General features: G+C 71.3%; 52 protein-coding genes (2 of these 52 only partly in view). 29 read left to right on the forward strand and 23 right to left on the reverse strand.

Annotated features, from left to right (window positions below; all coding sequences use genetic code 11):
- The 6 genes in view from GT755_RS15460 to GT755_RS15485 are tightly spaced (at most 10 nt apart) and all read left to right on the forward strand, a layout consistent with a single transcriptional unit that may run on beyond the window.
- Window positions 1-319, forward strand: the 3' portion of a protein-coding gene (locus GT755_RS15460) for an urease subunit beta (RefSeq protein WP_030450728.1). 8 nt of this gene lie to the left of the window's left edge; the window shows 319 of its 327 coding nt (coding positions 9-327); the start codon falls outside the window, past its left edge; it ends in the stop codon at window positions 317-319.
- A 7-nt stretch (window positions 320-326) separates the two neighbouring features.
- Window positions 327-2,039 carry an urease subunit alpha gene (locus tag GT755_RS15465; RefSeq protein ID WP_161480638.1) on the forward strand — a complete coding sequence of 571 codons (1,713 nt, stop codon included), beginning with the start codon at window positions 327-329 and terminating at the stop codon, window positions 2,037-2,039.
- 10 nt (window positions 2,040-2,049) lie between these two features.
- Window positions 2,050-2,871 (forward strand): urease accessory protein UreF, encoded by an 822-nt coding sequence (locus GT755_RS15470; protein WP_235966693.1) that lies wholly within the window; start codon window positions 2,050-2,052, stop codon window positions 2,869-2,871.
- Window positions 2,861-3,538 (forward strand): urease accessory protein UreG, encoded by a 678-nt coding sequence (gene ureG / locus GT755_RS15475; protein ID WP_030450731.1) that lies wholly within the window; start codon window positions 2,861-2,863, stop codon window positions 3,536-3,538. The genes GT755_RS15470 and ureG overlap by 11 nt, the downstream gene beginning before the upstream one ends.
- Window positions 3,535-4,341, forward strand: coding sequence for an urease accessory protein UreD (locus tag GT755_RS15480; protein ID WP_161480399.1), 807 nt, complete (start codon window positions 3,535-3,537; stop codon window positions 4,339-4,341). Before ureG ends, GT755_RS15480 begins: the two co-directional genes overlap by 4 nt.
- Window positions 4,342-4,350: 9 nt before the next feature.
- Window positions 4,351-4,830, forward strand: a complete 480-nt coding sequence (locus tag GT755_RS15485) for a hypothetical protein (protein WP_161480400.1) — start codon at window positions 4,351-4,353, stop codon at window positions 4,828-4,830.
- Here GT755_RS15485 and era read toward each other — a convergent pair.
- The 3 genes from era to GT755_RS15500 are packed head-to-tail and all read right to left on the reverse strand — an operon-like array spanning window position 4,821 to window position 6,710.
- Entirely contained in the window at window positions 4,821-5,735 is a 915-nt protein-coding gene (era, locus tag GT755_RS15490) for a GTPase Era (protein ID WP_161480401.1), read from the reverse strand. The two genes, GT755_RS15485 and era, sit on opposite strands and share 10 nt — an antisense overlap.
- Window positions 5,728-6,057 carry a cytidine deaminase gene (locus tag GT755_RS15495; RefSeq protein ID WP_161480402.1) on the reverse strand — a complete coding sequence of 110 codons (330 nt, stop codon included), beginning with the start codon at window positions 6,055-6,057 and terminating at the stop codon, window positions 5,728-5,730. Before GT755_RS15495 ends, era begins: the two co-directional genes overlap by 8 nt.
- A complete protein-coding gene (locus tag GT755_RS15500) occupies window positions 6,054-6,710 on the reverse strand; it encodes a hypothetical protein (protein ID WP_161480403.1) in 657 nt (218 codons plus the stop codon). The genes GT755_RS15495 and GT755_RS15500 overlap by 4 nt, the downstream gene beginning before the upstream one ends.
- A gap of 304 nt (window positions 6,711-7,014) precedes the next feature.
- Here GT755_RS15500 and GT755_RS15505 point away from each other — a divergent pair, with 304 nt between their 5' ends.
- The 4 genes from GT755_RS15505 (at window position 7,015) to GT755_RS15520 (ending at window position 9,924) form a co-directional block, all read left to right on the forward strand.
- Entirely contained in the window at window positions 7,015-7,404 is a 390-nt protein-coding gene (locus tag GT755_RS15505) for a pyridoxamine 5'-phosphate oxidase family protein (protein WP_156045169.1), read from the forward strand.
- 91 nt (window positions 7,405-7,495) lie between these two features.
- Window positions 7,496-8,161 (forward strand): two-component system response regulator CseB, encoded by a 666-nt coding sequence (gene cseB, locus GT755_RS15510; protein ID WP_161480404.1) that lies wholly within the window; start codon window positions 7,496-7,498, stop codon window positions 8,159-8,161.
- A 1-nt stretch (window position 8,162) separates the two neighbouring features.
- Window positions 8,163-9,329: a sensor histidine kinase gene (locus GT755_RS15515; protein WP_161480405.1), complete on the forward strand. Its 1,167-nt coding sequence runs from the start codon at window positions 8,163-8,165 to the stop codon at window positions 9,327-9,329.
- A gap of 94 nt (window positions 9,330-9,423) precedes the next feature.
- Entirely contained in the window at window positions 9,424-9,924 is a 501-nt protein-coding gene (locus tag GT755_RS15520) for a M15 family metallopeptidase (RefSeq protein WP_235966694.1), read from the forward strand.
- Window position 9,925: 1 nt separating this feature from the next.
- Here the strand turns inward: GT755_RS15520 and GT755_RS15525 are convergent, their stop codons facing one another.
- From GT755_RS15525 to GT755_RS15540, 4 genes are read right to left on the reverse strand one after another with little or no spacing between them, the layout of a single operon-like run.
- Window positions 9,926-11,197, reverse strand: coding sequence for a hemolysin family protein (locus GT755_RS15525; RefSeq protein ID WP_161480407.1), 1,272 nt, complete (start codon window positions 11,195-11,197; stop codon window positions 9,926-9,928).
- 5 nt (window positions 11,198-11,202) lie between these two features.
- Window positions 11,203-11,667 (reverse strand): rRNA maturation RNase YbeY, encoded by a 465-nt coding sequence (gene ybeY / locus GT755_RS15530; protein ID WP_062340126.1) that lies wholly within the window; start codon window positions 11,665-11,667, stop codon window positions 11,203-11,205.
- A complete protein-coding gene (locus GT755_RS15535) occupies window positions 11,664-12,686 on the reverse strand; it encodes a PhoH family protein (RefSeq protein ID WP_030450743.1) in 1,023 nt (340 codons plus the stop codon). Before GT755_RS15535 ends, ybeY begins: the two co-directional genes overlap by 4 nt.
- Before the next feature lie 59 nt (window positions 12,687-12,745).
- Entirely contained in the window at window positions 12,746-13,087 is a 342-nt protein-coding gene (locus GT755_RS15540; RefSeq protein ID WP_062340128.1) for a histidine triad nucleotide-binding protein, read from the reverse strand.
- Between the two features lie 255 nt (window positions 13,088-13,342).
- Here GT755_RS15540 and GT755_RS15545 point away from each other — a divergent pair, with 255 nt between their 5' ends.
- Both GT755_RS15545 and GT755_RS15550 read left to right on the forward strand, forming a co-directional pair.
- Window positions 13,343-13,822 carry a SigE family RNA polymerase sigma factor gene (locus GT755_RS15545; RefSeq protein ID WP_051759275.1) on the forward strand — a complete coding sequence of 160 codons (480 nt, stop codon included), beginning with the start codon at window positions 13,343-13,345 and terminating at the stop codon, window positions 13,820-13,822.
- Window positions 13,819-14,520, forward strand: a complete 702-nt coding sequence (locus tag GT755_RS15550) for a hypothetical protein (protein WP_161480408.1) — start codon at window positions 13,819-13,821, stop codon at window positions 14,518-14,520. Before GT755_RS15545 ends, GT755_RS15550 begins: the two co-directional genes overlap by 4 nt.
- 133 nt (window positions 14,521-14,653) lie before the next feature.
- Here the strand turns inward: GT755_RS15550 and GT755_RS15555 are convergent, their stop codons facing one another.
- The 3 genes from GT755_RS15555 to hrcA are packed head-to-tail and all read right to left on the reverse strand — an operon-like array spanning window position 14,654 to window position 17,520.
- Complete coding sequence (locus GT755_RS15555; RefSeq protein ID WP_161480409.1) at window positions 14,654-15,379, reverse strand: 16S rRNA (uracil(1498)-N(3))-methyltransferase; 726 nt, start codon at window positions 15,377-15,379, stop codon at window positions 14,654-14,656.
- Complete coding sequence (gene dnaJ, locus GT755_RS15560) at window positions 15,376-16,506, reverse strand: molecular chaperone DnaJ (RefSeq protein WP_030450748.1); 1,131 nt, start codon at window positions 16,504-16,506, stop codon at window positions 15,376-15,378. Before dnaJ ends, GT755_RS15555 begins: the two co-directional genes overlap by 4 nt.
- Complete coding sequence (gene hrcA / locus GT755_RS15565; protein ID WP_161480410.1) at window positions 16,507-17,520, reverse strand: heat-inducible transcriptional repressor HrcA; 1,014 nt, start codon at window positions 17,518-17,520, stop codon at window positions 16,507-16,509. It abuts the gene before it with no gap.
- A 140-nt stretch (window positions 17,521-17,660) separates the two neighbouring features.
- Between hrcA and GT755_RS15570 the strand changes: the two genes are divergently transcribed.
- Entirely contained in the window at window positions 17,661-18,278 is a 618-nt protein-coding gene (locus GT755_RS15570; RefSeq protein ID WP_161480411.1) for a hypothetical protein, read from the forward strand.
- A 10-nt stretch (window positions 18,279-18,288) separates the two neighbouring features.
- Window positions 18,289-19,095: a DUF3097 domain-containing protein gene (locus GT755_RS15575; protein WP_161480412.1), complete on the forward strand. Its 807-nt coding sequence runs from the start codon at window positions 18,289-18,291 to the stop codon at window positions 19,093-19,095.
- Here the strand turns inward: GT755_RS15575 and hemW are convergent.
- A complete protein-coding gene (gene hemW / locus GT755_RS15580; RefSeq protein WP_161480413.1) occupies window positions 19,079-20,296 on the reverse strand; it encodes a radical SAM family heme chaperone HemW in 1,218 nt (405 codons plus the stop codon). The two genes, GT755_RS15575 and hemW, sit on opposite strands and share 17 nt — an antisense overlap.
- A gap of 120 nt (window positions 20,297-20,416) precedes the next feature.
- On the opposite strand from hemW, the gene GT755_RS15585 reads away from it, so the two are divergent.
- Window positions 20,417-21,682, forward strand: a complete 1,266-nt coding sequence (locus GT755_RS15585; protein WP_161480414.1) for a glycoside hydrolase family 18 protein — start codon at window positions 20,417-20,419, stop codon at window positions 21,680-21,682.
- A gap of 58 nt (window positions 21,683-21,740) precedes the next feature.
- On the opposite strand, the gene GT755_RS15590 is transcribed toward GT755_RS15585, so the two are convergent.
- From GT755_RS15590 to lepA, 3 genes are all read right to left on the reverse strand, one after another.
- The gene (locus GT755_RS15590; RefSeq protein ID WP_202610048.1) at window positions 21,741-22,136 is read right to left on the reverse strand and encodes a type II toxin-antitoxin system VapC family toxin; all 396 of its coding nucleotides are present in this window, start codon (window positions 22,134-22,136) and stop codon (window positions 21,741-21,743) included.
- A 10-nt stretch (window positions 22,137-22,146) separates the two neighbouring features.
- On the reverse strand, window positions 22,147-22,365 hold the full coding sequence (locus tag GT755_RS15595; protein ID WP_161480415.1) for a hypothetical protein: 219 nt from the start codon (window positions 22,363-22,365) through the stop codon (window positions 22,147-22,149).
- Window positions 22,366-22,477: 112 nt separating this feature from the next.
- Window positions 22,478-24,307, reverse strand: a complete 1,830-nt coding sequence (gene lepA / locus GT755_RS15600) for a translation elongation factor 4 (protein ID WP_161480416.1) — start codon at window positions 24,305-24,307, stop codon at window positions 22,478-22,480.
- A gap of 74 nt (window positions 24,308-24,381) precedes the next feature.
- Here lepA and GT755_RS15605 point away from each other — a divergent pair, with 74 nt between their 5' ends.
- The 6 genes from GT755_RS15605 (at window position 24,382) to GT755_RS15630 (ending at window position 33,451) form a co-directional block, all read left to right on the forward strand.
- Window positions 24,382-25,386 (forward strand): glycoside hydrolase family 18 protein, encoded by a 1,005-nt coding sequence (locus GT755_RS15605; RefSeq protein WP_161480417.1) that lies wholly within the window; start codon window positions 24,382-24,384, stop codon window positions 25,384-25,386.
- A 78-nt stretch (window positions 25,387-25,464) separates the two neighbouring features.
- Entirely contained in the window at window positions 25,465-25,734 is a 270-nt protein-coding gene (gene rpsT, locus GT755_RS15610; RefSeq protein WP_030450756.1) for a 30S ribosomal protein S20, read from the forward strand.
- Between the two features lie 219 nt (window positions 25,735-25,953).
- A complete protein-coding gene (locus tag GT755_RS15615; protein ID WP_161480418.1) occupies window positions 25,954-29,178 on the forward strand; it encodes an FtsX-like permease family protein in 3,225 nt (1,074 codons plus the stop codon).
- A complete protein-coding gene (locus GT755_RS15620) occupies window positions 29,179-31,848 on the forward strand; it encodes an ABC transporter permease family protein (protein WP_161480419.1) in 2,670 nt (889 codons plus the stop codon).
- Window positions 31,845-32,768 (forward strand): ABC transporter ATP-binding protein, encoded by a 924-nt coding sequence (locus tag GT755_RS15625; RefSeq protein ID WP_161480420.1) that lies wholly within the window; start codon window positions 31,845-31,847, stop codon window positions 32,766-32,768. The genes GT755_RS15620 and GT755_RS15625 overlap by 4 nt, the downstream gene beginning before the upstream one ends.
- Window positions 32,765-33,451 (forward strand): ABC transporter ATP-binding protein, encoded by a 687-nt coding sequence (locus tag GT755_RS15630; RefSeq protein WP_161480421.1) that lies wholly within the window; start codon window positions 32,765-32,767, stop codon window positions 33,449-33,451. The genes GT755_RS15625 and GT755_RS15630 overlap by 4 nt, the downstream gene beginning before the upstream one ends.
- A 147-nt stretch (window positions 33,452-33,598) precedes the next feature.
- Here the strand turns inward: GT755_RS15630 and GT755_RS15635 are convergent, their stop codons facing one another.
- The 4 genes from GT755_RS15635 to GT755_RS15650 form a co-directional block, all read right to left on the reverse strand.
- Window positions 33,599-34,087, reverse strand: coding sequence for an HAD domain-containing protein (locus GT755_RS15635; protein ID WP_161480422.1), 489 nt, complete (start codon window positions 34,085-34,087; stop codon window positions 33,599-33,601).
- A 64-nt stretch (window positions 34,088-34,151) separates the two neighbouring features.
- Window positions 34,152-35,117, reverse strand: coding sequence for a DNA polymerase III subunit delta (gene holA, locus GT755_RS15640; protein ID WP_161480423.1), 966 nt, complete (start codon window positions 35,115-35,117; stop codon window positions 34,152-34,154).
- 17 nt (window positions 35,118-35,134) lie between these two features.
- Window positions 35,135-37,489, reverse strand: a complete 2,355-nt coding sequence (locus tag GT755_RS15645; RefSeq protein ID WP_161480424.1) for a DNA internalization-related competence protein ComEC/Rec2 — start codon at window positions 37,487-37,489, stop codon at window positions 35,135-35,137.
- Between the two features lie 539 nt (window positions 37,490-38,028).
- On the reverse strand, window positions 38,029-38,667 hold the full coding sequence (locus GT755_RS15650) for a ComEA family DNA-binding protein (protein WP_235966695.1): 639 nt from the start codon (window positions 38,665-38,667) through the stop codon (window positions 38,029-38,031).
- 1,349 nt (window positions 38,668-40,016) lie between these two features.
- On the opposite strand from GT755_RS15650, the gene GT755_RS15655 reads away from it, so the two are divergent.
- The gene (locus tag GT755_RS15655) at window positions 40,017-40,568 is read left to right on the forward strand and encodes a cysteine hydrolase family protein (RefSeq protein ID WP_161480426.1); all 552 of its coding nucleotides are present in this window, start codon (window positions 40,017-40,019) and stop codon (window positions 40,566-40,568) included.
- A 693-nt stretch (window positions 40,569-41,261) separates the two neighbouring features.
- Here the strand turns inward: GT755_RS15655 and GT755_RS15660 are convergent.
- The 3 genes from GT755_RS15660 to hflX all read right to left on the reverse strand — a co-directional run bounded on the left by GT755_RS15660 (window position 41,262) and on the right by hflX (window position 45,146).
- Window positions 41,262-42,113: a DegV family protein gene (locus tag GT755_RS15660; protein ID WP_161480427.1), complete on the reverse strand. Its 852-nt coding sequence runs from the start codon at window positions 42,111-42,113 to the stop codon at window positions 41,262-41,264.
- Window positions 42,114-43,322, reverse strand: a complete 1,209-nt coding sequence (gene hutI, locus GT755_RS15665; RefSeq protein WP_161480428.1) for an imidazolonepropionase — start codon at window positions 43,320-43,322, stop codon at window positions 42,114-42,116.
- Between the two features lie 417 nt (window positions 43,323-43,739).
- Entirely contained in the window at window positions 43,740-45,146 is a 1,407-nt protein-coding gene (hflX, locus tag GT755_RS15670) for a GTPase HflX (protein WP_235966696.1), read from the reverse strand.
- Window positions 45,147-45,324: 178 nt separating this feature from the next.
- On the opposite strand from hflX, the gene GT755_RS15675 reads away from it, so the two are divergent.
- Entirely contained in the window at window positions 45,325-45,549 is a 225-nt protein-coding gene (locus GT755_RS15675; protein WP_161480430.1) for a hypothetical protein, read from the forward strand.
- On the opposite strand, the gene GT755_RS15680 is transcribed toward GT755_RS15675, so the two are convergent.
- The gene (locus GT755_RS15680) at window positions 45,531-48,809 is read right to left on the reverse strand and encodes a BTAD domain-containing putative transcriptional regulator (RefSeq protein ID WP_161480431.1); all 3,279 of its coding nucleotides are present in this window, start codon (window positions 48,807-48,809) and stop codon (window positions 45,531-45,533) included. The genes GT755_RS15675 and GT755_RS15680 overlap by 19 nt on opposite strands.
- Window positions 48,810-48,928: 119 nt before the next feature.
- Between GT755_RS15680 and GT755_RS15685 the strand changes: the two genes are divergently transcribed.
- Window positions 48,929-50,275, forward strand: coding sequence for an FAD-binding oxidoreductase (locus GT755_RS15685; RefSeq protein ID WP_161480432.1), 1,347 nt, complete (start codon window positions 48,929-48,931; stop codon window positions 50,273-50,275).
- On the opposite strand, the gene GT755_RS15690 is transcribed toward GT755_RS15685, so the two are convergent.
- Window positions 50,272-50,958 carry a DUF4097 family beta strand repeat-containing protein gene (locus tag GT755_RS15690; protein ID WP_235966697.1) on the reverse strand — a complete coding sequence of 229 codons (687 nt, stop codon included), beginning with the start codon at window positions 50,956-50,958 and terminating at the stop codon, window positions 50,272-50,274. The genes GT755_RS15685 and GT755_RS15690 overlap by 4 nt on opposite strands.
- 139 nt (window positions 50,959-51,097) lie before the next feature.
- Here GT755_RS15690 and aceB point away from each other — a divergent pair, with 139 nt between their 5' ends.
- The 5 genes in view from aceB to GT755_RS15715 are tightly spaced (at most 1 nt apart) and all read left to right on the forward strand, a layout consistent with a single transcriptional unit that may run on beyond the window.
- Complete coding sequence (gene aceB / locus GT755_RS15695; protein WP_161480433.1) at window positions 51,098-52,687, forward strand: malate synthase A; 1,590 nt, start codon at window positions 51,098-51,100, stop codon at window positions 52,685-52,687.
- Window positions 52,684-54,102 carry an FAD-linked oxidase C-terminal domain-containing protein gene (locus GT755_RS15700; protein ID WP_161480434.1) on the forward strand — a complete coding sequence of 473 codons (1,419 nt, stop codon included), beginning with the start codon at window positions 52,684-52,686 and terminating at the stop codon, window positions 54,100-54,102. Before aceB ends, GT755_RS15700 begins: the two co-directional genes overlap by 4 nt.
- Window positions 54,102-55,214 carry an FAD-binding oxidoreductase gene (locus GT755_RS15705; RefSeq protein WP_161480435.1) on the forward strand — a complete coding sequence of 371 codons (1,113 nt, stop codon included), beginning with the start codon at window positions 54,102-54,104 and terminating at the stop codon, window positions 55,212-55,214. Before GT755_RS15700 ends, GT755_RS15705 begins: the two co-directional genes overlap by 1 nt.
- 1 nt (window position 55,215) lies before the next feature.
- Window positions 55,216-56,442, forward strand: coding sequence for a (Fe-S)-binding protein (locus GT755_RS15710; RefSeq protein ID WP_161480436.1), 1,227 nt, complete (start codon window positions 55,216-55,218; stop codon window positions 56,440-56,442).
- Window positions 56,439-56,838 carry the 5' portion of an IclR family transcriptional regulator gene (locus tag GT755_RS15715; protein WP_161480437.1) on the forward strand. The gene runs 344 nt beyond the window's last position, so only the first 400 of its 744 coding nucleotides appear in the window; the start codon lies at window positions 56,439-56,441; the stop codon falls past the right edge of the window. The genes GT755_RS15710 and GT755_RS15715 overlap by 4 nt, the downstream gene beginning before the upstream one ends.

Raw genomic sequence — 56,838 nt, forward strand, 5'->3', positions numbered from 1 at the left:
TCCCGGAGAGATCGTCCCCGGCGCCGAGCCCGTCCCGCTGAACCCGGGGCGTGAGCGGGTGACCGTGCGCGTGGTGAACACCGCCGACCGGCCCATCCAGGTGGGCTCCCACTACCATTTCGCCGCCGCCAACCCGGGGCTCGACTTCGACCGCGAGGCCGCCTGGGGCCACCGGCTCGACGTGCCGGCGGGGACCGCCGTCCGGTTCGAGCCGGGCGTCGAGCGTGACGTCACCCTGGTGCCCATCGCCGGGAAGCGGGTCGTGCCCGGCCTGCGCTCCGAATGGGCCGGCCCTCTCGACGGGAGCCCCCATGCCTGAGACCCGCATTCCCGAGATCGGCCGCGCCCGGTACGCCGCCCTCTACGGCCCGACCACCGGCGACCGCATCCGCCTGGCCGACACCGACCTGTTCGTCGAGGTCACCGACGACCTCGCGATGGGGCCCGCTGGGGCCGGCGACGAGGCGGTGTTCGGCGGCGGCAAGGTGATCCGCGAGTCGATGGGCCAGGCCCGCGCCACCCGCGCCGAGGGCGCCCCCGACCTGGTCATCACCGGTGCGGTCATCCTCGACCACTGGGGCGTCGTCAAGGCCGACATCGGGGTGCGCGACGGCCGGATCGTCGCCATCGGCAAGGCCGGCAACCCCGACACGATGGACGGGGTCCACCCCGACCTGGTGATCGGCCCGTCGACCGAGATCCTGGCCGGCAACGGCAAGATCGTCACGGCCGGGGCGGTCGACTCCCACGTCCACCTGATCTGCCCCCAGGTCGTCGAGGAGGCGCTGGCCAGCGGCGTCACCACCCTGGTCGGCGGCGGCACCGGCCCGGCCGAGGGCACCAAGGCGACCACCGTCACCGGGGCCTGGTACCTCGGCCGGATCCTGGAGGCGATGGACGGCATGCCCGTCAACGTCGCCCTGCTCGGCAAGGGCAACACCGTCAGCAGCGAGGCGCTGCTGGAGCAGCTCAGGGCCGGCGCGTCGGGCTTCAAGCTGCACGAGGACTGGGGCACCACCCCCGCCGCGATCGACGCCTGCCTGGCGGTCTGCGACGTGACCGGGGTGCAGGTCGCCATCCACACCGACACCCTCAACGAGGCCGGTTTCGTCGAGTCGACCCTGGCCGCGATCAACGGCCGGAGCATCCACGCCTACCACACCGAGGGCGCCGGAGGCGGGCACGCCCCCGACATCATCAAGGTCGCCGGGGAGCGCAACATCCTGCCGTCGTCGACCAACCCGACGCGACCCCACACGGTCAACACCCACCACGAGCACCTCGACATGCTCATGGTCTGCCACCACCTGAACCCGTCGATCCCCGAGGACCTGGCCTTCGCCGAGTCCCGCATCCGCCCCTCGACGATGGCGGCCGAGGACGTCCTGCACGACATCGGCGCCATTTCCATGATCGGTTCGGACTCCCAGGCCATGGGCCGCGTGGGCGAGACGATCATCCGGACCTGGCAGACCGCCCACGTCATGAAGAAGCGCCGCGGCGCGCTGGAGGGCGTGGCCGACAATCTCCGGGCCCGCCGGTACGTCGCCAAGTACACCATCAACCCGGCGATCGCCCACGGCCTCGACGCCGAGGTCGGCTCGGTCGAGGTCGGCAAGCTCGCCGACCTGGTGTTGTGGACCCCGGCGTTCTTCGGCGTGAAGCCCGACCTGGTGGTCAAGGGCGGCATGATCGCCTACGCCCAGATGGGCGACGCCAACGCGTCCATCCCGACCCCGCAGCCGGTCCTCCCCCGCCCGATGTTCGGCGCCTACGGCGCGGCCCCGTCCCAGACCTCGGTCCACTTCGTCGCGCCGCTGGCCCTCGAAGGCGACCTCGCCGACCGCCTGCGGGTCAACCGGCGCCTGGTCCCCGTGGCCGACGTCCGGTCCCGGGGCAAGGAGTCGATGCCCCTCAACGACGCCCTGCCCGACATCGAGGTCAACCCCGACACGTTCGCCGTGAAGGTGAACGGCGAACTGATCGAACCGGCCCCGGCCGAGGTCCTGCCCATGGCCCAGCGCTACTTCCTCTTCTAGGACGACGGCGATGGACGGACCGGCCACCGGAGCACCCGCCGTGAACGGCGCGACCCTCGGGCTGCCGCCGACACAGACGGCGGCCTCCGGGATGCCGCTAACACACGGTCTGGCCGGTCTTCTGCTGCTCGCCGACTCGCGGTTGCCCGCGGGCGGCCACGCCCATTCGGGCGGCGCGGAGGAGGCCTGCCGCACCGGCGCGATCTCCGGCCCCGAGGACCTGGCGCGGTTCCTTCGGGGCCGGCTCGCGACGGCGGGCCGGGTGGCGGCGGCCCTGGCCTGGTCCGCATGCGAGGCGGCCCAGGCCTTCAGCCGCCCGGACAAGGAATCCCGCGAACCCGGCAGCCCTGCTTCGAGCGGGCAGGCACGCGTGGCCGACCCCGAGACCGCGTGGCGGCTCCTGGACGCCGAGGCCGACGCCCGGATCGCCTCGCCCGCCCAGCGGCTGGCCGGCCGCACCCAGGGCCGCCTGCTGATCCGGACCGCCCGGAGGATCTGGCCGTCCACGGCACTGGAGACGCTGGCCCGGGCCGTCCCCGACGGCGCCCACCACCCGATCGCCCTCGGCGTCGCCGCGCAGGCCGCCGGGTGCACTCCGGACCAGGCCGCCATGGCGGCCGCCTACACGTCCGTCACCGGTGCGGCCACGGCCGCGGTCCGGCTGCTGGGGCTCGACCCGGTGACCGTGCACCGCCTGCTGGCCGAACTCCCCTATGACTCGGTCATCGCCGAACAGCACGACTGGTCAGCGCTACCCGCGCACGCCGCCCCCGCTCTCGATCTGCTGGCCGAACAGCACCTACGTACGGAGGTAAGGCTCTTTGTCAGCTAACCACGATGACCACCACGACGCGCCCGACGGGCACGGCCGGGCGCTGCGCCTGGGCATCGGCGGCCCGGTGGGGAGCGGCAAGACCGCTCTGACCGCGGCGCTCTGCCGGAGCCTCGGCCCGTCGCTGCGCCTGGGCGTGGTGACGAACGACATCTACACGACCGAGGACGCCGACTTCCTGCGCAGGGCCGGCGTCATCGACCCCGACCGGATCATGGCCGTGCAGACGGGCTGCTGCCCGCACACCGCGATCCGCGACGACATCGCCGCCAACGTCGACGCCGTCGAGACCCTGGAGGAGCGCTTCGGCCCCCTCGACCTGGTCATCGTCGAGTCGGGCGGCGACAACCTGACCGCGACGTTCAGCCGGGGCCTGGCCGACCGCCAGATCTTCGTCCTGGACGTCTCCGGCGGCGACAAGGTCCCCCGCAAGGGCGGCCCCGGCGTCACGTCGGCCGACCTGCTGGTGGTCAACAAGACCGACCTCGCCCCGATGGTCGGCGCCGACCTCACGGTCATGTCCCGCGACGCGGCGGCCGTCCGGGACGGCAAGCCGGTGCTGTTCACCTCGATCCGCGAGGACCGGGGCGCCCACTCGGTGGCCGAATGGGTGGCCGGCGTCGTCGACTCGTGGCGGCACCAGCACTCCCACAGCCACCTGTCATGACGAAGGCGCTGGTCCGGGCCCGTGCGATCCTCCGCACGGGCCTGGACGACCGGGGCCTCACCCGCATCGAGACCATACGCTCCGACCCGCCCCTGACCCTCCGCCAGACCGCGCCGGGAGAGGTCCACCTCGTCTCCACGGGCGCCGGCCCCCTGGGCGGCGACCACCTCCGCCTCGACGTCGAGGTCGCCGAGGGCACCTCCCTGACGGTCCGCTCCATCGCCAGCACGCTGGTGCTCCCCGGCGCCGGCCGCTCCCTGATGGAGATCCACGTGTACGTGGCCTCCGGCGCCACCCTCGTCTTCGCCCCCGAGCCGACGGTCCTGGCGGCCGGCTGCGACCACCGGATGACCACGGCCGTCACCCTGGCGGCCGACGCGTCCCTGTTCTGGCGCGAGGAGATCGTCTTCGGCCGCCACGGCGAGCGGCCCGGCCGCTGCCACTCCCGCTTCGACGCGACGGCCGGCGGCCGTCCCCTGCTGCGCCAGGAGTTCGTCGTCGGCGACCCCGAGGCCGACGGCAGCCCAGCGGTGTTCGGTACCGCCCGTTGCGTCGGCAGCACCCTGATCACGACCGAAACCCCGGCCGAGGGGCCGAAAAGCGAGCCGCGGGAGGCGGAGGTCGCCGAAGGGGTGGCCGTGCTCCCCCTGGCTGGTCCCGGCACTCTGGTCTCTGCGCTCGCCGCCGACGCGGTCGAACTCCGGAAGCGGCTCTCCTGGGGAGAGAGCCGCGTGTCCGTTCAGGCAGGTTCGCCGGCGCGAGCCACCGTCGGTCTCCGGCCGCCGGCGTCTCGCTTCCCCTAGGGTGGAGAGGTGGCAACCGCACATCCCCCCAGACCGGATCGAAGCGGGACAAGCGCCTTATTAGGCCTGGCCGTCGTCGCCGCCGGGCTCGCCCTCGCCGTCACCGGCGTGCTGCCCTGGGCCGGAATAAGCGCCACCTTCGGGGTCGTCAACGCCGACCTGACCTCCGTCCACGGAACCGAGGACGGGGCCGGATGGTGGGTGATGGGGTCGGGCGTCGTCGCGGCCGGCCTGGGCGCGCTGGGCATCTCGCGCAGCCGCATCGTCACCGGCCTGGCCATCCTGCCGGGTGCGGTCGCGGCGTTCTCGCTGGCCATGTTCCTGACCCGGCCCCATGGGTTCGACCGGCTCACCATGGCCATCCCCGGCCTGGTCAGGGTCGAACCCGTGATCCTCTACGGCTGGTGGGCCGGCCTGGGCGCCTCGGTCGTGCTCGCGGCGCTGGCCTGCCTGGCGCTCACGAGGCGCCGTCCGCCGGATCAGTCGTAGAAGCCGAGCCGGCGCAACTGCTTCGGGTCGCGCTGCCACTCCTTGGCGACCTTGACCCGCAGGTCGAGGTAGACGCGGCTGCCGAGCAGCGCCTCGATCTGCTTGCGCGCCCTGCTGCCGACGTCTTTCAGGCGCGAGCCGCCGGGGCCGATGACGATGGCCTTCTGCGAGTCGCGCTCGACGAACATGAAGGCGTACACGTCGAGGAGGTCGTCGCGCCCCTCGCGCGGGCCCATCTCCTCGACGACCACCGCGATCGAGTGGGGCAGCTCGTCGCGCACGCCCTCCAGGGCCGCCTCGCGGATCAGCTCGGCGACCAGCACCTGCTCGGGCTCGTCGGTCAGCTCGCCGCCGGCGTAGAGGGGCGGCGACTCGGGCAGGCGCTCGATCAGCAGGTCGGCCAGCACGTCGAGCTGGTCGTCGCCCTTCGCCGACACCGGCACGATCTCGGCGAACTCGGCCAGCTGCGACACCGCGAGCAGCTGCTTGGCGACCTCCTCGCGGGAGGCCAGGTCACACTTGGTGACCACGGCGACCACAGGCGTCTTCTTGACCGCGCCGAGCTTCTCGGCGATGAACCGGTCGCCCTTCCCGATGGGCTCGTTGGCCGGGACGCAGAACCCCAGCACGTCGACCTCGGTCAGCGTGGAGAGCACCAGGCTGTCGAGCCGCTCCCCCAGGAGGGTGCGGGGCCGGTGGAGGCCGGGGGTGTCGACGATGACGAGCTGCGCGTCGGGCCGGTGGACGATGCCGCGGATCACCCGCCGGGTCGTCTGGGGCTTGGAGGAGGTGATGGCGACCTTGGTGCCGACCAGGGCGTTCATCAAAGTCGACTTGCCCACGTTGGGCCGCCCGACGAACGCGGCGAACCCCGCGCGGAACTCAGACCCCGGCCGATCAGACATAGCGGCCTTTCAGCGAGCCGTCGGCGCCCGCGTGGAACAGGATCGCGTTGCCCAGGTCCTCCACCGCCGCCAGGTCTTCCCGCGCGGGCTCCTCGGCGTCGTTGACGAGCGCCGCGGCCTCCAGGCCCTGGGCCCCGCTCGACACCGCCGTCGCCACCGCGACCTGCACGGCGGTCAGCCGCAGCGAGGGCAGGTTCACGTCGGTCGCGACATAGGTCCGGCCGGTCTCGTCACGGACGGCGGCGCCTTCGGCGGTGCCGTTCCTGGCCCTGGCCGACCGCGCCAGGGTGAGGATCTTTTCGTCTTCAGGGTCGAGCGTCACAGGTCAAGGGTAGCGACCTTGCGGGACACCAATCGGGCCAGTTCCTCGGTCGTGCGGGCGTCGGCGCCGCTCATGCCGGCGTTCACCACGCCGATCACCGCCCCGCCCTGGCGGGCCACGACCAGGTGCATCTCGTAGGGATAGCCGCCGACCCGCCCGACCAGGCGGCGCGCGACGCCCCCGCCTTCGAGGACCTTCTCCGACACCGCGAGCGGGGCCACGGTCAGCCGGTTGACCTCGCCGGGGGTCTGGTCGCGGGCGGTGGTGCAGGCGCGGGAGGCCTTGGCCAGCTCGTCCATCTGCTCGGCGGCCTCGCCCGAGCCGTAGAGGGCGAGCGAGACGGCGGCCGTCTGGCCGACGCCCTCGCCCAGGTAGCTGGCGGTGGTGGCGGCGGTCAGGCCCTCGCGGGCGGGCCGGCCGGCCATCAGGTTGAACAGGCGGCGGCACTCCTGGACGACCGGTTCGAACGGTTTCTCCCAGCCGGGCCGCGACCGGGTCGCGAAGCCGCGCGGGATCTCGTCGAGGTCGGCGAACAGCGCCTTGATCTTGAGGGCCTGCGGGGTGGAGCGGACGTCTCCGACGGGGGCCGAGCCGCACCCCGCGACGGCGGCGGCGAGCAGACAGCAGGCGACGGCCAGTTTCGCCACGCGCATTTTCCAGGTCCCCCCGTCGACGTCCCTCGGGCTACATTCCCGGATGGCGACGGGCCTAAAAACATCATTAGGGGGCTCTCGCCGGACGAGAGCCCCCTAATCGATGATCCCCCTCAGATCAGCCGGTGCGCCGCGAACCCCTCCCGGCGCACCGATCGACCCCTTGTTCGGCGCCCCGAACCCCTCCCGGGCGCCTTGGAAGAAGAATGCCGGGGATGACTTGCAAGTCGCTTAAAGAACGCTTGCGGAGAAACTCCCCGTCGGATGCAAGACACACCCAAGCAGGTGAGAGCATCCTTGGCACGTGACAACCGCGCCCGTCCAGCACCGACGCCTCTTGCAGGAGTACGTCGGCAGCGCCCGGCTCATGTCCCTGTCCGCCGTCGACGGCGACGGGGCACCGGCGCTCCTCCCCCTGCCCTTCCACGCGGCCTTCGCGCCCGACCGGCTCATGTTCATCGCCCACCGCGAGCGCCCTCTGGTGGCCGGTCTGGCCGCCCGGCCGAAAGTGGCGGGCTCGATCATCGCCGGCGCGGGACGCGGCGTGACCTTCGCCGGCCTGGCGACCGCCGCCGAGTCGCCCGACCCGGTCCGGCTGGCCCCGGGCGAGCAGCTCTACCGGATCGACGTCACCGAGTGGTTACTCTTCGACGAGCACGCCTACGAGTACCGCGTCCACCCCATCAGGGCGTAGGGACGATTCACGGCTGATACACGGCTGAGGCGGGACGGCCGTCCGGTCCGCATATTCTGCATCGGACCTGTTCCTGCGTCATTGGAGAACGATGTCGGTTTCGGTGCTCCTGGTCGAGGACGACGAGGTGATCCGCAGAAGCGTCGGCATGGCCCTGGAGCGCTACGGCTACCGCGTCGCCTCCGCGGCCGACGGCCTCACCGGCCTGGAGCGCTTCCACGCCGGCGGCCATGATCTCCTCCTGCTCGACGTGATGCTGCCCGGCCTCGACGGCATCGGCCTGTGCCGCCGGGTGCGCGAGACCAGCCTGGTGCCGATCCTGATGATGTCGGCGCGCGGCGACGCCCTCGACGTGGTGTCCGGGCTGGAGGCCGGGGCCGACGACTACGTCGTCAAGCCCGCCGACACCTCCGTGCTGGTGGCCAGGATCCGGGCGCTGCTGCGCCGGGCCACCCCCGCCCCCGGCGGCACCCCCCGGCTCGTCTTCGGCGACCTGACCGTCGACCCCGAGGCGCTGGAGGTGTACGTCGCGGGCGAGCAGGTCTCCCTGGCGCCCACCGAGTTGCGGCTGCTACTGGAGTTCGCCGCCAATCCCGGCATCGTCCTGGACCGCCAGACGCTGCTGCACAACGTCTGGGACTACGGCTGGGACGGCGACAGCCGGGTCGTCGACCTGTGCGTCCAGCGGCTGCGGCGGAAGATCGGGGCCGACCGCGTCGAGACGGTCCGCGGTTTCGGCTACAAGCTGCGGCGCTGAGATGGCCCCCTGGAGATCCCTGCGCTGGCAGATCGCCGCCCTGGTCGCGGTGGCGTCCGGCGTGGTGGCACTGGCCGTGGGCCTCCTGGTCCACCGGAGCACCCTGGAACGCTCGCTGAGCCTGGGCCGCGACCGGGCCGTGACCGCCCTGCTGGCCGACTCCCCCGGCGCCGCCGACCCGGGCCCGCTCCCGGCCGCGCTGGCCGCCCGGATCGGGGCGCCGGGCACCTACGCCACCTGGTACGACGACCGCGACCCCGACGTCCCGTGGATGTGGGCGGCCACCGGAGCCAGGGCCGTCAAGATCGACATGGGCGGGGACCTGCGCAACCTGCGGGCCCTCGACCGCCACATCGTGCTCGCCTCGCTGGGCGTGCTGGGCCTGGTGGTCCCCCTGGCGGCGCTGGCCGCCGAGCTGCCCAACCGCCGTCTCAGGCGGGTGGCCCGCACCGCCCGCCGCGTCGCCGACGGCGACCTGGAGGCCCGCACGTCGGCCGGACGCGGCGGCGACGAGATTACCGGCATCGCCGCCGCCGTCGACACGATGGCCGCGGCCCTGCACGACCGCCTGCGCGTCGAGCAGCGGTTCACCGCCGACGTCGCCCACGAGCTGCGCACGCCGCTGATGGGCCTGGTAACCTCCGCCGAGCTGCTGCCGGAGGGAGAGGCGACCGATCTGGTCCGCGACCGGGTCGGGGTGCTGCGCGTCCTCGTGGAGAACCTGCTGGAGATCTCCCGCCTGGACGCGGGCGCCGAGTCCGCCGAGCGGGTGGAGGTCCCGCTGGGCCGGTTCGCCGGCGACTGCGTGCACCGCGCGGGCCTGGCGGCCGAGGTGACCGTGCACGGCGACCCGGTCGCCGTGACCGACCCCCGCCGCCTCGACCGCATCCTGGCCAACCTGGTCGTCAACGCCCACCGGCACGGGAGCGCCCCCGTCGAGGTGCAGGTGGAGGATACGACGATCACCGTCCGCGACCACGGTCCCGGCTTCCCCGAATCGCTGCTGGCGGAGGGGCCCCAGCGGTTCCGGACCGGGGCGAGCGAACGCGGCCGTGGGCACGGCCTGGGGCTGACCATCGCCGCCGGGCAGGCCAGGGTCATCGGGGCCCGGATCGGCTTCGCCAACGACCCGGACGGCGGCGCCGTCGCCACCGTGCGGCTGAGCTGATACACGGCCGAGCGGCGGCTCCCGCGGCACTGACACCTGCGCCGACCAGCCTGAACGCATCGATGCGATGCCGATCAGGAACGGACGTGCACCCATGTACCGGTGGCTGGTGCCCCTGCTTTTCACCCTCACGACGGCCTGCGCCCCCGTCGGCGTGGCGGACGGATTCGTGGCCGACGGGGCGCACATCTCCCCGTTCGCCACCGGCCTGCCCGCGATCACGAACCTGGACCCCGCCCTCCTGCGGGCCGTGCGGGAGGCCGCCCGCGACGCCGCCGCCGACGGCGTCCCGATGTTCCTGACCACCGCCTGGCGCAGCGAGCGCTACCAGCGGCGGTTGTACGACGAGGCGATCACCAAATATGGGAGCGAGCAGGAGGCCCGCCGTTTCGTCAGCACCCCCGGCCACTCCCGGCACGTCACCGGCGACGCCGTCGACGTCGGGCCGACCGACGCCGACGACTGGCTCAACCGGCACGGCCGCGCCTACGGCCTCTGCCAGACGTACGCGAACGAGATCTGGCACTTCGAATTGGCGACCACGCCGGGCGGCGACTGCCCTCCGATGCGGCCCGACGCGACGGCGCGGCTCTAGATCAGTGGCGGGCCACCGCGTCGTCGTCGACCCGCCGGACCACCACGGTGCTGATGCGGTTGCGGCGTCCCGCGAGTTCGTCGGCCGTCAGCCGCAGCCCGGCCACGGTCGCCTCGGAGCCGGCGATCGGCACCCGGCCGAGGGCGTGGGCCAGCAGGCCGCCCACGGTGTCGACGTCCTCCGACTCGATCTCGGTGTCGAACAGCTCCTCCAGCTCCCACACCGCGAGGCGGGCGGTGACCCGGACCGCGCCGTCGTCGAGGTGCTCGACCCGGGGGGCCTCCTGGTCGTATTCGTCGGCGATCTCGCCGACGATCTCCTCGATGACGTCCTCGATCGTGACGAGCCCGGCGGTGCCGCCGTATTCGTCGATCACGATCGCCAGGTGGATCTGCCGGGCCTGCATGTCGCGCAGCAGGTCGTCGATGGGCTTGCTCTCCGGGACGTAGGTGGCCGGGCGCATCAGCTCCTCGACCGCGCCCTCGCCGTCGCCGGTCTCCTGGATGCGGCGGACGATGTCCTTCAGGTAGGCGATGCCGATGACGTCGTCCTCGTTCTCGCCCGTCACCGGGACCCGGGAGAAGCCGCTGCGCAGCGCCAGCGACAACGCCTGTTCGAGGGTCTTGTGGCGTTCGATGAAGACCATGTCGGTGCGGGGCACCATGACCTCGCGCACCAGCGTGTCGCCCAGCTCGAAAACCGAGTGGATCATCTCGCGCTCGTCGGGCTCGATGACCCGCCGCTCCTCGGCCAGGTCGACCAGGTCGCGCAGCTCGGCCTCGGAGGTGAACGGCCCCTCGCGGAAGCCCTTGCCGGGGGTGACCGCGTTGCCGAGCAGGATCAGCAGCGTCGGCAGCGGCCCGAAGATCCGGGTCAGCCCGTAGACGACGGGCGCACTGGCCAGCGCGATCGGCTCGGCGTGCTGCCGCCCGAGCGTGCGCGGAGAGACGCCGACGATGACGTAGGCGATGACGATCATGGCCCCGGCCGCCGCGGCGTAGGCCTGGCCGGTGTCGCCCAGCCAGTCGATGAACAGCAGCGTCGCGATCACGGTCGCGCCCAGCTCGCAGGTCATCCGCAGGAGCAGCAGCAGGTTCAGGTAGCGGGGAGGATCGGCCACGATCGCCTGGAGGCGGTTGGCGCCGCGGCGCCCCTCCTTGACGAACTCCTCGGCGCGCACGCGCGAGATCCGGGTGAGCGCGGTCTCCGCGCTCGCGAGCAGGCCGCCGCCGATGATGAGGGCGACGGCCGAGATCAACCAGCCGTTACTCATGGTTCCTAAGGGGCTGTTTTACGCCACGACTCCAGCAGCTCGCCCTGGAGGCCGAACATCTCGGCGTGCTCCTCGGGCTCGGCGTGGTCGTAGCCCAGCAGATGGAGGATGCCGTGGGTGCACAGCAAATCGAGTTCGTCCTGCGTCGGATGGCCCGCCTCGGCGGCCTGCCGGGCCGCCACCGTCGGGCAGAGGACGACGTCGCCGAGCAGCGCCGGGTCGGGCGAGGCGTCGTCGTTGCGGCCCTGGCCGGGCCGGAGCTCGTCCATGGGGAAGGCCAGCACGTCGGTGGGGCCGGGCTCGCCCATCCACTGTTCGTGGAGGGCGGTCATCGCGGCCTCGTCGACGACCAGGATGGACAACTCGGCCAGGGAGTTGATGCCCATCTGGCCGAGGACGTGCCCGGCGAGGGCGACGAGGCGGTTCTCGTCGACCTCGGTGCCGGACTCGTTGTTGACCTCGATCGTCATCGCCGCCCCCTGGGCCGGTTGGTGCCGTTGGCGCGCGGGTCGGACGCCAGCGCGGCGTCGTAGCGGCCGTAGGCGTCGACGATCTGCCCCACCAGCTTGTGGCGGACCACGTCGGCGCTGGTCAGACGGCTGAAGTGGATGTCGTTGATGCCGTCGAGGATGTCCTGGACCACCTTGAGGCCGCTCTGCGTGCCGCCCGGCAGGTCGACCTGGGTGACGTCACCCGTGACGACGATCTTGGAGTTGAACCCCAGACGGGTCAGGAACATCTTCATCTGCTCGGGCGAGGTGTTCTGGGCCTCGTCGAGGATGATGAAGGCGTCGTTGAGGGTGCGGCCGCGCATGTAGGCCAGCGGGGCGACCTCGATCGTGCCCGCCGCCATCAGGCGCGGGATCGAGTCGGGGTCGATCATGTCGTGGAGGGCGTCGTAGAGCGGCCGCAGGTAGGGGTCGATCTTCTCGTAGAGCGTGCCGGGCAGGAAGCCCAGCCGCTCGCCGGCCTCCACGGCCGGACGGGTCAGGATGATGCGGTTGACCCGCTTCTCCTGCAGGGCCTTCACGGCCTTGGCCATCGCCAGATAGGTCTTGCCGGTGCCCGCGGGGCCGATGCCGAAGACGATCGTGTGCTTGTCGATCATGTCGACGTAGTTCTTCTGGTTGACCGTCTTCGGGCGGATCGTGCGCCCGCGCGAGGAGATGATGTCGAGCGAGAGCACCTCGGCCGGGCGGCCGTTGCTCTGGCGCAGCATGGCGATGCTGCGCTCGACCGCGTCGGGGGTCAGCTGCGCCCCCGAACGGGCCAGCTCGACCAGTTCCTCGAACAACCGGACGACCACACCGCTCTCGTCGGGGGACCCGGTGATGGTGATCTCGTTGCCCCGCACGTGGATGTCGGCCCGGAAGCTCTTCTCGATGACCCGGAGGAGCTCGTCACGCGAGCCCAGGATGCTGATCATCGCGTGCTCGTCGGGGATCACGACCTTGGCGTGGGTCTTCTGTGTTTCGCGCGTCTCGGACATGGGCGGCCTCGTCGGGCCTGCTCGCCTCCCTATTAACCGCTGTCAATGGTAGCCGTCCGCTACCCCATCTGGAGCGTCAGAGGCGCCCCGCCCAGCAGGTGGAGATGGGCGTGGAAGACGCTCTGCCCCGAGTCGGGCCCGGTGTTCAGGACCAGCCGGTAGCCGGACTCGGCGATGCCCTCGGCGACCGCGACGGCTTTGGCCGTCTTGATCACGTCGTCGGCGAGACCAGCCTCCGCCAGTTCCCCCGCGTCGCGCACGTGGTTTTTCGGTACGACCAGAACATGCGTGGGGGCATGGGGGTTGATGTCACGGAAGGCAAGTGTGGTGTCGGTCTCGTACACGACCGTCGCGGGTATCTCACGAGCCACGATTCCGCAGAACAGGCACTCATTCTTCACGGGGGAAGCCTAGCGTTGCCAATCGGTAATCCCCGGAATGTCCCGTGCAAAGATCTGCCCGGATAGGGTTTATGTGCGAGACTGCACCGTCAACCAATCCCCTGTGTCGGGCGAGGACACAACTGGGTCATGCCCCCTAATGATTCGGAAGAACGTAAACCCCCTGGCAAGGACGAGCGTCCTACTGATGTGACCACCGAGACCCTCGTGGCCGACAGGTCGCTGGGCACGGTGCCGGTCGGGTGGGATGCCGACATGGCCGTTACGGCGCTTTACAGCGCCCACTATCGGTCACTGGTGCGTCTCGCGGTGCTGCTGGTCCGCGATGTGGCCAGCGCCGAAGAAGTCGTGCAGGACGCGTTCGTCGCCATTCACGGCGCCTGGCGCAGGCTGCGCGACCCCGACAAGGCACTTGCCTACCTGCGACAGTCGGTCGTCAACCGTTCGCGCTCCGTGCTGCGCCATCGGGCCGTCGTGGAGAAGTACGCCCCCAAGGGCCTCCCCGACGCTCCGAGCGCCGAGAACGGCGCCATCGGCGAGCTTGAGCGCACCGCGGTGATCGAGGCGCTGCGCGCCCTGCCCCAGCGGCAGCGCGAGGCGCTGGTCCTGCGCTACTACGGCGACCTGTCCGAGGCCGAGATCGCCCACGCCATGGGCATCTCCAAAGGCGCGGTGAAGAGTCACACCGCAAGAGGCATGGCCTCACTACGTCAAGTGCTGGAGAAGTTCTCATGACCATCCCCCCCGACGAGCACGGCGACCTCCTCCGCCGTGCCATGCGCGCGGAGGCGGACTCGGTCGTGCCGTCTCCCGACGGACTGGAGATAATCCGTCACCGCATCGAGAACCGCGGGCTCCGCGGTCTGCTGTGGTGGCGCATAGGTGCGTCCGTGGCCGCCGCCGCCCTGGTGGCCGGAATCGTGGTCGTGTCCGTTCCCGGGATCCGCGACAACGTGGGCATCATCGACGTCAAGACCGAGCAGACGCCGGCGGGAGAGCTCCCGAGCGCCGACTCGACCGCCCAGCCGCCGCCGCCGCGCGACCAGCCCGGGATCTCGATCACCACCCAGAATCCGACCCGGCCGGCCGAGACGACGCCTCCGACGGCGACGTCCGCCCCGTCGCAGCCCGCCGCCGCGCCGCCGCCCGAGCCCTCGTCCGAGCCGTGCGTCACCCCGGAGCCGACCCCGGCCCCCGACCCGGCCACCGCGGCCAAGTGCCCGACGCAGGAGGCCAACCCGACCTCGGACCCCACGACCAAGCCGAACCCGGGCGGCACCAAGTCCCCGTCCAAGCCGTCTCCCACCCCGACGGCCGACGCCCCCAGCCCGACCCCGACGGGCTGCGGCGACACATGCCCGACCTCGACGCCCGACCCCTCTCCCGCGGAGACGCCGTCGACGACGGTGGAGGTCTCGGCCCCGGCGTCCTGAGCATTTCGCGGCGGGCCTTCTCGGAACGTGCCAAGCGGCACCCCGAGAGGGCCCGCTTTTGTTTTCCGGTACGTTTCCGTCAATTCGGCGACGCCCATTAATGGCGGAAATGCCGTCGAATATCCCGAAAGGGCTACCAGCGGCCGGTGCGGGCCAGCAGAACCGCCGCCGCCGCGACCCCCGCCGTCGACGTGCGCAGCACCGTCGGCCCCAGGAGCGCCGGAAGCGCCCCCGCCGCGCGGAAGCGGGTGATCTCGTCGTCGGACACGCCGCCCTCCGGGCCCACGACCAGGACGATGTCGCCCTTGTCCGGCAGTTCCACCCGGGACAGCGGCTCGCTCGCCTCCTCGTGGAGGACCACGGCCAGGGCGGCCGATTCGAGCAGCGCGGCCACCTGGTTCGTGGAGGCCGGTTCCCGGACCTCGGGCAGGTGGAAGCGGCGGGCCTGCTTGCCCGCCTCACGCGCGGTCGAGCGCCAGCGGGCCAGGGACTTGGCCGCGCGGTCGCCCTTCCACTGGGTGATCGACCGGGAGGCCGACCAGGGCACGATCGTGTCCACCCCGGCCTCGGTCATCATCTCGACGGCCAGCTCGCCCCGCTCGCCCTTCGGCAACCCCTGGACGACCACCAGGCGCGGGGAGGGCGGCGGGATCTCGTACACCCGGAGGACGGTCAGGTCGAGGCGGTCCTTACCGGCCGCGTCGACGGTGCACTCGGCCACCCGCCCGGCGCCGTCGGTGACGTCGACGCGCTCGCCCGCCGTGATGCGGCGGACGGCCGCGGCGTGCCGGCCCTCGGGCCCGGCCAGGGTCAGGCGCGGGCCCGGGGCGACCTCACCCAGGAAGACGGGGACGGTCATCGGCCGTTGAAGGCGTCCTTGAGGCGGGAGAAGAAGCCCTGCTGGCCCGGGGCGAACTTGCCGGGCGGGCGCTCCTCACCCCGCAGCTGGGACAACTTCCGGAGGAGTTCCTCCTGCTCGGGGTCGAGCTTCATGGGGGTCTCGACGTTGACGTGGATCAGCAGGTCGCCCCGGCCGCTCTCGTTGAGGCGCTGGACGCCGCGCGCGTAGAGCGGGATGACCTGGCCCGACTGGGTGCCGGGGCGCACGTCGATCTGCTCGGGGCCGTCGAGGGTCTCCATGGTCAGGGAGGTGCCGAGGGCGGCGGCCGTCATGGGGATCGAGACGGTGCAGTGGAGGTCGTCGCCGCGGCGTTCGAAGGTCGGGTGGGGGCGCTCCACGATCTCCAGGAACAGGTCGCCGGGCGGGCCGCCGCCGGGGCCGACCTCGCCCTCGCCCGCGAGCTGGATGTGGGTGCCGTCTTCGACGCCCGCCGGGATGCGGACCTTGATGGTCCGGCGGGTGCGGACCCGGCCGTCGCCGGAGCACTCCTGGCAGGGGTGGCGGATGACGCTGCCGAAGCCGCCGCACTGGGGGCACGGGCGCGACGTCATGACCTGGCCCAGGAACGAGCGGGTCACCTGGGAGACCTCGCCACGGCCGTGGCACATGTCGCAGGTGTCGGGGTGGGTGCCGGCCGCCGCGCCGGAGCCCTGGCAGACCTCGCAGAGGATCGCGGTGTCGACCACGAGCTCGCGGGTGGTGCCGAAGCCCGACTCGGCCAGGTCGAGCTCGACCCGGATCGTCGCGTTGCGGCCCCGGCGGGCCCGCGAACGGGGGCCGCGGGAGGCGGAGGCCGTGCCGAAGAAGGCGTCCATGATGTCGCTGAACGGGAAGCCCGCGCCGAAGCCCGCGCCGCCGCCGCCCGCGCCGCCGAAGGGGTCGCCGCCCATGTCGTGCATCTGGCGCTTCTGGGGGTCGGAGAGCACCTCGTAGGCCGCGGTGATCTCCTTGAAGCGCTCCTGCGTCGCCGGGTCGGGGTTGACGTCGGGATGCAGTTCGCGGGCCAGCCGGCGGTAGGCCTTCTTGATCTCTTCCTGGCTCGCGTCGCGGCGTACGCCGAGGGTGGCGTAATAGTCCTTGGCCACTTATGACCCCGCCAGGATCTGGCCGACATAGCGCGCGACCGCGCGCACCGCACCCATCGTCACCGGATAATCCATTCGCGTCGGGCCCAGCACTCCGAGCCGGGCCAGTTCCTTGTCTCCCGAGCCGTATCCGGCGGCCACGATCGAGGTGCCGCGCAGACCGGTGTAGGGGTTCTCCGAGCCGATCCGGACGGTCAGCTCGGACAGGTCGTCGGTCTCGCCGAGGAGGCGCATCAGGACGACCTGCTCCTCCAGGGCCTCCAGCACGTCGCGCAGGCCGATGGTGAAATCGGCGGCGGCGAGGTTGGCGGCCCCGGCGAACACGATCTTCTCTTCGTGCCGTTCGACCAGGGTCTCCATGATCACCGAAAGGATCGTGGCGGCCACCGGCCGGTCTTCGGGGGACAGCCGTTCGGGCAGCGCGGCCAGGGTCTCGGGGACCTGGGCCAGCCCGCAGCCGTCGAGCGCCGTGTTGAGCACGGCGCGCAGGTGGGACACGCGGTCGTCGGCGATCACCTGGGGCAGATCGACCACCCGCTGCTCGACGCGGCCGGTGTTGGTGATCAGGACCAGCATCACCCGCGTGTCGGCCAGCGGCACGATCTCCACGTGGCGGACCGTCGAACGGGTCAGGGACGGGTATTGGACGACGGCGACGTGCCGGGTCAGCTGCGCGAGCAGCCGGACCGTCCGCATGACGATCTCGTCGAGGTCGACGGCGCCGGCCAGGAACGTCTCGATGGCCCGGCGTTCGGCGCCCGAGAGGGGCTTGACCTGGGACAGCCGGTCGACGAACAGCCGGTAGCCCTTGTCGGTCGGAACGCGCCCCGCGCTGGTGTGGGGCTGGTGGATGTAGCCGCCGTCTTCGAGGGCCGCCATGTCGTTGCGGATGGTGGCCGGCGAGACTCCGAGGTTGTGCCGATCGGCCAGCGCCTTGGAGCCCACGGGCTCGTTGGTGGAGACGTAGTCTTCGACGATCGCCCGCAGCACCGCCAGCTTCCGGTCGTCAAGCACGGTCTCACCTCCCTGGCACTCTGTGTTCCCGAGTGCCAAGTGTACGGCCACCGCTCCCGGGGTGCGATAACACAGCCGGGCACGGGGAGAACAAGCCGACTGCAAATACGTCGCAAGTCGCCTTTCACACAATGTCCCTCATGACCGCTCAATATGGCCAGCACTACGGCCAGCAGCCCCACCCTTACTACAGCGCTCCGCCCCCTCAGGGCCCCGTCCGCCCGAGGATCCTCTGGATCGTCCTGGCCTGGCTTCTCTTCATCGTGATGTCGGTCGCGGGGGTCTTCGCCTTCGCCGGCGGCGTCTTCTCCTCCATCTCCGACGTGGCCCCCACCACGACCTTCTCCTCCGGCGAGACCGTCAAGGTGAACCTCGACCCGGCGCAGAAGCCGGCCATCTGGGCCGCCGCCGACCAGCCGACCGACGTGCAGTGCCAGGTCACCGGGGGCAGCCCGGACGACAAGATCACCCTGTCCAAGGCGATCGGCGAGCAGACCGTCACGGTCGACGGCACCAAGTGGGAGATGTTGTTCTCGATCGGCGTCCCGGCCGCCGGTGAGTACCAGGCCGCCTGCGACGGCGAGGGCGTGCGCTTCGGCGTCGGCAAGGAGCTGCTGGCGGCGGCCGGCGGGCTGGTGGGCGGCACCGCCCTGCTGCTCGGCCTGCCCGCGCTCGGTTTCCTGATCGCCGTGCTCACCACCGTCGTCGTGCTGGTGCGGCGCTCCCGCGCCCGCCGCCGGATGATGGGGATGTACTAACGTTCGCGGCATGTACGAGCGGGACGTGCTCTCCGGAGACTGGCGGCGCCCCAAGAAGGGGACGATCCCGCAGATCCCAGCCGAGCTCGACCTCGTGGTCGAGTGGGCCGACGACGGGTTCTGCGGGGCGGTGGTGGCCTGCGACAAGGAGGCCGTCACCCTGGAGGACCGGTTCGGGCGGCGACGGTTGTTCCCCCTGGAACCCGCCGCCTTCCTCCTGGAGGGGAAACCGGTCACGCTCGTCCGTCCCCAGGCGGGGCCGCGGGGCCCGAGGCGCAGCGCCTCGGGTTCCATCGCGGTCGAGGGCCTGAAGGCCCGGGTGGCCAAGGAGAGCAGGATCTACGTCGAGGGCGTGCACGACGCCGCGCTCGTGGAGAAGATCTGGGGCCACGACCTGCGGGTGGAGGGCGTGGTCGTCGAATACCTCGAAGGCGTCGACCACCTGCCCGAGATCGTCGCCGAGTTCGCGCCGGAACCCGGCCGGCGGCTCGGCGTGCTGGTCGACCATCTCGTCCCGGGCTCCAAGGAGAGCCGGATCGCCGCCCAGGTGGCGGGCCCTCACGTGCTGGTGACGGGCCATCCGTTCGTGGACGTCTGGCAGGCCGTCAAGCCCGCGGTCGTCGGCATCCGGGCCTGGCCGGAGGTGCCGCGCGGGGTGCCGTGGAAAGAGGGCGTGATCGCCGCCCTGGGCTGGCGGATGGAGCCCCCGGACGCGTGGCGGCACATCCTCGGCCGGGTGAGCGGCTACGCCGACCTGGAACCCGAGTTGCTGGGCCGGGTCGAGGAGCTCATCGACTTCGTCACGTCAGATCTCTGACGACCGCGTCGGCCAGCAGGCGGCCCTGGAGGGTGAGCACGGCGCGGCCCCTCTTGAACGCCTCGACGTCGAGCAGCCCGCCGGCCAGCGCCTTGGCCGCCGCCGGCCTGACCTCTTGGGCCAGGTCGTCGAGGGGGTAGCCGTCGACCAGGCGGAGTTCGAGCATGACCCGTTCGAGGGTGCGCTCCTCGGCCGTGGTCCGCTCCCGCGCGTGGGCGGGCGAGTGGCCCTGGGCGAGACGGGCGGCGTAGGCCGAGGGGTGTTTGACGTTCCACCAGCGCACGCCGCCGACGTGGCTGTGGGCGCCCGGACCGGCGCCCCACCAGTCGGCGCCCGACCAGTAGAGCAGGTTGTGGCGGCAGCGGGCCTTCTCGCTGGTGGCCCAGTTGGAGACCTCGTACCAGGAGAAGCCGGCCTTGGTCAGGAGCTCGTCGGCGATCAGGTAGCGGTCGGCGGCGACGTCGTCGTCGGGCATGGGCAGGTCGCCGCGCCGGATCCGCGCGGCCAGGCGGGTGCCGCTCTCGACGATCAGGGAGTAGGCCGACACGTGGTCGGGGCCGGCCGCGATCGCCGCTTCGAGCGAGGCCCGCCAGTCGTCGTCGGTCTCCCCCGGGGTGCCGTAGATGAGGTCGAGGTTGACGTGGCCGAACCCCGCCTCCTTCGCCTCCTGGACGGATCGGGCCGCGCGCCCCGGCGTGTGCCGCCGGTCGAGCACCTGGAGCACGTGGTCGCGGGCGCTCTGCATGCCGAAGGAGATCCGGTTGATGCCGCCCTCGCGAAGGACGGCCAGTTCGCGCGGGCCGACCGACTCGGGGTTGGCCTCGGTGGTGACCTCGGCGTCGTGGTCGAGCCCGAACTCCTCGTTGACGGCCCGGAGGATGCGTACGAGATCGCCGGGAGGCAGCAGCGTCGGGGTGCCGCCGCCGAAGAACACCGTCGAGACCGGCAGGTCGGCGTCGCCGAGCACCCGGCGGGCCAGCCGGATCTCCTGGATCGCGGTGTCGGCGTAAACGCTCTGCGATGCCCCGGACCCCAGCTCGGACGCGGTGTAGGTGTTGAAGTCGCAGTAGCCGCAGCGGCTCGCGCAGAACGGGACGTGCACGTAGAAACCGAACGGGCGCTCGCCCAGGGCGGCGAGCGCCGCGGACGGCAGTTCACCGGACGTGGGGACGGGTTCGCCGTCGGGGAGCACGGAGGGCATCCGCCCAGTCTGCCCGATGCCGGGAGGTTCATTGACGCGGTCCCGTGGCCCCATTTATGATCCCGGCAAACTTACAGGAAACTTTCCTATAAGAAATGCCTCCTAGCAGCGGAGACAACAGTGCCGAGACTTCGCACCCCCCTCCTGTTAGCCCTGGTGGCCGGCCTCGTCGCCACCGCCGCGCCCGTTCCCGCCCAGGCCTCGACCGGCAGCTCGGGGTACAAGCGGGTGGCCTACTTCATCCAGTGGGGCATCTACGGCCGCAACTACCACGTCAAGGACATGGTGACGACCGGCGCCGCCACCAAGCTCACCCACATCAACTACGCCTTCGGCTTCGTCAACCAGGGCGGCGAGTGCTACTCGGCCGACCCGTGGGCCGACTGGCAGCGCCCCGTCCCGGCCGAGCAGAGCGTCGACGGCGTGGCCGACGACGGCACCGGCGCCATCGCCGGCAACCTCAACCAGCTCAAGAAGCTGAAGGCGAAGTTCCCCAGCCTCAAGGTCCTCATCTCGCTGGGCGGCTGGACCGGCTCCAAGTGGTTCTCCGACGCCGTCCTCACCCCCGAGGCCCGCACCAAGCTGGCCGCCTCGTGCGTCGACCTGTGGCTGAAGGGCAACCTGCCCGGCGCCGCCCCCGGCGCGGGCGCGGGCGTCTTCGACGGCATCGACCTCGACTGGGAGTGGCCCGGTTCGTCCGGCGAGGTCGGCAACGTGATCCGCCCCGAGGACAAGCAGAACTTCACGCTGTTCCTGGCCGAGCTGCGCCGCCAGATGAACGAGTACAACAAGAAGCACGAGCTCACCGCCTTCCTCCCCGCCGCCGCCGCCAAGATCGACGCCGGCTTCGAGGTCAAGAAGGTCTTCTCCTACCTCGACTTCGCCACCATCCAGGGCTACGACCTGCACGGCTCGTGGGAGCAGGTGACCGGCCACAACGGCAACCTGTTCACCGACCGCAAGGACCCGAACGAGGTCAAGTACAGCGTCGACCAGACGGTCAAGGACTACCTGACCCGCGGCGCCCCCAAGAAGAAGATCGTCGTCGGCGTCCCGTTCTACGGCCAGGGCTGGACCGGCGTCACCGCCGGCGGCAACGGCCTGTGGAAGCCCGCCACCGGCCCCGCCCCCGGCAAGTGGGCCCCCGGCACCGAGGACTACAAGGACATCGTCACCAAGCCCGGCAAGCGCCACCGCGACCTGCTGACCGGCGCGGTCTGGCTGTACGACGGCAACGAGTTCTGGTCCTACGACGACCCGATCTCGCTGGTCGAGAAGGCGGCGTACATCCGCTTGAAGGGCCTCGGCGGCGCGATGATGTGGTCGATCGACCAGGACGACAACAAGGCGTCCCTGACGTCCGCCCTGTACAAGGTCCTGCGCTGACCTGAACGACGAGGGCCGGAGCGCAACTGGGTCGCGCTCCGGCCCTTTCTCGTTCGTGTTAGAGCTCGACCGGAAGTAGGTCGAGCGCGTCAACGTGGCAGGGCCGCACCACGGTGAAATGGCGTCGATCGAGGGTCGCGACGGTGGGGACGTCCAATCGCTCGGCGACGGCGATCACCGAAGCGTCAGCCGCTCCTAGCGGGAGGCTGGCGTATCGCCGGACCAGAGCGCTCATCCGGCGCAGATCGTCTTCGACGAGATCGACCAGAGTGAAACCCGTGTCGCTGAAGACCTCGAGAAACCTAGCCTCGGCCTTGTGCCCGACTCGCTTCTCAAGGACCTGGCATACCTCTAGGAGCACGGTCCCAGGGACCAGCAGCGGGCCAGGGTGGCGCTCCAGAAGATGGGTAGAGACCGCGTGGTACCGGTCGAAGCGATTGAAAAGCGCGACCAAGGGTCCCGTGTCAACGACAATACAAAGAGTGATTGTCCCCTGACTTCAGGAAATCTTCCGACCGTTCGGCGAAATCGGGCTCGGCGTCCATAAGCCCGATCAACGCTGAAAGGTCCCGGTCCTTGGGCGAGTCGTCAAGTTGATCGCGGACAAGCCGTAGCACCGGCGCGACCTTCTCCTCAGGCAGCGCGTCGACCAGCTCGTGGAGTTCATCCCGCATGACGCTCATACCAGGCATTGTATGAGCGTCCCGCAGCCGTTCACGGCAGCTCCGGCGTCTTATCTGCCGTTACTTGCCACAATCTGTCGCGACATCTGCCACAAGTCGCCGCAATCTGCCGCTACTTCTTGGCCTTCTCCGCGCCGCTCGAGTCGGTGCTGAGCGCTGCCACGAAGGCCTCCTGGGGGACTTCCACGCGGCCGACCATCTTCATGCGCTTCTTGCCCTCCTTCTGCTTCTCCAGGAGCTTGCGCTTACGGGAGATGTCGCCGCCGTAGCACTTCGCGAGCACGTCCTTGCGGATGGCGCGGATGTTCTCGCGCGCGATCACGCGGGCGCCGATGGCCGCCTGGATGGGGACCTCGAACTGCTGCCTCGGGATCAGGTCTTTGAGCTTCTTGGCCATGTCGACGCCGTAGGCGTAGGCCTTCTCGCGGTGGACGATGGCCGAGAAGGCGTCGACGGCCTCGCCCTGGAGGAGGATGTCGACCTTGACCAGGTCGGAGTCCTGCTCGCCGGAGGGCTCGTAGTCGAGGGAGGCGTAGCCGCGGGTCTTCGACTTGAGCTGGTCGAAGAAGTCGAAGATGATCTCGCCGAGGGGCAGGGTGTAGCGGATCTCGACGCGGTCTTCGCTCAGGTAGTCCATGCCCTGGAGGGCGCCGCGGCGGCCCTGGCAGAGCTCCATGATGGCGCCGATGAACTCGGCGGGGGCCAGGACGGTCGCCTTCACGGTCGGCTCGTAGATCTCGGCGATCTTGCCCTCGGGGAACTCCGAGGGGTTGGTCACCGTGTGCTCGGTGCCGTCTTCCATGATGACGCGGTAGATGACGTTGGGGGCCGTGGAGATCAGGGCCAGGTTGAACTCGCGCTCCAGGCGCTCGCGCACGATCTCCATGTGGAGCAGGCCGAGGAAGCCGCAGCGGAAGCCGAAGCCCAGGGCCGCCGACGACTCGGGCTCGTAGACCAGGGCGGCGTCGTTGAGGCGGAGCTTGTCGAGGGCCTCGCGGAGCTCGGGGAAGTCGTCGCCGTCGATCGGGTAGAGGCCCGAGTAGACCATCGGCCGCGGGTGCTCGTAGCCGCCGAGCGCCTCGTCGGCCGGCTTGGCGGCCGAGGTGACCGTGTCGCCCACGCGGGACTGGCGGACGTCTTTCACGCCGGTGATCAGGTAGCCCACCTCGCCGACGCCGAGGCCGAGGGCCGAGGGCAGCGGCTCGGGGCTGATGACGCCGATCTCCAGGGTCTCGTGCTGGGCGCGGGTCGACATCATGAGGATGCGCTCGCGCTTGCCCAGGTGGCCGTCCATCACGCGGACGTAGGTGACGACGCCCCGGTAGGTGTCGTAGACCGAGTCGAAGATCAGGGCCCGCGCGGGGGCGTCGGCGTCGCCGACCGGGGCGGGGATGGTGTCGACCACGTGGTCGAGCAGCTCCTTGACGCCCACGCCGGTCTTGCCCGAGACACGCAGCACGTCGGAGGGGTCGCAGCCGATCAGGCCGGCCAGCTCCTCGGCGTACTTCTCCGGCTGGGCGGCCGGGAGGTCGATCTTGTTGAGGACCGGGATGATGTTGAGGTCGGCGTTCATGGCCAGGTAGAGGTTGGCCAGCGTCTGGGCCTCGATGCCCTGGGCGGCGTCGACCAGCAGGACCGCGCCCTCGCACGCCTGGAGCGACCGCGACACCTCGTAGGTGAAGTCGACGTGGCCGGGCGTGTCGATCATGTTGAGCACGTGGCCGTTCCACGGCAGCCGGACCGCCTGGGACTTGATGGTGATGCCGCGCTCGCGCTCGATGTCCATCCGGTCGAGGTATTGGGCGCGCATGGACCGGTCGTCGACCACTCCGGTGATCTGGAGCATCCGGTCGGCAAGCGTTGACTTGCCATGGTCGATGTGCGCGATGATGCAGAAGTTGCGGATCAACGCGGGGTCGGTCTGGCCGGTCTGAGTGCGCACCGAAGTCCGTTTCAACTGGGATTGAGGCGATCGACGGCTGGCGAAGCAGCCACCCTCCATGGTCGCATGTCCCCATGCTTGCCTCGACCACCCGCCGCCGTGTGCTGCTCGGCCTGTCGGTTCTCGTCGCCGTCCCGCTGGTCCTGGCGGTGACCGGGATGGCCGTCTTACGGCTCGACTACCTGGGCACTCCCTCGGCCACGGCGCGCTCCGCGGGCACCGACGCGTTGTGGATGGGGCACATGTGGGTCGACGGGCGGCGTACCGAGGAGGATCTCGAAGCGCTGAAGCCGCGTCTCACCCACATGCGCGACGTGTTCGTGCACTCCGGGCCCTACGGCGCCGACGGGCGGCTCGATCCGGCCCGCCACCCCGGGTCGCGCGACTTCCTCGCCTGGGCGCGCACGCACCTGCCGGGGGTGCGGGTGCTGCCGTGGCTCGGGCAGACGGTCAACGAGGACGACGCGGGCTTCCTCGACCTCGACGACCCGGCCACCCGGGCCAACGTCATCGCGGGGGCACGCGAGATCGTCGCGCTCGGCTACGACGGCGTCCACTACAACTTCGAGCCGGTCGTGGACGGCGACGCGTCCTACCTCAAGCTCCTGGAGGAGACACGGCGGGCCGTTCCGAACGCCCGCATCTCCATCGCGAGCCACCAGATCGAGCCCTTCCCCGGCGCGGTGACCGGCTGGAACGCGGTGGTCGGGCACGGGAAGTACTGGTCGGAGGGCTATTTCAAGAAGGTGGCCGAGCGGGTCGACCAGGTCGCGATCATGACCTACGACTCGTGGACGCCCCTCCAGACGGTGTACGGCGGCTGGGTCGCCCGCCAGGCCCGCAAGGCGTTCGCGCTGGCCCCCGAATCGACGGGCGTGCTGATCGGCGCCCCGGCCTACCACGACCACAAGGTCGGCGTGAGCGACTACGCCGAGAGTGTGGAGATGGCCGCCGAGGGGCTCCGGCTGGTGATCAGCGAGACTCCGCGTAAGGACACCGGCCTGGCCCTCTACGTCGATTTCGCCGCCACGGAGGAGGATTGGAGGGAGTACCGCGAGTCATGGGTGCTGGTATCCTAGACAACTGCGTATGGCACGCCCTCTCACCGAGCCAGCGCGACCCATACCGAAACCCAGACTTCATTTCGAGGCTTCTTCGTGGCGAACATCAAGTCCCAGATCAAGCGCAACCGGCAGAACGAGAAGGCCCGGCAGCGCAACAAGGCCGTCAAGTCGTCCCTCAAGACGGCTGTCCGCAAGTTCCGCGAGGCCGCCGAGTCCGGTGACGCCGCCGCGGCGACCGCGGCGATGCAGGCGGCCAGCCGCCAGCTCGACAAGGCCGTGAGCAAGGGCGTCATCCACAAGAACCAGGCTGCCAACCGCAAGTCGGCGATCGCCAAGCGCGCCGCCGCCCTCGCGGCGAACTAAAGGTCTGCGTTCAGCGACATCCGGAAGCCGTGCCCCGATACCATCGGGGCACGGCTTTCGTCGTTGTCGGGATTCAACCCGTAATATGTCACGTTTTCGATATCACATTGGCATCGCCGCAGCGTACCGGCTAGGTCACCGTCTTCCCTGACCGGCCGTCAAGAGTGCCCGCTCCCCTATCGTGTGCCGCACAACGGCAAAGACGATGGGAGTCGGTACATGCGGGGGCGTATTCCGCTGGTCCTGCGGCGCGCGCTCAGCCAGCCGCTCCTCCTCGTCGCCGCGTTCGGTTCGATCCTGCTGGCCACCACGGCGCTCGTGGCGCTGATCATGTACGCCGTCACCGTCGCCGAGGTCGGCGTCCGCCGGACCATGGAGACGGCCCCGATCAGGACCACCTCGGCCAAGGTCACCACGCCGGTCGACGCGACGACCTTCCCCCAGCGCGACGCCCTCGTCCGGGGGCGGCTCGCCGCGACCTACGGCGACGTGCCCGCCGAGGTCACGGTCGGCATCCGGTCCGACTCCTACGCGATGCCCGGCCAGGAGAAGCGGGAGCAGCCCGAGCTGACCCGGTTCGCGACCTACGAGCAGCTCGACCGGCACGCCCAGCTCGTCGAGGGCGCCTGGCCGGCGGCCTCCACGTCCGGGGCCGTCGAGGTCGTGGTGTCGCAGCCGGCCGCCCAGACGATGAACCTGACCAGCGGCGCCACCTTCACGATCACGGGGCGGCTCGACGACAAGCCGGTCGACGTCAGGGTCAGCGGGATCTTCCGGCTCACCGACCCCTACAGCGACCGGTGGAACGGCGACGAACTGCTGCGCCGGGGATCGGAGATCCGCAACTACACGACGTACGGGCCGCTGATGGTGGCGCCGGAGACGTTCGTGCAGCGGTTCGCGACCAACGTGACGGCGACCTGGTTCGCGGTGCCCGACCTGCGGGACCTGCCGCGTGAGGAGCTGCGGCCGTTCGCCGACGCGGTGGCCGCGCTCAACGACGACCTCAAGCGCGAGTGCTCGGGCTGCGCGGCGGTCAGCAACCTGCCCGAGATGCTGGCCCAGCTCGACCAGGCCGCGCTGGTGGCCCGCTCGACGATGCTGGTGCCGGTGCTGCAGCTGCTGGTGCTGGCGGCGTACGCGCTGATGCTGACCGCGCGGCTGCTGGCCGACCACCGGCGGATGGAGGTCGCGCTGCTGCGCTCGCGCGGCGCCGGGTCGCTGCGGCTGGGGCTGCTGGCGGGGGCCGAGTCGCTGCTGGTGGCGCTGCCGTGCGCGATCGTGGCGCCGTTCCTGGCCCCGCCCGTGCTGACGCTGGTCGGGTCGCTGCCGTGGTTGCGGGCCACCGGGGTGCGGCTGACGCCCACGCCCGATCTGTCGACGTTCCTGATCTCGGCGGGGGTCGCCGTCGCGTGCGCCGTCCTGCTGGCGCTGCCGGCCTGGCGGGGGGCGCGGCGGACGTACGTCGAAGAACAGTCGGCCCGCGGGCGCGGCGAGAAGCAGGGCATCGTCCAGCGCGCCGGCGGCGACCTGGTCCTGCTGGTCGTCGCGGCGCTCGCGGTCTGGCAACTCCAGCGGTACGGCTCTCCGGTCACCTCCACGACGAGCGGCGCCCTCGGCATCGACCCGCTGATCGTGACGGGACCGGCACTGGCCCTTCTGTGCGGGGGCATGCTGGGCCTGCGGCTCGTTCCGATCGTCTCGGGCATCGCCGAGCGGTGGACGAGCCGCAGGTCCAGTCTCGCGCCGGCGCTGGGCGCCTGGCAGGTCAGCCGCCGCCCGCTGCGCTACTCGGGCCCGGTGCTGCTGCTGACGATGGCCATCGCGATCGGCGTGGTGTCGATCGCGACCGCGGCGACCTGGCGCGGGTCCCAGGAGGACCAGGCACGCCACATCGCCGCCGCCGACCTGCGGGTCGCCGGGCCGGTCGGGGACGTCGAACTCGGCCCGCTCGGCCGGGCGGGCGCCTACGCCGCGCTGCCCGGCGTCACCGGGGTCAGCCCGGTCTACCGCGGCACGGTCGAACTCGGCGGAGACGACGCGGTGTTCCTGGCCGCCGACGCCGAGCGCCTCGACGGGCTGCTGCACCTGCGTCCCGACCTGACCCCGATGACCGTGCCGGAACTCGCGGGCGAGTTGTCCTCGGCCCGCCCCGACCCCGCCTCGATCACGATCCCCGGCGAACCCGCGGCCCTGACGCTCGGCGCCCGGCTCACCCTCGGCGACCCGGCCCGCGCGGACGACTACCGGGGCATCCCGCTGCGCCTGGTGGTCCGCGACCGTCTCGGCACCCGGACCGAGGTCTGGACCCAGCTGCTCACCCCCGACGGCCGCCACCACCGGGTCACGGCCGACCTGAAGGCGCTGGGCGGGCGCTCCGGCGCCATCGCCTACCCGCTGACGATCGAGGGCGTGCTGCTCGACGTGCCGATCCCGCCCGAGGGCAGCCCGATCACGCTGACCGTCGACGCCGTCACCACCGACGCCGGGACCACGCTGGAGGCGCCCTCCTGGACGGTCGCGCAGCGCGGCAAGCAGAACCTCGACAGGCCCTCGGTCACACCCGGCGGGTTCCTGACGCTGGCGACCGGGCGGCCGGCCTCCCACCCGGCCGACGCGCCGCTCGAGTGGGAGCACATCGCGCTGCTGCCCGGACCGGCGGCCACGACCCCCCTGCCGGTCGCGGTCACCGCCGACCTCGCCGCCGGCTCGAAGCTCGTGATCGGCAAGACGACGACCATGGCGATCGACGGCACGCCGACCCCGGTGACGCCCGTCGCCGTGCTCGACGCGATGCCCGGGACCGAGGGCCGGCAGCCGGCCGTGCTGGCCGACCTGGAGACCGTCCAGGCGCGGGACCTCGCGGGGGCGTACACGCCCCATGCCGCCACGGAGTGGTGGCTCGCCGCCGACGGCCCGCGGGCCGAGGCGGAGATGCGGCGGCACATCGACTGGGACCAGACGATCGTGTCGCGGGCGGCGCTGACCCGCCAGCTCCAGGACGACCCGCTGGCCAGCGGCCTGCAGGGCGCGCTGATCCTGGGCTTCGCGGCGGCGCTGGTGTTCGCGGTGCTCGGCTTCCTCGTCAACGCGGCCGTCGCGGCGCGCGAACGCACCACCGAGTTCGCGCTGCTGCGCGCGCTCGGGGTGAGCTTCAACCAGGTCTTCGGGCTGCTCGCCGTCGAGCAGACCTTCATCATCGGGTTGTCCCTGGTGGGCGGTACGGCTCTCGCCGTCGCCGTGGCCACCCTCGTCGTGCCGCACATCGTGCTCACCGGGCAGGCGACCGCGGTGACGCCCGGGGTGCTGCTGGACATCCCGTGGGGCGCGACGGCCGCCCTGCTCGCGGCGGTGGCGCTGTTGCTGTTCGCGGTGGTCGGCGGCCTGGCCCGCACGCTCCGCCGCCAGGGTCTCGGCCGCGCACTGCGCATCGGGGAGGACTGAGTGAACGTCTGGCAGCTCGTCAAGGTGCACCGGGGCACCGCCCTGGTGCTGGCGCTGCTGAGCCTGTCGGCGTCGCTGCTGCTCGCGGTGCTGCCCCGGGGCTACGAGCGGGCCTACGACGACGCCGTCCACGGCATGCTCGGCGACGTCTCCGCCCAGACGGCCGACCTCGGCGTGACCGGGCGGCCGATCGTGTCCGAGGCGCTGCTCACCCACCCGGCCGAGTTCCGCAACCGGTACGAGGAGATCGCCAAGGGTCTTCCGGCGCAGCTGCGGAAGCTGATCGTCCCGCTCGGGCAGGGCACCTCCCACTTCGGCGCCAAGACCACCGGCACCCCGGTCAGCGACCGCATCGGCGGTTCCCGGCGGAGCAACCAGTACGTCGACTTCGCCTGGTTGCCCGACGCCGCCTCCCGGGTGAACTGGGTCAAGGGCGAACCGCCCGGTGCGTCGTCGACGCTGGCCGGGGTGCCCGGCCGGCCCGAGCTCAGGGACCTGACGGTCATCGAGATCGGCCTGGTGGCCGAGGTCGTCGACGAGATGGGCATCGACGTCGGCGCGACCCTGCTGCTCGGCAACAGCTACCCGGTCGTGGCCAGGGTCACCGGCCTCTACGAGCTCACCGACGCCGCCGAGCCCTACTGGGAGCACAACGGCGAGGTCACCCGGGTCGTCGAACGCCCCATCCCCGGCTCGACCGACACCGAGTGGCTGACCGCCGGCCTGATCAGCGACGATGGTCTCGCCAAGCTCGACGAGCGCCGCGAGGTCAGCTACTGGTGGGTCTACGGCGTCGACCGGAACCGCGTCGAGGCGGCCGTCGCCCCGGCGATGATCGCCGAGATCGCCGACTACCAGCGCTTCCTGGGCGACCTGTCGGGCGGCGGGGTGGGCAACCCGCTGGAGCTCCGCTTCCAGCTCTGGACCGGCCTCGACCGGGTGCTGGGCGACTTCCTCGTCGTGCTCCGCACCGCCCAGACCCTGCTCTACCTGCTGCTGGGCGGGCTCGCGGTGGTGGCCCTCGGGGTGCTGGCGCTGGCCGTGCAGCTGCTCACCGAGCGGATGCGCGCGGGCTTCTCGCTGGTACGCGCCCGCGGCGCCTCCCTGCCCCACGTGGTGCGGACCGGGGTGGCGGTGGTCGCGCTGGCGGTGCTGCCCGCCGCGCTGGCCGGCTACGGGCTGTCATACCTGGTGCCCGGCCCGTCGACGCCGCTCGCGCACGTCGTGCCGGTCGTGCTGAGCCTGACGACGCTGCTGTTCGCGGCCGGGCGGCTCGCGCCGGCGCACCGGCGTCCCCTCAAGGACACCCGCGCCGACCTCGTGTCGGCACGTCCGTCGCCGCGCCGCATCGCCCTGGAGTTCCTCGTGGTGCTGCTCGGCGTGGGCGGGGCCTACCTGCTGCGCACACGCGGAGTGGCGACCGAGGCGCAGGAACGGGGGGCCGACCCGCTCCTCGTGCTGGCGCCCGCCGGGCTGGCGCTGGCGGCCGGCATCCTGACGCTGCGGCTCTACCCGCTGCCGTTGAAGCTGGTCACGCGGCTGGCCGGGCGGCGTCCGGGGGCGGTCCCGTTCCTCGGCCTGACGCTGGCCGCCCGGTCGCGCGGCGGGGCGGCGCTGCCGGTGCTGATCCTGCTGCCGGCACTCGCCGTGTCGGTGTTCGGGGCGCTGGTGTCGGGCGCGATCGGCGACACCCAGAGCCGGGCCGCGTGGCGCGACGTCGGCGCGCCGGCCCGGATCGAGCGGTCCGCCGAGATCCCCGAGGACGTCGTGGCCAAGGTGGAGGCGCTGCCCGGGGTGACCTCGGTGCTGCGGGCCGGCAAGGGCAACGTCCAGGTCGGCGTCGGCGGCATGCGGGCCACGGTGCTCTCCATCGACCTGAAGGACTACCGCGAGCTCGTCGACGGCACACCCCTCACGGTGCCCGACCCGCCGCGCGGGCTCGGGGTGCCGGCGCTGGTGTCGGCGACGCTGGTGCCGTACAAGGAGATCGAGGTCGGGTGGCACACCCGGATGACGATCCGCAACATGGGGCGGCTCGACGAGCTGCCCGGACTGTCGTTCCCGGGCGAGAACCTGATCGTGATGCCGTTCGACGGGCCGAAGCGGGCCGGGCTGCGGACGTACACGAACATCCTGCTGATCGACGGCGACGTCGACCGGGCGACGCTGGAGCGCACGGTGGGCCTGGCCGACGCCGAGATCGAGACCTACGCGACCGCGCTGGACAACATCCGGGACACCCCGCTGACCGGCGCCATCACGGTCGCCTTCACGGTCGCCACCCTGGCCATGGGCTCCTACGCGCTGATCGCCGTGGTCGTGGCCCTGGTGATCGGCTCCGCCGACCGCGCCAAGGCGCTGTCGTTCCTGCGTACGCTGGGCCTGTCCCAGCAGCAGGCCCGCACGCTGACCGTGCTGGAGGTGGCCCCCCTGATCGTGCTGACCGCCGTGGCCGGCCTCGCGCTCGGCCTGGTGCTGCCCCTGGTCATCGGTCCGGGCCTCGACCTGTCGTCGTTCGCCGGGCTGGCCGTCACCGACTTCCCGCTGACCTTCACCACGCCCGCCCTGCTGGCGGCCGCCCTGACCGCCGTCTCGATCCTCGGCGCCTTCGCCCACGCGACCGCCGGCCGCCGCGTCACCACCGCACTCCGAGTGGGGGAATCCTCATGACCACACTGTCCGACCTGGAGGCCCAGGCGACCCGGCGCGCGCCCGCGTTCGGCGAGCACGCCCACATCCTGTGCGACAACCTGGTCCGCATCTACAAGACCGAGGGTGTCGAAGTGGTCGCCCTGCAGGGCCTCGACCTGCTGATCGAGAAGGGCGAGCTGATCGCGATCGTCGGCGCGTCGGGCTCGGGCAAGTCGACCCTGCTGAACGTCCTGTCGGGCCTGGACGTCCCGACCGCCGGCCTGGCCCGCGTCGCCGGGATGGACCTGCTGTCGATGACGGCCAAAGACCGCCTGCGCTACCGCCGGTCGGTGGTCGGCTTCATCTGGCAGCAGACGGCCAGGAACCTGCTCCCCTACCTGACGGCACGCGAGAACGTGCTGCTCCCGATGAAGCTCGCCGGGCAGAAGGCCGCCCCCGGCAGGGCCGACGACCTGCTCGAACTCCTCGGCGTCGCCGACTGCGCCCCACGGCGGCCCGGCCAGATGTCCGGCGGCGAGCAGCAGCGCGTGGCCATCGCCGTCGCCCTGGCCAACTCCCCCGAGGTGATCCTGGCCGACGAGCCGACGGGCGAACTCGACAGCGACACCTCCGAAGAGGTCTTCGGCGCGCTGCGACGGGCCAACCGGGAACTCGGCGTGACGGCGGTGATCGTCACCCACGACCCCCTGGTTTCGGAGCAGGTCGACCGGACCGTCGGCATCCGCGACGGCCGCACCTCCAGCGAGACCCTGCGGCGCACCTCCGAGGACGGCGACGTGATCGCCGAGGAGTACGCCGTGCTCGACCGGGTGGGGCGGCTGCAACTGCCGCGCGACTTCATGAACGCGCTGGAGATGGAACGGCGTGTACGTCTCGAACTCGAACGCGACCACATCGGGGTGTGGCCGGCCGGCGCTGGTGAGGAGAACGGGGAATGAGCGCACCGCTTGTCGTGGTGGAAGGTCTGCGGAAGGTCTATCCGCGTGGCGTGGAGGCGTTGCGGGGGGTGTCCTTCACCGCCTCCCCCGGCGAACTGATCGCCATCCGCGGTCGGTCGGGGTCGGGCAAGACGACCCTGCTCAACCTGCTCGGCGGGCTCGACGCGCCCACCGAGGGCCGGGTCTTCGTCGACGGGAAGGAGGTCACGGCCCTGCCCGAGGCGGGCCTCCTGGAGCTGCGGCGGGACGTGATCGGGTTCGTGTTCCAGTCGTTCGGGCTGATCCCCGTGCTCTCCGCAGCCGAGAACGTGGGGGTGCCGATGCGGCTGAGCCGGACGGCGCCCGCGGAGCGGGACGAACGGGTCAGGGCGCTGCTGGCGCTGGTCGGACTGGAGCAGCACGCCAACCAGCGGCCTTACGAGCTGTCCGGGGGGCAGCAGCAGCGGGTGGCGATCGCGCGGTCGCTGGCGAACCGGCCGAAGCTGCTGATCGCCGACGAGCCTACGGGGCAGCTCGACTCGCAGACGGCGCGGCAGATCATGCAACTGCTGCGGGCGCTGGTGCGGAGCGAGGGTGTCACCGCGGTGGTGGCCACGCACGACCCGAGTCTGATCACGCTGGCGGATCGGGTGCTGGAGCTGCGGGACGGGGTTTTCCTGGAGGCCGAGACGTCGGCGGCCTGAGGGCTGGCGGGCGGGCGAGATACCGGCGAGGGCTGGGCGTATCGGTCGCTCACGACCAATGCGATGCCTCGCCACGTCGGTCACCCCATCTCAGGAACGGTGGTCACGTGACCGCCGGTCAGGCCTGGGTCCTCACTGCGACCGGCCTCACCCCGCTCGGCGCGGACGGGTGAGCCATACGCTCATGAGTCGGATGTCGGCGTCTGTCATGCCGTCGCGGGGACACACCTGGTGGAGCAGAGCCGGGGCGGGGTGATGCCGGGCCACCCAGCGGCGGTCGATGTCCGTCATTTCGTCATCCGCCCAGATGAAGGGGCGATCTGCCGCCCACTCCACGAGGTGGCGTGTCTTCCAGTGGAGTTCGCCCTGCTCGTCGGCGTCGGGCCAGTCGACGTAGGGCAGGTCGGGCAGGCCGAGGATCGGCGCGATGACGTCGTTGGCGTGGGACGCCCAGGTGGTCGCCCAGACGAGTTCACAGGGCAGCGCCGCGAGCTTGGGACCGAGCGCCGGGTCGACGCGGGCGAGCAACGGGTTCTCCCGTGACGACGCGTGGGAGTTGCGGGTGGAGTGGTGACCGCCGAAGGGGATGACGGGGCCGTCGACGTCCAGGAACAGAATCGGGAGATCGGCGGGCATTGGTGGAGCATAAGCGGCATCCGGCTGGAGGTCGGCGCACTTGTGCACTTGACCACGCCGGGAGTCAGCGGCCGTTTCGGCTGCGGACGATCGTCTGGACGGTGTTCTCCAGGGCGTAGGCCGCGTCGGTGCCGCCACCCTTGACCTGTTCGTCGGCCGTCGCCACCGCCTGGATCGCGCGGGCCAGGCCCTCGGGGCCCCAGCCGTTGAGCTGGCGGCGGGCGTTGCGGATCTTCCAGGGGGGCATGCCCAGCCGCCCGGCGAGCTGGTTCTCGTTGGCGTTCCTCGGCGCGCCCGACACCTTGGCGAGACTGCGCAGGCCGCCCGCCAGGGCGCTGACGATCAGGACGGGGGCCACGCCGGTCGACAGGGCCCAGCGGAGTTGTTCCAGGGCTTCGGCGAGTTTGCCCTCGACGGCCATGTCGGCCACGTTGAAGCCGCTCACCTCGGCCCGGCCGCGGTGGTAGCGGGCCACGGCGGCCTCGCCGACCGTCTTCTCCTGGGTGTCGAACGCGAGCTGGCTGCAGGCCGCCGCCAGCTCGCGCAGGTCGCTCCCGACCGCGTCGAGCAGGGCGTGGGCGGCGGCGGGCGCGATCGTACGGCCGAGACCGCGGAACTCGTTGCGGATGAAGTCGATGCGTTCGCCCGCCTTGGTGAGCTTGGCGACCGTGACCACCTGCGCGCCGGCCTTCTTGAGCCCGTCGACCAGGGCCTTGCCCTTCACGCCGCCCGGGTGGACGAGCACGAGGGTCACGTCGTCGGACGGATGGGCGGCGTACTTCACCGTCTCCGTGATGACGTCTTTCGTCAGGTCCTGGGCGTTGCGCACCACCACGACCGACCGGTCGCCGAAGAGGGAGGGCGACATCAGCCGGGTCAGCTCGCCGGGCTCGACCTTCCCCCCGACGAGGTCGTGGACTTCGGCGGTGGGCTCCTCGGCGCGTACGGAGGAGACCACCGACGCGACCGCCCGGTCGGCGAGCAGTTCCTCGTCACCCGACACGAGCGTCACCGGCGCGGCGTTCCCCATCCCGGCAGCATGCCACATCACGGCCCCCGCGCGACCACGGCCAGCACGCCCTCCCTGGCCACGACCGCGATGTCGCCCTGTACGTCGGTGCGGTGGATCCGGGCCCCGAGCATGGTGAGCGTGGCGAGGGTCGAGTCGGCCGGATGGCCGTAGTCGTTCCCGGCGCCCACGCTGATCAGGGCCAGCCGTGAACGTGCGGCGGCCAGGAAGGCGGGGTCCTGCCGCGCGCTGCCGTGGTGGGGGACCTTGAGGATGTCGGCCTGCGGGAGAGTGCGTACGAGAGCGGACTCCGCCTCGGTCTCCAGGTCGCCCGCGAGCAGCGCGGAGGTGCCCGGCCACTTGGCGTGCAGCACCACACTGGCGTTGTTCAGCACCGACCCCTCGCCGGCGCCCTTGGACGGCGCGTCCGGCGCGGGCGCGACGACGGTGAGGACGAGATCGCCGAACCTCCAGGTGGTACCGGGCGTGACGACCCATTCGGGGATGCGCCGCGCGGCCAGCTCGGGACTGACGACCCGCTTCGGGCTGACCACGACCGCACCGACCGGCCGGTCCCGCAACACCCCGGTGAGCCCGCCGGTGTGGTCGGCGTGCGGGTGGGTCAGCACGAGCAGCGGCACCGCGTCGACGTCCAGGCGGTCGAGACAGGCGTCCACGAGATCGGGTTCGGGCCCGGTGTCGACGACGACCCCCTTCCCCTCCCCGGCGTGCAGCACGATCGCGTCACCCTGCCCGACGTCGCACATCACCATGAACCACCCACTGGGCGGCCAGCCGGACACCACCGGCCCCGCCACGAGCGTCGCGACCAGCACCCCGCCCGCGACGGCGAGACTCACGCGCCTGGCCCCCCGATGCCAGAGGGCGATCCCCAGCGGTACGAGCAGCGCCACCCCCAGCAGACCACCGGGCCACCCGATGGTCGCGGCCGGTACGTCGGCCGCCCGGTCGGCGACCAGGATGATCCACCCGACGGCCAGTCCCGCCGGCCGGGTGACCAGCTGGGCGACGTCCATGCTGATCGGGGCCGTGACCGCCGCGAGGAAGCCGATGATCGTGGCCGGCGCGACGGCGGGACCGGCCAGCAGGTTGGCGGGGATGGCGACGAGCCCGATCTCCCCCGACATGAGCACGAGGATCGGCGTGACCGCGACCTGCGCCGCCGCCGGCACCGCGATCGCCTCGGCGCACCAGAGGGGCATCCTCGTGGCCATACGATCCCGCCAGTACGGGGCCAGCAGGATGATCCCGGCGGTCGCCGAGACGGAGAGGGCGAAGCCGAACTCCCTGGCGAGACCGGGATTGAACAGCAGCAACAGCAGGACGGCCACCGACAGGGCGGACACGCCGTCCTTCTGCCGGCCGGCGCCGAGGGCGAGCGCGGCGACGGTACCCATGACGAGGGCCCGCAGCACGCTGGGCGAGAAACGGGCGACGAACGCGAACGCGACCATGGCGACCACCACGAGCACGGCCCGCCAGACGAGGGTGAGACCTACGAGCCGCCCGAGGAGCAGGACGGCGCCGCCGATAATTGCGAGGTTGGCCCCGCTGACTGCCGTCAAATGGGAGAGACCGGCGGTCTTGAAGTCGGCTTTGACGTCTTCACTCAGGTTGGTGACGTCGCCGACGACCAGGCCGGGGAGGAGTCCGCGTTCGGCGGGGGCCAGGACGGAGCTGGCCTCTCTCAGACCGGACCTGATGGCGCCCGCCATGCCGTGGGACGTCGACGGCGGGGTGAGGACCACCGGGTCGCCTCGGGCCATGAAGACGGCGGCGAGCAGTTCTCCGGGTTCCGCTACGCCTAGACGGCCGGAGACTTTGACGTGGTGGCTGGGGAGAAGGGTGGGCCAGGTGTCGCCTCGGGCGAAGACGAGGACGGGGGCGTCGAGCCTCAGCTGATTGACGGCGATGATGCGGGCCTCGACGAAGACGAGCTCGCCCTTGACCCTTGGGTCGGCGGAGACGACGAGTTCGGCTGAGACGGTGGCGTTCCTTTTCGCCATCTCCGCCAGCGGGCCTGACGTGACGCCGTGGACTTTGAGGCCGACCACGACCGAGACGGCGCAACCCGCGATGGCGACCGCGACAAGGATCCGCTTCCTGGAGAGGGCGATCAGAACGAAGATTCCGGCGGTGAGGAAGGAGGCCCAGGCGGGGAGGCCGATGAGGAGGAGCGCGGCGAGCCATGCCGCTATGGCGGGGATGACCAGCTCGACGGAGTGGCCTTGCCAGACGTTGGCGGGTGGGGTGAGGAGTTCGTCGTCGCCTCTTGGGCGTTTGGGGCGGTAGCGGTCGGATCGCTGCTGGATTCGCGCTTTGACCCTTTCACGCAGGTCGACGGCCCTGCGGGGGCGCGGGCGGCTGCTCATACGAAGCCGACCTGTCGTGAGAACCGGCCACCGGCCCAACAGGCTGCGACTTCAGCGAGAAGCCCGGTAAAACCGGCCTTTTGCGGGAACCAGCCAACGGCCGAACAAACCACAGGTCCCGCATGAGTTGGGCCGGCACTGCCCTCGCGGGGGAACCAGCCACCGACCCCACGCGCTACGGCTTCAACACCAAACGGGCCAAAAGCAACCCCGTGCAGAAACAAGGCACCCGCCGAACGGACTGCGGGTCCCTCATTGACCAGGCCGAAACCGAGCTCTTGCAGGAACCGTCTACAGACCCGACAGGCCTCAGGTCCAACATGAAAAGGACCGATCTCTTGCCGAAACCTCTCAGGCAACGAGAAGGGCATTGAACTCAACCCGCCGATCCCCTCAAACCGGCAACTCACTGGAGACTCCTTCATCGAGGCCTCGGCCCACCGCTCATGAATGGTCGGACCTCATAGGGAGTTGCCAGCCCCGCAGTTCGTCAATGACGACATTCCGCCAAACATTCGTCGTACCGGAAGTCGGAAGCGTCACAACGTGACCTGGTCTTTCAAATCGGCGAACTTGGCCTCGCCGATTCCCTCGACCTCCCGTAGCTGCTCGATGCTCTGGAATCCCCCATTGGTGTCGCGGTATTCGACGATCCGCTGCGCCAGCACCTCTCCCACGCCGGGCAACTGGTCGAGTTGTTCGACGGTCGCCGAGTTGAGACTGACCACACCCGACTCCGCGACCCCGGGCGGCGGGGCCACCGACCCAGGTTCACCGACCGCGATCTGCTCTCCGTCGATCACCCGTCGGGCGAGGTTGAGCCCTCCCGGCTCGGCGCCCTGCTTGAGCCCACCCGCCGCCATGATCGCGTCGACCACACGCGACCCCAACGGCAGCGCGATCACGCCAGGGCGTTTGACCTTGCCCGTCACGTAAACCGTCACCTCAGCGACGGCAGCCGATGGCACCGGACTGGGCGCGACGGGCGACCCCGCCACCGGGGCGGGCGGCGCCAACGGTTCCTCACGTGGACGTGTCCAGATCGCGATCGCCACGGCGACCAGAGCCGCCACGATCCCCACCACGATCAGCCCTTTGATGCCCCGCCGCCCGGGATCGAGTGGACCGTCGAGGTCGTCGGCCAGTTCGTCCTCGTCGAGAAGCGGCCATTTGGGCAAGGGTGGCGCCTTTCCGAACGAGGGAGGTACGCCACCGGGTGAGAGAGGAGCGCCGAACTGAGAGTCGGACTCGGCCAGGTAGGGATCACGCCCTCTGGGACGTACCGGCCTCGCCGAACGTGAATCCGACTGCACCGGATACTTCGGCGGCGAATGACCAACCCCGAACGAAGGAGACTCCCCAATCTGCTCGGCCTGAGCGCTACGCGAGGAAGGCGCACGCTCCTGCGAATCAACCTGGTAAGGGTCACCTCTTCCCGTCAGCCGGGAATCAGAATGAACCGGATACCTCGGCGGTGAATGACCATCGCCGAGCGGAGGAGGATCGCTCATCCCGCCAGGCCGAGCGCTACGCGAGGAAGGCGCACGCTCCCGCGAATCGGCCTGATAAGGGTGAGCGCCTCCCGTCGACCCGGCAGCAGATTGCACCGGATACTTCAGCTGCGAATGATCAGCCCTGGACGAGCGAGATTCGCCAATCTGATAGGACGGACCACCACCACCCAAGGGAGACGCATGCTCCCCCGAATCGGCCTGATAGGGGTCAGCGCCTCCAGTCGGCCGGGAACTCGACCGCACCGGATACTTCGGCTGCGGAAGACCGTCCTCGAATGGAGGATGAGCACTGATCTGATCAGGCGCAGCGCCAGAAGACGACGGTGGCGCACTATCCCGCCGATCCGCTGATGGCTCGGCCTGATAGGGGTCACGCCCTCGGAGGCCTAACGGCCCCTCCGGTTGGACGCCCGGCCGCACCGCAGACTTCGGCTGAGGCTGTACCGCCCCAAACGAGGGCGGAGGCCGATCGACGATCTGATTGAGACGCGCCTGCGCCACGGCTTGGTGACTTTCCCGCTCCCTGCTACGCACCCGGAGAAGGTAAAGCCTCACGCGATGATCCCGCCGACCCAGAATGCGATTCTGTGGATAAACCGCCGAGAACAAAAACCGGAATCCGCAGCAATCCAGACTTAACGCTCCAGTTTTCCCCACCTGTGATTCCACACAGAAATCACCACAGCCGTCGAAAGCCGGGCGCGAGCTCCGCGCGACCACAATCTTCTGACGAGCCCGCCAAAGGAACCGCAACGTATCAACCGAGCGTGCGCGGCAGGCGACACCGACTTTGCCCGCCTCCCCCTTCACACCGCCGGCGGGGAACTGACGCCCCGGCAGGAGCGCGAGTGGTCACCGTAGAACCAGCCGCATCCCACACCAGGCCACACCGAGTTTTGTCGGTGACCCGGCCTAGTGTGGACGCGCACCAAACCGAGCCCCTCCCCAAGACACCGCCGGCTCACCCCCACCGTGTGCGCGTCACCGTTCATACGGCCCACCAGGAGGTCCTCATGACGAGCCTGCCCAACCGCCCGAACACCGCACTGCTCGTCATCGACGTGCAGAACGAAGTGGTCGAGGGCGCACTCCGCCGCGACGAGGTGGTCGCCAACATCAACACCCTCATCGGCAAGGCCCGCGCCGAGAAGGTCCCCGTCGTCTGGGTCCAGCACTCCGACGACGGCCTCAAATACGGCAGCGAGAACTGGCAGTACGTCCCCGAGCTGACCCGGGAAGACCCTGAGCCCCTGGTCCACAAGCTCTACGGGGACTCGTTCGAGGACACCGACCTCGAGAGCCTGCTCGCCGAACGCGGCGTGGGCCGCCTGATCGTCACGGGCGCCCAGACGGACGCGTGCATCCGGTCGACCCTGCACGGCGCCTTCACCCGCGGCTACGACGTCACCCTCGTCGGCGACGCCCACACCACCGAAGACCTCACCGCCTACGGCGCTCCGCCGGTCGACCAGGTCATCGCTCACACGAACCTGTACTGGAAGTTCCAGACCGCCCCCGGCCGCGAGGCGAACGTCGTCTACACCGGCGACGTGACCTTCGCTTAGCCGGAGAAGAACAGCTCGCCACAAAGAGACGGCAGCAGCGTCACAACCCAAGGGGCACGCATACCGGGGAGCACGCCAACCACCTCCCAAGGTCATCGGCGTAGCATCCAGCGTCCGCAAGGAGGAATCCGGGTTCTCCTCGGAATGAGATAGACCTCTATGGAGCCTCCGCATGTGGGCAACGCATCCGCTCTTCATCCTGCCCGGGTTTCCGGTGCAGCCGCGATGCCGACGGTGATTCCCGCCCGTGGCGTGAAGCGACATTCGGCCCACCTGGGAAGGTCCCCCACGCCGGGTGCACGTCCGGCGCGAAACGACACTCGGCCCGTCCGGGAAGGTCCCCACGTGGGGTCCATGGCAGGCGTGAAACGACACTCGGCCTCCCCAGAAGGGTCCCCATGCGGGGTGCATGTCAGGCGCGAAACGACACACGGCCCGCCCGGGAAGCTCCCCACGCCGAGTACACGTCAGGCGTGAAACGACACTCGGCACGCCTGGACAGGTCCCCCATGTCGGGTGCGTCTCGGCGGGCTCAAACAGTTCCGGGCCGTGTCCACCCGCCAGGACAAACCCGGCACATCTTCCTCGGCACGGCAACCATCGTGCCCCTGATCAGCCGGCTCCGCACAAGATCAAGCGAACACGCCCCAGGACGTCCACCCCGGCAACGACCAGCCCACTACCGCAATACCCTCAGTCCCCGAGACCCGACGGTGCCACCGTAACCCCCACCACCCCAGGCCCCGTATGCGCCCCGATGGCCGCCCCGATCTCCCCCACCCAAACCCCCGCCACCTTCGGCACCCGCCCCCGCAACCGCTCCACCAACCCGGCGGCCCGTTCAGCAGCCCCCATATGCTGCACCCCCAGGTTCACCACCTCATCCCCCGCGGCGACAACCGCCAGATCCTCCAACCGGGAAAGCGCCCGAGAAGAAGTCCGCACCTTCTCCAAAACCGACACCGTCCCACCACTGACATGCAGAAGAGGCTTAACAGAAAGCGCACTCCCCAACAGCCCCGCAGCAACCCCGATCCGCCCACTCCTCCGCAGATACTCCAACGAATCCACGTAAAAGAACGAGAACGTCCCCCCGGCGCACCGCCGCGCCGCCGAAGCGACAGAAAAAAGCGGCTCCCCCAGAGAAGCGGAAACCCCCGCCGCGAGAACGGCGAACCCGAGCCCCATCCCCACCGACCGGCTGTCGACGATCTCGACGGGAACGGGAGCCGACTGGGCCGCGAGACGGGCCACGTCCACCGTTCCCGACATCGCCCCCGACAGGTGGACCGACACCACTCCGGTCGCCCCGTCAGCGGCGGCGGCCTCGTAGACGTCCGCGAACCGCTCAGGCGACGGCCGGGAGGTCGTCACCTTCGACGACACCCGCAGCGCCGACGACACGGCCTCAGCGGAGATCTGGGATCCGTCCAGGAACTCGCGGTCGCCGACGACGACGGTCACCGGGACCACGGTGATCCCGTACCGCGACGCCTCGTCGGGAGGAAGGTAGGCGGTCGAGTCGGTGACGACGGCGACCGGCATCTACTGCACGGGCGTGCCGCCGCGCCAGACGCGGCGGGGCTTGAGGCCGAAGGCCCAGGCGAAGGCGCCTTCGTGGTCGGCGTCCCACTGGACGATGTCGGCCAGGCGGCCGGGGGCGAGGATACCGCGGTCGGGGGCGCCGAGGACCTGGGCGCCGCCCAGGGTGGCGGCGCGGAGGGCGTCGCCGACGCTCATGCCGAAGGCGGCGACGGCGAGGCTGATGACCAGGGACATCGAGGTGATGCCGCAGTGGCCGGGGTTGTGGTCGCTGCCGAGGGCGACGGGCACGTGCTGCGACAGCAGGCGGCGGACCGGGGGCAGGGAGCCCTGCTGGAGGGCGGTGCCGGGGCAGACGACCGCGGGCACGCCGTAGCGAGCCATCAGCGCGATGTCCTCGTCGGTCACGTGGTGGAGCAGGTCGGCCGACGCGCAGCCCATCTCGGCCGCGAGTTGCACCGCGCCGCGCTTGGCGTAGGCGCCGGCGTGGACGCGGGGCAGCAGGCCGACGTTGCGTCCCGACGCGAGGACCCAGCGGGCCTCCTCGGCGGAGAAGTGGCCGTCGTCGCAGTAGACGTCGACGGAGTCGGCGCCGGCCGCCGCGGCGTCGGCGCACCAGGCCGCGACGGCCTCGACGTAGTCGCGCTGGCGGCCGAAGTACTCCGGCGGGACCACGTGGGCGGCCATGAAGGTCACGTGGACGCGCGGCATCATCGGTTCCTTCTCCAGTTCACGGAGAAGGCGCACGTCGGCGAGTTCGCCGTCGCGCGTCAGGTGGTAGCCCGTCTTCGCCTCGACGGTGGTGGTGCCGCTGAGGAGCCACTCGCGCAGGCGTTCGCGGACGCCGTTGCACAACGTCCAGGGGTCGGTGCCGCGCGTCACGGTGACGGTGGAGCCGATGCCGCCGCCCGCGGCGGTGATGGCCGAGGCGGTCGAGCCGCCCGAGCGCATCGCCAGCTCGGCGTAGCGGTTGCCGGCGTACACCGGATGGGTGTGGGCGTCGATGAGGCCGGGGGTCACCAGGGCCCCGCCCAGGTTCTCCACGTGGTCGACGTCGGTGATGTCGTCGACGACGCCGGGGACCGACTGCGGCAGGTCGGCCGCGCGGCCGACCCAGGCGATGCGGTCGTTGTGGACGAGAATCGAGGCGTTGCTGCAGACATCGTGGCCGGTCCAGAGGCGGCCGATGTTCGTGAGCAGCCTAACGGTCATCCGACCACCACCAATGAGGACGCCAATGTCGTCACCACCGGTGGACCCGCCGGGTCCGCTCCGTGTCCGGACGTCATTGGGGGGTCTCCTGCTCTCATCGCGCACCGGGTTGTGCGATGGACCGATCGCCGGGGATCGCCTCGGCGATTTCAGTCCAGTTACGTTATTTCACAGGTCGCCTCGCTGTACAGGGTTATTGAGAAGAACGCCGGTTCGCCTCCTGGGCATCCGGTTGGCCCGTCCTGCTCTCCTGTCACGCCCGAGCCCATTCCCCCAGGTTGGGCTCGGTAAAGCGCGCGTCCCCCACGCGTAACGGCACTCACGGCGAAATTCGCCGTGAGGTTCGCCATATCGTACCAACGGCGAAGCATGCTAGCCACCGCCGCTTTCCTGCCGGTTTACGGAAAAGGTACGAAATTAGACGGTTTCCACCGGCTTGGCCACCCTGTCCAGCTCGTGGTGCAGGGTCGACGGAACCCGCGCGTGCAGGATCGTGCCGTCGCCGGTGTGGTCGACCGACAGCACCTCGCCCTCCTTGTGGGCCCGCGCGACCAGGTCGCCCCGGTCGTAGGGGATCAGGACGTGGACCTCGTGGTCGAGGTGGGGCAGCTCCTGCTCGATCAGGTCCATCAGCTCGGTGATGCCCTGGCCGGTGCGGGCGCTGACCACGATGCTGTGGCGCTCGCGCATCGTCAGCCGGTCGATGACCTCGCGGCTGGCGGCGTCGGCCTTGTTGATCACGACGATCTCGGGGATGTCGCGGGCGCCCTCGATCTCGGCGAACACCTCGCGGACGGCGGCCAGCTGCGACTCCGGGTCGGGGTGGGAGCCGTCGACCACGTGGAGGATCAGGTCGGCGTCGCCGACCTCCTCCAGCGTCGAGCGGAACGCCTCGACGAGCTGGTGGGGCAGGTGGCGCACGAATCCCACGGTGTCGGCCAGGGTGAACAGGCGGCCTTCGGGGGTGCGCGCGCGGCGTACCGTCGGGTCGAGGGTGGCGAACAGGGCGTCCTCCACCAGCACGCCCGCGCCGGTGAGGCGGTTCAGCAGCGACGACTTGCCGGCGTTGGTGTAGCCGGCGATCGCCACGGCCGGCACCTCGCGGCGGCGGCGCGAATGGCGCTTGGTGTCGCGGGCGGTGGACATCTCCTTGATCTGGCGGCGGAGCTTGGCCATGCGCTCGCGAATGCGGCGGCGGTCGAGCTCGATCTTGGTCTCACCGGGGCCGCGGCCGCCGATGCCGACGCCGCCGGCCGCCCGTCCGCCGACCTGGCGGGACAGGTTGCCACCCCAGCCGCGCAGGCGCGGCAGGAGGTAGGAGAGCTGGGCCAGTTCGACCTGGGCCTTGCCCTCGCGGCTCTTGGCGTGCTGGGCGAAGATGTCGAGGATCAGGGCGGTGCGGTCGATGACCTTGACCTTCACCACCTCCTCGAGCTGGCGCAGCTGGCCCGGGGTCAGCTCACCGTCGCAGATGACGGTGTCGGCGCCGGTCGAGGCGACGATGTCGCGCAGCTCGATCGCCTTGCCCGAACCGATGTAGGTGGCCGGGTCGGGCCGGTCGCGGCGCTGGATCAGGCCTTCGAGGACCTCGGAGCCGGCCGTCTCGGCCAGCAGCTTGAGTTCCTGGAGGGAGTTCTCGGCGTCGAAGGAGGTGCCGCTGGTCCACACCCCGATCAGGACGACCCTCTCGAGGCGGAGCTGCCGGTATTCGACTTCGGTGACATCTTCGAGCTCCGTCGAAAGACCCGCGACCCGCCGTAGCGCCTGACGCTCTTCGAGTTCGTAATCGCCGATGTCTTCTGGCTCGTTAGGCATATACGTCATTTCTCCTGACAACAATGCGACACCACCGTGTCTTCCCATCGATGGTGGCACGACACGGGAATCCCGCGCATCACGTTAAGCCCCCAGCTCAGTGAGGAGCCGGCGGCCCTCCGCCGCCCAGTGGGCCAGACCGAGGCGTTCGTGCAGGGCGGCAGCGGCGGCCGTGCGCTGCGCGCGGATGGCCGGGCTGACGGTGGTGGCCCAGCCCAACGGGCACGGCGCGGCCGGGGGCCTCGACGGCGAGGTGCTGCTGCGCACCCGTCTGCGGCGTGGAGGTCGACCTCCCGGGCGCTGGTGCCCCACACGACCGGCCGCAAGCCCTTCACCTACCTCGCGCCCGGCGAGCGGGCGGCGGCGCGACCCCCACGGGACCTTCCGCGGTGACTACCCGGTGCCGGCGTAGCGGTCGAGGAGCTCGCGGCTGCGCCGCGTGAGGTGCGGGAGGCCGAGGCGGGAGTGGACGTCGAGCGCGGCGGCGGCGTGCTCGGCGGCCAGGGCGGGGCGGCCGGTGGCGGCGGCGAGTTCGGCCAGCACCAGGTGCATCGAGCCCCAGCAGGTCACCGAGCTGCCCATCTCGACGAACTGGCCGGCGTAGGGGACGAGCTCGGCGTACTTGGCCGCCGGGTCGGGGACGCCGATGCGGGCGGCCACCAGGCCCCAGCTGCGGGTGATGAAGTCGTGGCTCCAGTCGAGCGGGGTCCAGCCGCTCCAGCGTTCGGCCAGCCTCCGGGCCTCCTCGGTCCGGCCGGCGTCGATCGCGGCCAGCACGGCGACGGTGCGCAAAGGGGCGTGCACCGGCTCGTGGGCCATCGCGATCAGTTCGTCGGCCAGGTCCCCGACGCGGCCTTCGGCCTCCTTGGCGACGTACAGGGCGAGGACCCGGCAGTCGTCGAGGCCCCACATCGTGGTCGAACCCAGGAGGCGGGCGGTGTCGGCCTCGTAGTAGCGCAGGGACTCCTCGAAGCGGCCCGCCAGGGCGGCGCCGGTCGACTCGGCCACCCAGACCATGGCGGCCAGGTCGGGGCGGTGGACCTCGCCGAGCAGGCGGCGGCAGCGGCCGAGGTCGGCGTGCCAGGCGGGCAGGTCGCCGCGCTGGAGGGTGACGACCATGCGCATGATGCGGGCGACCAGTTCCGTCGACTTGGGCAGGCCGGGCAGCGCCAGCATCTCGTCGCACCAGGCCGCGCGGCGGGTCATGCCGTCTTCGGTCCAGAAGGCCGTGAGGGCGTTGTTGAGCGTCTGGGCCAGGAGTGCGGGGTCGCCGAGGCGGCGGGCGATCTCGACGGCCTCCAGCGCGTGGGGACGGCCCTCCAGGACCCTCGGTCCGTAGTGGAGTTCCAGGCTGAGGGTGCCGAGGAGCGCGGCCCGCTGGTGGTCTTCCAGCGGGCCCGCGAGCAGGTCTTCGAGCCGGGCGACCATGCGGTCGTCGACGACGCCGTAGAAGCGCCAGTTCCAGACGGTGACGCCGCCGTAGACCATGGCGGCCTCGGCCATCGCGCCGCGGTCGCCGAGGATCTCGGCCAGCTCGATCGCCTGCTCCAGGGTGGCGTGGGCGCCCGCGACGTCGCCGGTGGCGCGCTGGGCGCGGCCGAGCTCGGTGAGCAGTTCGACCCGTTTGGCGGGGTCGGCGGCGCCGTGGGCGGCCAGCGCCCGCCGGTAGAGCACGACGGCCTCGTCGTAGGCGAGCTGGGCGCAGGCCCTCGCGGCGGCGCGGGCGGCGTACTCGACGGCCCTGCGGGCGCCGCCGACGCGGGCGGCCATGGCGAAGTGGTGGGCCAGCACCGGCAGGCGGGCGGTGACGTCGCCGCCGGGCAGCGACTCCATCGCCTCGCCGACCCTGAGGTGCAGGCGCGCCCTGGCGAGCCGGGGCAGGCCGGCGTAGAGCGCGTCGCAGACCAGGACGTGGCTGAAGCGGTAGTCGAACCCGTCTGACTCGGCCAGCAGGCCGACGGCCACGGCCGGTTCGAGGTCGGACATGACCGCCTCGGCGGAGTCTCCGGCGGCGATCGAGAGCACGTCGAGCGACACGTCGCGGCCGAGTGCCGAGGCGACCTGGAGCAGGTCGCGGGTGCGGTCGGGCAACCGGGCGACCCGGCGGCCGATGACCTCGCGCACGCCGTCGGGCACCTCGGTCAGCCCGTGTTCGCTGTCGGCCAGGCGCAGCAGCTCGCCCAGGTAGAAGGGGTTGCCGCCGGTCCGCTGGTAGAGGGTCTCGGCCAGGGCGGGGTCGTCGCGGCCGAGGAAGGCGGCGACGTCGGCCCGGCCGAAGGGCGGCAGCGGCAGCCGTTCGGTGCCGGGTTCGCGGGCCAGCCGGGCCAGGGTGCCGCTGAGCTGCTCGGGCTCACGGCCGGGCTCGGGCCGCAGGGTCGCCACGATCAGCACCGACCGGCGGTGCACCTGCCCGGCGGCGAATTCCAGCAGCCGGAGCGAGGCGATGTCGGCGGCGTGCAGGTCGTCGAGCACGACCACCGTCGGGCCGCCGGCCGCGAGCGCGCCGAACACCGTGTCGTGGAGGTCGTAGAGCGCCGCGCCGGGGTCGGCGGCCGGCCCGGCGACGTCGCCGGACAGCAGCGCGGCCGCCTCCCGCCCGTCGTCGCCCAGCTCGCGGACCGCCTGCAGCCAGGGCCAGAACGCGGGCGCGGTGTCGCCTTCGGAGCAGCGCCCCCAGACCACCCGCAGGCCGAGCGCGCGGGCCTCCTCTCCGGCGGTCCGGGCGAAGAGCGTCTTGCCGATCCCGGCCTCGCCGGTGACCAGCACGATGCCGCCCCGGCCGCGCCGGGCCTCCGTCACCCGCTCGCCCACCCGGGCGAGCTGCGGGCCGCGCGCGATCAGCCGCGGCGCGGCCAGGGTGGGCGCGGCGACGGCGACCGGGGTCTCGGGCGCGGGACCGGGCAGGTCGGCCGACTGCTCGAAGACGGCCTTCTCGATGCGCCGCAGCTCGGGGCCGGGTTCCAGGCCGAGCTCGTCGGCCAGCAGGGCGCGCACCCGCCGGAGGGCGCCCAGCGCGTCGGCCTGGCGGCCGGACCGGTAGAGGGCCAGGGCCAGCAGCCCCCACAGGCGCTCGCGGTAGGGGTGGGCGACGACCAGCCGTTCGAGGTCGGCCACGCACGAGGCGGCGTCGCCCAGCGCGAGCCGGGCGTCGAAGCGGTCTTCCGACGCCGAGGCGTGCAGTTCGGTGAGCCGGGCGGCGACGGGGCGGGCGAAGGCGTAGTCGGCGAACTCGGCGAGCGGCTCGCCCCGCCAGGCGCCGAGCGCGTCGTCGAGGGTCTCCAGGGCGCCCCGGTGGTCGCCCCTGACCAGCATGCGGCGGCCGTCTTCGGCCAGCCGGGCGAAGCGGGCCAGGTCGACCTGGCCGGGCGGCACCGCCAGCAGGTAGCCGGGTTCCCGGGTGAGCAGCACCTTCGGCGGGGTGCGCGGGGCGCGGCCCGGTTCCAGGGCACGGCGCAGATGGGAGATGTACGCCTGGAGCGTCCCCGTCGCGCTGGAGGGCGCCTCGTCGGCCCACAACTCGTCGACGAGCCGGTCGAGCGGCACGATGTGCCCGGCGGAAAGCGCCAGCAGCGCCAGAACGGCCCGCTGCTTGGGCGGTCCCAAGTCGAGGGGCCCGCCGTCTCCCGGCCGGACCTCGAACGGCCCGAACAGGCGAAAGAACAGCGGCTCCACGGTTCTCCTTGCGTCGATCGACGCCAACCTTAAGCCGCTTCAAGTCGCATTCCAACTGCACGCCAACCCGGTCACAAATGGCGCGATCGATCCTCGACGCAGACGAACGAGGAGGAATCATGATCAACGACTTGCGGCAGGTGGTCCGCGGCCGTGTGCTGGCCGCCGGTGACGAGGGGTTCGACCGGGCCCGCGAGCCGTGGGACGGCGCGGTCGACCAGCACGTCCTGGCGGTCGTCGAGGCCGAGGACGCCGCCGACGTGGCGGCCGTGGTCCGGCACGCGAGCCTGTACGGCCTGTCGATCGCCACCCAGCCCAACGGCCACGCGCCGTCGGCCGGGTTCGAGGGGGCGATCCTGCTGCGCACCTCCCGGATGCGGGCGGTGCACGTGCGTCCCGAGGAGCGGGTGGCCCGGGTGGAGGCCGGGGCCTCCTGGCAGGAGGTGCTTACCGCCGCCGCCAAGCACGGCCTGACCGGCCTGGCCGGCAGCACGGGCGCGGTCAGCGTGACCGGGTTCGTGCTCGGCGGCGGGCTGAGCTGGTTCGGCCGCCGGCACGGCTTCGCGGCCGACAACGTGGTGGCCTTCGAGCTGGTGGACGCCCAGGGCGACCACCAGCGGGTGACCGCCGGCAGTGACCCCGACCTGTTCTGGGCGCTGCGCGGGGGCGGCGGCGACTACGCGATCGTCACCGCCGTCGAGATCCGCCTGTTCCCCGCCCCCGAGCTGTTCGGCGGCCGGATCATGTGGCCCGCCGCCCGCGCCGCGGAGGTGCTGGCCGCCTTCCGCGAGGTCACCCGTACCGCCCCCGACGAGCTGACCGTGTGGTTCAGCCTGCTCCAGCTCCCGCCGTTCCCCGAGCTGCCCGAGCCGCTGCGCGGCCTGTCGGCGGTCTGCCTCGACGCCACCTACCTGGGCGGCGAACAGGAGGCGCGGGAACTGCTGGCCCGCTTCGACACGATCCCCGGCGCGATCATGGACACCCGGGGCATGCTGCCGGTCGACCGGCTGGGCGAGATCTGCATGGAGCCGACCGACCCCACCCCCGCGCTGGTCACCTCACACCTGCTGACCGACCTCGACGACCGGGCCGCCGCCACGCTGCTGGCCGCGAGCGGCCCCGGCACGGTCGCCCCGCTCACGGTCGTGATGATCCGCCACCTCGGCGGCGCCCTGGCGGTGGCGCGTTCCGACGGGGGCGCGTGCGGCCACCTGACGGAGAAGTACCAGGTCCACGCCGCCGGCATGCTGCCCTGGCCGGAGCTGGCCGGGCCGATCAGGGAGCGGCAGGCCTCGATCGCGCGGGCCCTGGGCCCTTGGACGTCGGACCGCAAGGTGTTCACGTTCCTCGGCCACGACGAACCGGCCGACGCGGCCTTCCCCGCCGAGACGTATGCCCGCCTGCGCCGGATCAAGGCCCGGCGCGACCCCCTGGGAACGTTCCGCTCGAACCACCCCGTGGTCTAGAGCTTGAGGACCTTGCTGTCGCCCGAGCCGGTCTGGATGACGATCTTCTTGGGGGAGGCCGGGTCGTTGGTCACTTCGAGCGTCTGCTCGCCCGAGCCGGTGTGGAGGGTGGCGTGGTAGGCGCCGCCGGGGACCCACGCGATGCCGTCGCCCGAACCGCTCTCGATGGTGACCGAGTCGGGGGCGGCGCCGAACCTCGCCTCGACGCTGCCCGAGCCGGACTCGGCGACGAAGGTCTTGGCGAGCAGGTCGCTGGCGTCGACCTCGCCCGAGCCGGTGGAGACGTCGACCGGGCCGCTGAGGGCACGCAGCGTGATCTCGCCGGAACCGGTGTCGACCTTGACGTTCAGGCCCTTGGGCACCTGCACGTCGTAGTCGATCGAGCAGTCCTCGCACGTGTAGGCGAGGGTCAGGGTGCCGTTCCCGACCTCGTGGCCGTCGGCCGGCTTGTCGCCCCGGTAGTGGAGGGTCTCGGTCACCGCGATGCCGGTCCGGGCCGACTCGGTGACGACCACGTCGCCCGACCCGCTCTGGATGCGCAGGGTGGAGACGGCGTCGGTGACGTCGTACTTCTCGACCGCCTGGCTGCGGGGGCCGAAGTCGAGGCCGAGATCGCCGCAGGCGGTCAGGACCAGCGCGGATCCGGCCAGCAGGCCCGCGGCCGCGATGCTCTTCATTCTCATGCCCACAGTCTGTGAGCCCGGGGCCCGCCCTCCCATCGGGGATGGCCCCCAGGGCTCCCTGAGAGGACCCTCAGGAACGCCCTCTGATAATCTTCCATTGGATAGAAGACGATTTCCGCATCATGGAAAAGAGTGGGCGATGACCAACGGAGTTGAGATCCACGGCCCGATGTCCGACCGGTTCGACGAGATCCTCACCCCCGAGGCCCTCGCCTTCGTGGCCGATCTCCACCGGGCCTTCGACGGCCGCCGCCGCGACCTGCTGGCCGCCCGCCAGGCCCGCCAGGCCGAGCTGTCGGCGGGGGGCATGCTGGGATTCCTTCCCGAAACGGAGGAGATCAGGCGCGGCGACTGGCAGGTGGCGCCCCCGGCGTTCGGCCTGGAAGACCGCCGGGTCGAGATCACCGGCCCGGTCGACCGCAAGATGACCATCAACGCGCTCAACTCCGGCGCCAAGGTGTGGCTGGCCGACTTCGAAGACGCCAACTCCCCCACCTGGGAGAACAACGTCAACGGGCAGCTCAACCTGCGGTCGGCGCTCGATCGCGAGATCGACTTCGAGAGCGGCGGCAAGACCTACGCGCTCCGGCCCGACGACGAGCTGGCCACGATCGTGGTCCGCCCGCGCGGCTGGCACCTCGACGAGAAGCACCTGACCGTCGACGGGCGGCCGGTCTCGGCGTCGCTGTTCGACTTCGCGCTCTACTTCTTCCACAACGCCCGCCGCCTGCTGGCCAAGGGCAAGGGCCCCTACTTCTACCTCCCGAAGATCGAGTCCCACCTGGAGGCCCGCCTCTGGAACGACGTCTTCGTCGCCGCCCAGAACACGCTCGGCCTCCCGGTGGGCACCGTCCGGGCCACGGTCCTGATCGAGACCTACCCGGCGGCCTTCGAGATGGAGGAGATCCTCTACGAACTGCGCGACCACTCCGCCGGGCTCAACGCCGGCCGGTGGGACTACCTGTTCAGCGTGATCAAGAAGTTCCGCACGCGGGGCCGCGAGTTCCTGCTGCCCGAACGCAACACGGTGACGATGACGGCGCCCTTCATGCGGGCGTACACCGAACTGCTGGTGCGGACCTGCCACAAGCGCGGCGCCCACGCCATCGGCGGGATGGCCGCCTTCATCCCCTCGCGGCGCGACCCCGAGGTGAACGCGGTGGCCCTGGAGAAGGTGCGGGCCGACAAGACGCGCGAGTCGGGCGACGGTTTCGACGGCTCGTGGGTGGCCCACCCCGACCTGGTGCCGATCTGCAAGGAGGTCTTCGACGGCGTGCTCGGCGACCGGCCGAACCAGCTCGACCGGCTGCGCGAGGACGTGAGCGTCACCGCCGAAGACCTGCTGGCGGTCTCCAAGACCCCCGGCGAGATCACCGAGACCGGCCTGCGCAACAACGTCGACGTCGCGCTGCGCTACCTCGCGGCCTGGATGGGCGGCAGCGGCGCGGTGGCCATCCACAACCTGATGGAGGACGCCGCCACCGCCGAGATCTCCCGATCGCAGATCTGGCAGTGGATCCACAACGACATCGAGCTCGCCGACACCCACGAGGTGGTCACCAAGGAGCTGGTCGAGCGGATCATCGACGAGGAGCTCGCCAAGATCAGGACCGAGCCGGTCTGGGACGAGGCCCTGTTCACCCAGGCCACCGCGCTGTTCAAAGAGGTCGCTCTTGACGACGACTTCGCCGAGTTTTTGACTCTTCCGGCGTATTCTCGGATGCCGTGACGGTGTTCGACCGGCTCGAAGCGATCTTTCCGCCTGACCGGGTCATCACCGACCCGGTCCGGCTGCGCACCTACGAGTGCGACGGCCTCACCTACCATCGCGCGACCCCGATGGTCGTGGTCCTGCCGGAGACCGCGGCGGAGGTCGCGGCGGTGGTGAAGGCGTGCGCCGAGTTCGGCGTGCCGTTCGTGGCGCGCGGCTCGGGCACGGGCCTGTCGGGCGGCGCGCTGCCGCGCTCCGACGGTGTCCTCATCGTGACGTCGCGGATGCGACGGATCCTGTCGGTCGACCTCGACCGGCGGCAGGCCGTCGTGGAGCCCGGGGTGACCAACCTGGCCATCACCGAGGCGGTCCGCGACCAGGGCTACTACTACGCGCCCGACCCGTCGAGCCAGCAGATCTGCTCGATCGGCGGCAACGTGGCCGAGAACTCGGGCGGGGCCCACTGCCTCAAATACGGGTTCACCGTGAACCACGTCCAGGCCCTGGAGATCGTCACACCCGACGGGGAGATCGTCGAGATCTCCGAAGACGACTTCGGCTACGACCTGCTCGGCGCGTTCGTGGGGTCGGAGGGCACCCTCGGCATCGCCACCAAGATCACCGTTCGGCTGATGCGCGCACCCGAAGCGGTGACGACCCTGCTGGCCGCGTTCGAGACCATCGAGGCGGGCGGGCAGGCGGTGTCGTCGATCGTCGGCGCGGGCATCCTGCCCGCCGCGATCGAGATGATGGACGCCCTCGCGATCGAGGCCGCCGAAGCGGCCGTGTCCTGCGGCTATCCCGCCGACGCCGGGGCGGTGCTGATCGTCGAGCTCGACGGGCCCACACCGGACGTCGAGTCGCAGCTCGCCGAGGTGATCGCCATCTGCGTGGCGACGGGCTCGTTCGAGCAGCGGGTGGCCGCCTCGGCGGAGGAGCGGGCCAAGATCTGGAAGGGCCGCAAGTCGGCCTTCGCCGCGGTCGGCCGCATCAGCCCCGCCTACATCGTCCAGGACGGCGTGGTCCCCCGGACCTGCCTCGGCGAGGTGCTGGCCGGGATCGACGCGCTGCAGACGGAGTTCGGCATCCGGGTCGCCAACGTCTTCCACGCCGGCGACGGCAACCTCCACCCGCTGGTGCTGTTCGACGACACCGCGCCCGGCGAGGGCGAGCGGGCCGAGGTGGTCAGCGGCCGGATCCTCGACCTGTGCATCCTGCACGGCGGCTCGATCACCGGGGAGCACGGCGTGGGCGTCGACAAGGCGCGCTACATGCCGAGGATGTTCACCGACGCCGACCTCGACACCATGCAGCGGGTGCGCTGCGCGTTCGACCCCGGCGGCCGGTCGAACCCGGGCAAGGTGTTCCCGACGCCGCGGCTCTGCGGCGAGGTGCCCCGCGTCCGCAAGGGATCACCCGGGGAGATCTTCTGATGCTGGGCCACACGAGGGTGACGGTCCGCGACGGCGGCCCCGCCGACGCGGTGGGCGGGGTGGTCCCCCGCTGGGTCGCGCTGCCCGAGAGCCTCGAAGAGGTCTCGGTCGTGCTGGGCGCCTGCGCCGACGGCGGGCTGGCCGTGACCCCGGCCGGAGGGCGCACCAAGCTCTGCTGGGCGGCCCCGCCGGAGCGCCTCGACGTGCTGCTCGACCTGTCGGCCATGCACGAGGTCCTCGAACACGTGGCGGGCGACCTGGTGGTCCGCGTCCAGGCGGGCATCACGACGGCCCGGCTGGCCGAGGTGCTGGCCAAGTCGGGGCAGGAGCTGGCGCTCGACGTGCCGTTCCCGGGGGCGACCATCGGGGGCACCCTGGCCGCCCCGTCGCCGGGCCCGCGCGCCTACCGCTACGGCAACGCCCGCGACCTGCTGCTCGGGGTGACGGTCGTGCTGGCCGACGGCACGATCGCGCGGGCCGGCGGCAAGGTGGTGAAGAACGTCGCCGGCTACGACCTCGGCAAGTTGTTCACCGGCTCCTACGGCACCCTGGGCGTGATCGCCGAGGCGACGTTCCGGCTCCACCCGCTGCCCGCCGACCGCCGCTGGCTCACCTTCGGGTGCGAGGGCTGGGAGGACGCCGGGGCGCTGCTGCGGTCGCAGCTCGAACCGAGCGCCGTCGAGATCGACCACCCGGCCGAGGGCCTGACGACGGTGGCGGCCCTGTTCGAGGGCTCGGCGGCCGGCGACCGCGCCGAGGCCGCCCGTGAGGTGCTCGGGGGCGGCGAGGTGCACGCCGACGCGCCATCGTGGTGGGGCCGTCCGCCGGGCCTGCCGCTCGCGTCGCTGCGCTGCCGCGTGGCGCCCCACGTGCCGGAGGGGGTGTCGGTACGCGGCTCGCTCGCCACCGGCGTCTACCTGGCCTCCGGCGTGACCGATCTCGACGCGTGGCGTTCGCGGCTGCCCGCCGACGCCCGTCTGGTGGGCCTGGCCGGTGACTTCACCGGCGACCGGTGGGGCCCGATCCCGTCGCTGCCGCTGATGCGGCGGGTCAAGGAGCGGTTCGACCCCGAGCGGCGCATGTCGCCGGGCCGGCTCGCGGGAGGCGTCTGACATGGACCCAGAGCTGATCAAAGACTGCGTGCACTGCGGCTTCTGCCTGCCGACGTGCCCGACCTACGTGTTGTGGGGCGAGGAGATGGACTCCCCCCGCGGCCGCATCCACCTGATGGCCCAGCACAACGAGGGCGTCCCGATGTCGCCCGAGATGGCCGGCCACTTCGACGCGTGCCTGGGCTGCATGGCGTGCGTGACGGCGTGCCCTTCGGGGGTTCAGTACGACCGCCTCATCGAGCACACCCGCCCGGTCGTCGAGCGGGAGCACACCCGCGAACCCCGTGACCGGGCGGTCCGGGCGCTGGTGTTCGCCTTGTTCCCCTATCCGCGGCGGTTGCGCCTGGTCAAGCCGTTCACCCGGCTCAACCGGCGGCTCGCGCCGTTCCTGGAGCGGGTGCATCCGACACTCGGGGCGCTGGCCGAGCTCACGCCGCCCCGGTCGCGCACCAGGCCACTGCCCGCGCTCGTCCGGGCGCGGGGGCGGCGGCGGGCACGGGTTGGGTTGCTGACCGGGTGTGTGCAGGGGGCGTTCTTCCCCGACGTGAACCGGGCGACGGCGCGGGTGCTCGCGCTCGAAGGCTGCGACGTGGTGATCCCCCGAGGTCAGGGGTGCTGCGGGGCGTTGTCCCTGCATTCCGGGTACGACGCGCGCACGTTCGCCAAGAAGACCATCGCCACCTTCGAGAAGGCGGGCGTCGACACCGTCGTGGTGAACGCCGCCGGCTGCGGGTCGTCGATGAAGGACTACGCCGACGTGCTGGCCGACGATCCCGACTGGCGGCTCCGGGCGTCCCGGCTGAAGGTCCGCGACCTGGCCGAATACCTGGTCGAACTGGGCCCGGTGGCCGAACGCCACCCGCTGCCGCTGACCGTGGCCTACCACGACGCCTGCCACCTGGCCCATGCGCAGGGGGTGCGGGCGCAGCCGCGTGAGCTGCTGGGCGAGATCCCCGACCTGAAGGTGCGGGAGATCTCCGAGTCGGCCATCTGCTGCGGGTCGGCCGGCACCTACAACCTCTTCCAGCCCGCCCCGGCGCGGGAGCTGGGGGAACGCAAGGCGGTCCGGGTCGAGGAGACCGGCGCCGACCTGCTCGTGTCCGCCAACCCCGGCTGCACCATGCAGATCACGACCGCCATGCGGCGGCTCGGCCGCCCGCCCATCCCCGTCGCGCACACCGCCCAGGTCCTCGACGCCTCGCTCCGGGGGCTGGGGACGGTACGGTGAGCGTCCAGTCGGTCGAGCGCGCGCTCGACGTGCTCGAAGCCCTGGCCGACCACGGCGGCGAGGCGGGCCTGTCGGAGATCGCGGCCCGGACCGGGCTGCCCTACGGCACCATCCACCGCCTGCTCCAGACCCTCCTCCTGCGCGGGTACGTCCGGCAGGAGTCCGACCGGCGTTACGCGCTGGGCGGCGCGCTCGTCCGGATCGGCGGCGCGGCCGAACGGCTGGTGGGTTCGTGGGCCGAGCCCTACCTGGCCAAGATGGTCGAACTGTCCGGCGAGACCGCCAACATGGCCGTCCTGGAGGGCGACTTCGTGGTGTACGTCGCCCAGGTCCCCTCCCCCCGGCGGCTGCGGATGTTCGCCGAGGTCGGCCGCCGGGTGCTGCCCCACAGCACCG

This window comes from Herbidospora solisilvae, assembly GCF_009901565.1.
In the GTDB taxonomy this organism is placed as follows: domain Bacteria; phylum Actinomycetota; class Actinomycetes; order Streptosporangiales; family Streptosporangiaceae; genus Herbidospora; species Herbidospora solisilvae.

Coding starts and splice junctions, on each gene's coding strand:
- GT755_RS15470 (WP_235966693.1), top strand. CDS start 2,050: ATGGACGGACCGGCCACCGGAGCACCCGCCGTGAACGGCGCGACCCTC.
- GT755_RS15480 (WP_161480399.1), top strand. CDS start 3,535: ATGACGAAGGCGCTGGTCCGGGCCCGTGCGATCCTCCGCACGGGCCTG.
- era (WP_161480401.1), bottom strand. CDS start 5,735: ATGTCTGATCGGCCGGGGTCTGAGTTCCGCGCGGGGTTCGCCGCGTTC.
- GT755_RS15500 (WP_161480403.1), bottom strand. CDS start 6,710: ATGCGCGTGGCGAAACTGGCCGTCGCCTGCTGTCTGCTCGCCGCCGCC.
- cseB (WP_161480404.1), top strand. CDS start 7,496: ATGTCGGTTTCGGTGCTCCTGGTCGAGGACGACGAGGTGATCCGCAGA.
- GT755_RS15515 (WP_161480405.1), top strand. CDS start 8,163: ATGGCCCCCTGGAGATCCCTGCGCTGGCAGATCGCCGCCCTGGTCGCG.
- GT755_RS15520 (WP_235966694.1), top strand. CDS start 9,424: ATGTACCGGTGGCTGGTGCCCCTGCTTTTCACCCTCACGACGGCCTGC.
- GT755_RS15525 (WP_161480407.1), bottom strand. CDS start 11,197: ATGAGTAACGGCTGGTTGATCTCGGCCGTCGCCCTCATCATCGGCGGC.
- ybeY (WP_062340126.1), bottom strand. CDS start 11,667: ATGACGATCGAGGTCAACAACGAGTCCGGCACCGAGGTCGACGAGAAC.
- GT755_RS15535 (WP_030450743.1), bottom strand. CDS start 12,686: ATGTCCGAGACGCGCGAAACACAGAAGACCCACGCCAAGGTCGTGATC.
- GT755_RS15545 (WP_051759275.1), top strand. CDS start 13,343: ATGGCCGTTACGGCGCTTTACAGCGCCCACTATCGGTCACTGGTGCGT.
- GT755_RS15550 (WP_161480408.1), top strand. CDS start 13,819: ATGACCATCCCCCCCGACGAGCACGGCGACCTCCTCCGCCGTGCCATG.
- GT755_RS15555 (WP_161480409.1), bottom strand. CDS start 15,379: ATGACCGTCCCCGTCTTCCTGGGTGAGGTCGCCCCGGGCCCGCGCCTG.
- GT755_RS15570 (WP_161480411.1), top strand. CDS start 17,661: ATGACCGCTCAATATGGCCAGCACTACGGCCAGCAGCCCCACCCTTAC.
- GT755_RS15575 (WP_161480412.1), top strand. CDS start 18,289: ATGTACGAGCGGGACGTGCTCTCCGGAGACTGGCGGCGCCCCAAGAAG.
- hemW (WP_161480413.1), bottom strand. CDS start 20,296: ATGCCCTCCGTGCTCCCCGACGGCGAACCCGTCCCCACGTCCGGTGAA.
- GT755_RS15595 (WP_161480415.1), bottom strand. CDS start 22,365: ATGAGCGTCATGCGGGATGAACTCCACGAGCTGGTCGACGCGCTGCCT.
- GT755_RS15605 (WP_161480417.1), top strand. CDS start 24,382: ATGCTTGCCTCGACCACCCGCCGCCGTGTGCTGCTCGGCCTGTCGGTT.
- GT755_RS15615 (WP_161480418.1), top strand. CDS start 25,954: ATGCGGGGGCGTATTCCGCTGGTCCTGCGGCGCGCGCTCAGCCAGCCG.
- GT755_RS15625 (WP_161480420.1), top strand. CDS start 31,845: ATGACCACACTGTCCGACCTGGAGGCCCAGGCGACCCGGCGCGCGCCC.
- GT755_RS15630 (WP_161480421.1), top strand. CDS start 32,765: ATGAGCGCACCGCTTGTCGTGGTGGAAGGTCTGCGGAAGGTCTATCCG.
- GT755_RS15635 (WP_161480422.1), bottom strand. CDS start 34,087: ATGCCCGCCGATCTCCCGATTCTGTTCCTGGACGTCGACGGCCCCGTC.
- holA (WP_161480423.1), bottom strand. CDS start 35,117: ATGGGGAACGCCGCGCCGGTGACGCTCGTGTCGGGTGACGAGGAACTG.
- GT755_RS15645 (WP_161480424.1), bottom strand. CDS start 37,489: ATGAGCAGCCGCCCGCGCCCCCGCAGGGCCGTCGACCTGCGTGAAAGG.
- GT755_RS15655 (WP_161480426.1), top strand. CDS start 40,017: ATGACGAGCCTGCCCAACCGCCCGAACACCGCACTGCTCGTCATCGAC.
- GT755_RS15660 (WP_161480427.1), bottom strand. CDS start 42,113: ATGCCGGTCGCCGTCGTCACCGACTCGACCGCCTACCTTCCTCCCGAC.
- hutI (WP_161480428.1), bottom strand. CDS start 43,322: ATGACCGTTAGGCTGCTCACGAACATCGGCCGCCTCTGGACCGGCCAC.
- hflX (WP_235966696.1), bottom strand. CDS start 45,146: ATGACGTATATGCCTAACGAGCCAGAAGACATCGGCGATTACGAACTC.
- GT755_RS15675 (WP_161480430.1), top strand. CDS start 45,325: ATGGCCGGGCTGACGGTGGTGGCCCAGCCCAACGGGCACGGCGCGGCC.
- GT755_RS15685 (WP_161480432.1), top strand. CDS start 48,929: ATGATCAACGACTTGCGGCAGGTGGTCCGCGGCCGTGTGCTGGCCGCC.
- GT755_RS15690 (WP_235966697.1), bottom strand. CDS start 50,958: ATGAGAATGAAGAGCATCGCGGCCGCGGGCCTGCTGGCCGGATCCGCG.
- aceB (WP_161480433.1), top strand. CDS start 51,098: ATGACCAACGGAGTTGAGATCCACGGCCCGATGTCCGACCGGTTCGAC.
- GT755_RS15705 (WP_161480435.1), top strand. CDS start 54,102: ATGCTGGGCCACACGAGGGTGACGGTCCGCGACGGCGGCCCCGCCGAC.
- GT755_RS15710 (WP_161480436.1), top strand. CDS start 55,216: ATGGACCCAGAGCTGATCAAAGACTGCGTGCACTGCGGCTTCTGCCTG.